Origin of the sequence: Rufibacter sp. XAAS-G3-1 (assembly GCF_013623775.1) — a bacterium.
Lineage (GTDB): Bacteria > Bacteroidota > Bacteroidia > Cytophagales > Hymenobacteraceae > Nibribacter.
Window position 1 is genome coordinate 57,672 of the sequence record NZ_JABFAM010000016.1, and the last position, 57,671, is coordinate 115,342.

Annotated in this window: 38 protein-coding genes (2 of these 38 cut by a window edge); 26 read left to right on the forward strand and 12 right to left on the reverse strand. The window is 49.2% G+C overall.

Features of this window, described 5'->3' with window-relative positions:
• The 6 genes from HHO50_RS16865 to fsa form a co-directional block, all read left to right on the forward strand.
• Positions 1-1,468: the 3' portion of a RagB/SusD family nutrient uptake outer membrane protein gene (locus HHO50_RS16865; protein ID WP_181307657.1), read on the forward strand. Its footprint begins 482 nt before the window's first position; 1,468 of the gene's 1,950 nt are visible here — the last part of the coding sequence; its start codon lies beyond the left edge, outside the window; its stop codon occupies positions 1,466-1,468.
• A gap of 743 nt (positions 1,469-2,211) precedes the next feature.
• On the forward strand, positions 2,212-3,957 hold the full coding sequence (locus HHO50_RS16870; protein WP_181307659.1) for a glycoside hydrolase family 43 protein: 1,746 nt from the start codon (positions 2,212-2,214) through the stop codon (positions 3,955-3,957).
• 137 nt (positions 3,958-4,094) lie between these two features.
• The gene (gene uxuA / locus HHO50_RS16875; protein ID WP_181307661.1) at positions 4,095-5,264 is read left to right on the forward strand and encodes a mannonate dehydratase; all 1,170 of its coding nucleotides are present in this window, start codon (positions 4,095-4,097) and stop codon (positions 5,262-5,264) included.
• Positions 5,265-5,275: 11 nt separating this feature from the next.
• The gene (gene uxaC / locus HHO50_RS16880) at positions 5,276-6,736 is read left to right on the forward strand and encodes a glucuronate isomerase (RefSeq protein ID WP_181307663.1); all 1,461 of its coding nucleotides are present in this window, start codon (positions 5,276-5,278) and stop codon (positions 6,734-6,736) included.
• An 87-nt stretch (positions 6,737-6,823) separates the two neighbouring features.
• Positions 6,824-9,685: a glycosyl hydrolase 115 family protein gene (locus tag HHO50_RS16885; RefSeq protein WP_255478792.1), complete on the forward strand. Its 2,862-nt coding sequence runs from the start codon at positions 6,824-6,826 to the stop codon at positions 9,683-9,685.
• A gap of 479 nt (positions 9,686-10,164) precedes the next feature.
• The gene (gene fsa / locus HHO50_RS16890) at positions 10,165-10,839 is read left to right on the forward strand and encodes a fructose-6-phosphate aldolase (RefSeq protein ID WP_181307667.1); all 675 of its coding nucleotides are present in this window, start codon (positions 10,165-10,167) and stop codon (positions 10,837-10,839) included.
• A gap of 607 nt (positions 10,840-11,446) precedes the next feature.
• Here the strand turns inward: fsa and xylA are convergent.
• Together xylA and HHO50_RS16900 are read right to left on the reverse strand one after the other, a co-directional pair.
• Positions 11,447-12,778 (reverse strand): xylose isomerase, encoded by a 1,332-nt coding sequence (gene xylA / locus HHO50_RS16895; protein WP_181307669.1) that lies wholly within the window; start codon positions 12,776-12,778, stop codon positions 11,447-11,449.
• A 25-nt stretch (positions 12,779-12,803) separates the two neighbouring features.
• Positions 12,804-14,285 carry a xylulokinase gene (locus HHO50_RS16900; protein WP_181307671.1) on the reverse strand — a complete coding sequence of 494 codons (1,482 nt, stop codon included), beginning with the start codon at positions 14,283-14,285 and terminating at the stop codon, positions 12,804-12,806.
• 382 nt (positions 14,286-14,667) lie between these two features.
• On the opposite strand from HHO50_RS16900, the gene HHO50_RS16905 reads away from it, so the two are divergent.
• The 3 genes from HHO50_RS16905 (at position 14,668) to HHO50_RS16915 (ending at position 17,325) form a co-directional block, all read left to right on the forward strand.
• The gene (locus HHO50_RS16905) at positions 14,668-15,687 is read left to right on the forward strand and encodes a LacI family DNA-binding transcriptional regulator (RefSeq protein ID WP_181307673.1); all 1,020 of its coding nucleotides are present in this window, start codon (positions 14,668-14,670) and stop codon (positions 15,685-15,687) included.
• A 281-nt stretch (positions 15,688-15,968) separates the two neighbouring features.
• Positions 15,969-16,838 carry an MBL fold metallo-hydrolase gene (locus HHO50_RS16910; RefSeq protein ID WP_181307675.1) on the forward strand — a complete coding sequence of 290 codons (870 nt, stop codon included), beginning with the start codon at positions 15,969-15,971 and terminating at the stop codon, positions 16,836-16,838.
• 187 nt (positions 16,839-17,025) lie between these two features.
• A complete protein-coding gene (locus HHO50_RS16915) occupies positions 17,026-17,325 on the forward strand; it encodes a hypothetical protein (RefSeq protein ID WP_181307676.1) in 300 nt (99 codons plus the stop codon).
• A 443-nt stretch (positions 17,326-17,768) separates the two neighbouring features.
• Here HHO50_RS16915 and hrpB read toward each other — a convergent pair whose 3' ends face one another.
• Together hrpB and HHO50_RS16925 are read right to left on the reverse strand one after the other, a co-directional pair.
• Positions 17,769-20,312, reverse strand: a complete 2,544-nt coding sequence (gene hrpB / locus HHO50_RS16920; protein ID WP_181307677.1) for an ATP-dependent helicase HrpB — start codon at positions 20,310-20,312, stop codon at positions 17,769-17,771.
• Between the two features lie 136 nt (positions 20,313-20,448).
• The gene (locus tag HHO50_RS16925; protein WP_181307679.1) at positions 20,449-20,940 is read right to left on the reverse strand and encodes a ferritin-like domain-containing protein; all 492 of its coding nucleotides are present in this window, start codon (positions 20,938-20,940) and stop codon (positions 20,449-20,451) included.
• Positions 20,941-21,276: 336 nt separating this feature from the next.
• Between HHO50_RS16925 and HHO50_RS16930 the strand changes: the two genes are divergently transcribed.
• Positions 21,277-22,197, forward strand: coding sequence for a lytic transglycosylase domain-containing protein (locus HHO50_RS16930; RefSeq protein WP_181307680.1), 921 nt, complete (start codon positions 21,277-21,279; stop codon positions 22,195-22,197).
• Between the two features lie 522 nt (positions 22,198-22,719).
• Here the strand turns inward: HHO50_RS16930 and HHO50_RS16935 are convergent.
• Positions 22,720-24,855 (reverse strand): prolyl oligopeptidase family serine peptidase, encoded by a 2,136-nt coding sequence (locus tag HHO50_RS16935; protein ID WP_181307682.1) that lies wholly within the window; start codon positions 24,853-24,855, stop codon positions 22,720-22,722.
• A gap of 741 nt (positions 24,856-25,596) precedes the next feature.
• Here HHO50_RS16935 and HHO50_RS16940 point away from each other — a divergent pair.
• The 6 genes from HHO50_RS16940 to HHO50_RS16965 all read left to right on the forward strand — a co-directional run bounded on the left by HHO50_RS16940 (position 25,597) and on the right by HHO50_RS16965 (position 33,934).
• Positions 25,597-26,364 (forward strand): sensor histidine kinase, encoded by a 768-nt coding sequence (locus HHO50_RS16940; protein WP_181307684.1) that lies wholly within the window; start codon positions 25,597-25,599, stop codon positions 26,362-26,364.
• Positions 26,365-26,375: 11 nt separating this feature from the next.
• On the forward strand, positions 26,376-27,092 hold the full coding sequence (locus tag HHO50_RS16945) for a response regulator transcription factor (RefSeq protein ID WP_181307687.1): 717 nt from the start codon (positions 26,376-26,378) through the stop codon (positions 27,090-27,092).
• A 273-nt stretch (positions 27,093-27,365) separates the two neighbouring features.
• Positions 27,366-28,478, forward strand: coding sequence for a hypothetical protein (locus HHO50_RS16950; protein WP_181307689.1), 1,113 nt, complete (start codon positions 27,366-27,368; stop codon positions 28,476-28,478).
• Between the two features lie 272 nt (positions 28,479-28,750).
• Positions 28,751-29,104, forward strand: coding sequence for a hypothetical protein (locus HHO50_RS16955; protein WP_181307691.1), 354 nt, complete (start codon positions 28,751-28,753; stop codon positions 29,102-29,104).
• Positions 29,101-30,423 carry a hypothetical protein gene (locus HHO50_RS16960; protein WP_181307693.1) on the forward strand — a complete coding sequence of 441 codons (1,323 nt, stop codon included), beginning with the start codon at positions 29,101-29,103 and terminating at the stop codon, positions 30,421-30,423. The genes HHO50_RS16955 and HHO50_RS16960 overlap by 4 nt, the downstream gene beginning before the upstream one ends.
• A 121-nt stretch (positions 30,424-30,544) precedes the next feature.
• Complete coding sequence (locus tag HHO50_RS16965; protein WP_219921570.1) at positions 30,545-33,934, forward strand: patatin-like phospholipase family protein; 3,390 nt, start codon at positions 30,545-30,547, stop codon at positions 33,932-33,934.
• Between the two features lie 303 nt (positions 33,935-34,237).
• On the opposite strand, the gene HHO50_RS16970 is transcribed toward HHO50_RS16965, so the two are convergent.
• On the reverse strand, positions 34,238-34,429 hold the full coding sequence (locus tag HHO50_RS16970) for a cold-shock protein (protein WP_062542011.1): 192 nt from the start codon (positions 34,427-34,429) through the stop codon (positions 34,238-34,240).
• A gap of 517 nt (positions 34,430-34,946) precedes the next feature.
• Here HHO50_RS16970 and HHO50_RS16975 point away from each other — a divergent pair.
• Positions 34,947-35,345, forward strand: a complete 399-nt coding sequence (locus HHO50_RS16975; RefSeq protein WP_181307695.1) for an NUDIX domain-containing protein — start codon at positions 34,947-34,949, stop codon at positions 35,343-35,345.
• 355 nt (positions 35,346-35,700) lie between these two features.
• On the opposite strand, the gene HHO50_RS16980 is transcribed toward HHO50_RS16975, so the two are convergent.
• A complete protein-coding gene (locus tag HHO50_RS16980) occupies positions 35,701-36,999 on the reverse strand; it encodes a DEAD/DEAH box helicase (RefSeq protein WP_181307697.1) in 1,299 nt (432 codons plus the stop codon).
• A gap of 398 nt (positions 37,000-37,397) precedes the next feature.
• On the opposite strand from HHO50_RS16980, the gene HHO50_RS16985 reads away from it, so the two are divergent.
• Genes HHO50_RS16985 through HHO50_RS17000 form a run of 4 tightly spaced genes read left to right on the forward strand, consistent with a single transcriptional unit; the run spans position 37,398 to position 39,931 of the window.
• Positions 37,398-37,856 (forward strand): hypothetical protein, encoded by a 459-nt coding sequence (locus HHO50_RS16985; RefSeq protein WP_181307699.1) that lies wholly within the window; start codon positions 37,398-37,400, stop codon positions 37,854-37,856.
• Positions 37,846-38,931 carry a toxic anion resistance protein gene (locus tag HHO50_RS16990; protein WP_181307701.1) on the forward strand — a complete coding sequence of 362 codons (1,086 nt, stop codon included), beginning with the start codon at positions 37,846-37,848 and terminating at the stop codon, positions 38,929-38,931. The genes HHO50_RS16985 and HHO50_RS16990 overlap by 11 nt, the downstream gene beginning before the upstream one ends.
• On the forward strand, positions 38,931-39,107 hold the full coding sequence (locus HHO50_RS16995) for a hypothetical protein (protein WP_181307703.1): 177 nt from the start codon (positions 38,931-38,933) through the stop codon (positions 39,105-39,107). Before HHO50_RS16990 ends, HHO50_RS16995 begins: the two co-directional genes overlap by 1 nt.
• Positions 39,104-39,931, forward strand: coding sequence for a hypothetical protein (locus HHO50_RS17000; RefSeq protein WP_181307705.1), 828 nt, complete (start codon positions 39,104-39,106; stop codon positions 39,929-39,931). The genes HHO50_RS16995 and HHO50_RS17000 overlap by 4 nt, the downstream gene beginning before the upstream one ends.
• Before the next feature lie 244 nt (positions 39,932-40,175).
• Here the strand turns inward: HHO50_RS17000 and HHO50_RS17005 are convergent, their stop codons facing one another.
• The 4 genes from HHO50_RS17005 to HHO50_RS17020 all read right to left on the reverse strand — a co-directional run bounded on the left by HHO50_RS17005 (position 40,176) and on the right by HHO50_RS17020 (position 46,964).
• Complete coding sequence (locus HHO50_RS17005; RefSeq protein ID WP_181307707.1) at positions 40,176-44,258, reverse strand: chemotaxis protein CheB; 4,083 nt, start codon at positions 44,256-44,258, stop codon at positions 40,176-40,178.
• Between the two features lie 54 nt (positions 44,259-44,312).
• Positions 44,313-45,866, reverse strand: coding sequence for a GAF domain-containing protein (locus HHO50_RS17010; RefSeq protein WP_181307716.1), 1,554 nt, complete (start codon positions 45,864-45,866; stop codon positions 44,313-44,315).
• A gap of 420 nt (positions 45,867-46,286) precedes the next feature.
• On the reverse strand, positions 46,287-46,655 hold the full coding sequence (locus tag HHO50_RS17015) for a type II toxin-antitoxin system HigA family antitoxin (RefSeq protein WP_181307718.1): 369 nt from the start codon (positions 46,653-46,655) through the stop codon (positions 46,287-46,289).
• A gap of 12 nt (positions 46,656-46,667) precedes the next feature.
• Entirely contained in the window at positions 46,668-46,964 is a 297-nt protein-coding gene (locus HHO50_RS17020) for a type II toxin-antitoxin system HigB family toxin (RefSeq protein ID WP_181307720.1), read from the reverse strand.
• 934 nt (positions 46,965-47,898) lie between these two features.
• Between HHO50_RS17020 and HHO50_RS17025 the strand changes: the two genes are divergently transcribed.
• The gene (locus HHO50_RS17025; RefSeq protein ID WP_181307722.1) at positions 47,899-51,414 is read left to right on the forward strand and encodes a T9SS type A sorting domain-containing protein; all 3,516 of its coding nucleotides are present in this window, start codon (positions 47,899-47,901) and stop codon (positions 51,412-51,414) included.
• 269 nt (positions 51,415-51,683) lie between these two features.
• On the opposite strand, the gene HHO50_RS17030 is transcribed toward HHO50_RS17025, so the two are convergent.
• Positions 51,684-53,576, reverse strand: coding sequence for an amidophosphoribosyltransferase (locus HHO50_RS17030; protein WP_181307724.1), 1,893 nt, complete (start codon positions 53,574-53,576; stop codon positions 51,684-51,686).
• A gap of 559 nt (positions 53,577-54,135) precedes the next feature.
• Here HHO50_RS17030 and HHO50_RS17035 point away from each other — a divergent pair.
• From HHO50_RS17035 to HHO50_RS17050, 4 genes are all read left to right on the forward strand, one after another.
• On the forward strand, positions 54,136-55,023 hold the full coding sequence (locus HHO50_RS17035) for a DMT family transporter (protein ID WP_181307726.1): 888 nt from the start codon (positions 54,136-54,138) through the stop codon (positions 55,021-55,023).
• A 76-nt stretch (positions 55,024-55,099) separates the two neighbouring features.
• A complete protein-coding gene (locus HHO50_RS17040; protein WP_181307728.1) occupies positions 55,100-55,360 on the forward strand; it encodes a hypothetical protein in 261 nt (86 codons plus the stop codon).
• Positions 55,361-55,534: 174 nt separating this feature from the next.
• A complete protein-coding gene (aspA, locus tag HHO50_RS17045) occupies positions 55,535-56,947 on the forward strand; it encodes an aspartate ammonia-lyase (RefSeq protein WP_181307730.1) in 1,413 nt (470 codons plus the stop codon).
• 469 nt (positions 56,948-57,416) lie between these two features.
• Positions 57,417-57,671 carry the 5' portion of a hypothetical protein gene (locus HHO50_RS17050; RefSeq protein WP_181307732.1) on the forward strand. It continues 3 nt past the right edge of the window, so the window shows 255 of its 258 coding nt (coding positions 1-255); the start codon lies at positions 57,417-57,419; its stop codon lies off the right edge, out of view.

Here is a 57,671-nt window from a genome sequence, read left to right on the forward strand (position 1 = left end):
TTTGGGCGCAGGGGAGTTGAAGTTTAACATCAATCCCTCCAGAACCTCTGTCCGCAATACGGTACCCGAGGTTTATACCAGAGCTATCTTCCCTGATCTGCTAAAAGCGATAGAAGATTTACCGGCAAATCCACGGGTGACCGGGGGCGTAACAAAAACTGTGGCGCGTCTTTATCTGTCAAAAGCCTACCTCACGTACGCCTGGTGGTTGGAGAACCCTAAAAATATTCCTACCTACCCAGAAACTCCCCGTACTGACCCAGATGGCAAAACTGCCCAGTGGTATTACCAGCAGGCATACGACGTGGCCTTGGCAGGCATCAACAATCCAGGACCTTACCGTCTGCAGGGTACCTACTATGATGTAAACCTGGGATCAAATGACCGCAACAGCGAAACCATGCTGTACGCCGACCATACGGAAACCAGCGAATTCTATAACGCATCTAGCCTTACCTTTTCCAACGGGGGAGCCCCTGAAAATTTTGCCGGCTGGATGATGACCTGGAACTACACCAACCTTAGAAGCGGAACCAACCCAAACTGGTCTAGTACGGTTAGTTCTGTGCAACGCGAAGCCTCGCAAGATTTAGGACGTCCCTGGACACGTATGGCTCCCACCATCGGGGTATTCACCAATACCTTTGCCGACAAGACAAACGATTCTCGCTACGATGGTACCTTTACAAGCGTTTACCGGGGCAACTGGCCTAAAGCAGGTGTCACGACAGAGGTGTTATACAACGCGAACGGTTTGCCCGTTAGGCCGGGTGATGCAATCCTTACGTTCCTGAACGAAGAGCCGGCTACGGCTATCACGTATCCTGCCGGAGCAGGTAGAAGTGGTGTGGGGGCAGGTGAATTGCCGGGACGGTCAGACTTTGTGATTTCGCCAAGCGGCATCAGCAGAATCGTGTATCCTGGGCTTTGGAAACTTGGCCCTTACCGTACAGACAATGGCACCGGCTTAGGTCAGCCAAACGCCGCCAGTACCCGTCCCTTCAACATTGCCAAGTTCTCGGAACTCTACTTTGTAGCCGCTGAGGCAGCCGTGAAGGGAGCAACCGGAAGCATGAGCGCCAGAGAATTGATCAATGTTATCCGGGCACGTGCCGGTAAGTGGCGCTTTAACAATAACGCGAATGTGGTGAAAGTGCAAGACAACAGCGCGGCCATGGTGGCGGCCACGCCAGCTACCATAGACATCAACTATATTCTGGCTGAGCGTTCGCGTGAGTTTTATGGCGAAGGGTACCGCTGGTTTGATTTGGTTCGCACCCAGAAATGGGAGGAGCTCGCTTCTACTTACCAAATTGGAGGAAACAGCTACGGAAACCATACGCCTCAAACGGTAACACGCAACATTAAACCCTATCATTATCTTCGCCCCATTCCGCAAGGGCAGCTAGATGCGATGGAAATGAGCGCAGCAGAAAAAGCGGCATACCAAAACCCTGGCTATTTATAGTCTGATGAATAAGGATTGAAAAAATTGGTTGCCCGAATTGGGCAGCCAATTTTTTTTACCATGGTATCCTATCTCTGACCTTCCGCAGAAAGCGACCTCACCCCAGTCCCTCTCCAACGGAGAGCGGAGCCCCGCTGATGCGTTTTGGGGCTCTTTTGCGGAAAACGGGCCCAAAACGCGAATGCCTGCCTGTGAGGTCTCCAAAGCCTCGCCGGTGTAGAACCTACTGGCGCGCGACTCCAGTCTCGTGACAAAGGATGAAGCGGGTCTCCAGACTCGCCGGGAGTTACCGGCAGGGTTGCGTAACATCAGCTATTAAGTTATGTTCTGTCCTCCTGAAAGGAGGACAAAGAAAAAACGTATCATTATTTGTGTCTCTTTACTTATTGAAGCTGTTTAGAGTTTTACGTCTGTTTTCCTAAAAACGCCCTGAAAACGGCGGTACAAGCGCATGCTTGCGGCAGTATGCCAATAACGGCTTCTTGTTTTTGGCCTGTTTTCATAAAAGTAGCCTAAAAACCAGAGGCATGACCGGAGGTTTGCCCCAGAGGAATTGCTTTAAATGCCGGTTCATGAAAAACTCTAAACAGGTTCATTATTAATTGTTGCTTTGGAGGAAGAGTAAAAAGTGCTGGCCACATATCCTAGTGTAAGGTTTGGTGCTGACCAATTTAGAGACTCCAGTTTCTACTTTGGCAGGACATTCAGACCCAGTCTTGCAAACCAATTTTATAAAAATGCGCATGAATCAGAAAAGTCTCCTTAAAAAAGCGTTCTTATTACTTACCTGTTGCTTTTGCCTTTTCAGTAGGCCCACCTTCGCACAGGACAATCAGAAGTTCCTGAATCCTATTTTGGCAGGTTTTTACCCAGACCCCGCTATCTGCCGGGTGGGAGATGACTATTACCTCATTCTCTCTTCCTTCGCCTACTACCCCGGAGTGCCTATTTTCCACAGCAAGGATTTGGTGAACTGGAGCCAGATAGGCAACATTCTGGACAGGCCAGAACAACTCAACCTGGATAAGCACCGGATAACCAGAGGCATCTTCGCCCCTACGCTTTCCTACCATGCGGGGGTATACTACATGGTAACCACCCTAATTGACCGAGGCGGGAATTTTGTGGTGACCGCCACCAATCCGGCGGGCCCGTGGTCTAACCCGGTTTGGCTGAAGGATGTCCATGGCATTGACCCCTCCTTGTTTTTTGACGAGGACGGAAAAGCCTATATCATCTACAACAGCGATGCACCCGATAACAAGCCGCTCTACGATGGGCACCGTACCATCAAGATGCAGGAGTTTGACTACAAGAACCTGAAAACCACCAGTGCACCTATCATTCTGGTAAACGGCGGCGTAGACATTTCAAAAAAGCCGGTCTGGATTGAGGGCCCGCACCTGTACAAAAAAGACGGCTACTACTACCTCATGGCGGCAGAGGGCGGCACCAGCGTGAACCACTCAGAGGTAATCCTCAGAAGCAAAAAAGTGAACGGCGACTTTGTGCCCAACCCGAACAACCCAATCCTGACGCAGCGTCATTTACCGGCCAACCGCAAGAACCCTATCTCTGCCACCGGCCACGCCGACCTGGTACAGACGCAGAACGGCGAATGGTGGGCCGTGTTTCTGGCTACCCGCCCTTATGACACCGAAGACCACTACAACATAGGCCGCGAAACCTTCCTGGCGCCTGTTACCTGGAAAGACGGCTGGCCTATTATCAACCCTGATTTTGAGGAGGTGCAGTATTCCTACCAACGTCCAAAATTGCCCCAGGGGAAGGCCCCTAAGCTTCCGGTAAACGGAAACTTCACCTATAGAGAAGAATTCAAGGAGAATAAACTACCCATGTACTGGCTGACGCTCCGCACCCCGCGCTCTGAGTGGTACAGCCTGAGCAAACCATCAGGGAGCCTGACGCTGGAGGTAAGGCCGGAGACGGTTTCCGGTTTAGATAACCCTTCGTTCGTGGCCAGAAGGCAGCAGCATATCTACGGGAATGCCAGCGCTAAAATGGATTTCAAACCAGCGTCCTCAAACGAGTTCGCCGGGATAGTGGCGTTACAGAGTGAGCAGCATTACTATGCCCTGGGCAAGACCATTTCCAACGGCAAGGAAGTAGTGCAGCTGCGGAAGTCACAAAAAGCTGCCGAACCGGGTAGTCCGGAAACAACCGTGCTGGCGGAGGCTCCTTTGAAAAGGAAAGACACGAAAAAGCCGCTCTACCTCAAAGTGGAGTTCAAAGCCGGTCAATACGCTTTCTACTATGGCACAAAAGAAGGAGACTGGGCGCTGCTACAAGATCATGTGGACGGAACCTTCCTGAGTACGCGCATAGCAGGGGGCTTTGTGGGAGTAACCCTAGGCATGTATGCCACCTCGCAAGGAAAGCCCTCCACCGGAAAGGCAACGTTTGACTGGTTTCATTACGAAGGCAAAGACCCCATATATGAGACCATCACAACTGCGAAGGCTAAATAAAGGCTATTTAGCGCATTCCGGTAGGCAAGTATGGAATCCAGAGGCTGTACAAATAAGAGGTGCTTTGCTGCTCAAGATTTCTTTAAATCAATTATTACCATCAACGTAACCGTTGACCTTTAAACTATCTAAAAACTATGTCATTACTTCAAAGCTGGAGATGGTACGGGCCCAGTGACCCTGTCACCTTGCAGGATGTGAAACAAGCCGGTGCCACCGGAATCGTGAGTGCCTTACACCATATTCCGCACGGGGCGGTGTGGCCCCTAGAGGAAATCCAGGAGCGGAAACGCATCATTGAGGAAAGCGGGCTTGTGTGGGCAGTGGTGGAAAGCGTGCCGGTACACGAGTCCATCAAAACCCGCGCGGCTGATTGTGAGCAGTATTTGGAAAATTACCGCCAATCGCTCCGCAACCTGGCTGCCTGTGGCCTAACCACCATCTGCTACAACTTCATGCCCGTGCTGGACTGGACTAGAACCAACCTGGCCTATGAACTGCAAAACGGGGCCAAAGCCCTCTACTTTGACTGGGTAGACCTAGCCGTTTTTGACCTGTTTATCTTAAAAAGAGAAGGAGCCGAGCAGGATTACGCCAAGGCCGTAGTGCAGCAAGCCAAAGTCCGTTATGCCTCTTACACCCCAGATAAGCTGGAGCAGCTAAGCGAGATCATCCGGATGGGCGTGCCCATGGAGGGCTTCATTTCGCTGGAACACCTCACGCAGAGCATCGGCATTTACAAAAACATGGGCCATGCCGGACTTCGCGAAAACCTGGCGTATTTCCTGGAGTCTATTATGGACGTTTGTGAGGAAAACGGGCTTAAAATGACCATCCACCCAGATGATCCGCCTTATCCCATTCTAGGTTTGCCAAGAATCGCCTCTAACCAAGAAGACCTGGAGTTCATTCTGAGCAGGGTAGACCGGGCACCCAACGGTATCTGCTTCTGTACCGGTTCATTGGGAGCCGGTGGGCACAACAACCCGGTGGAGATTCTGAAGTCTGTAGGGCACCGCGTGTACTTCGCGCACTTGCGCAACGTGCTGAAAGACGAGAACGGCAACTTCTATGAGTCTGACCACCTGGCCGGCGACGTGGACATGTACGGCGTGATGAAAGAATTGGTAGCCATTAACCGTACCCGGCAAGAGCCTATCCCGTTCAGGCCAGACCACGGGCACCAGATGCTGGACGATTTGCACAAAATCACGAATCCCGGCTATTCGGCCATTGGCAGGTTGCGGGGCTTGGCAGAACTGAGAGGTTTGGAAATGGGCATTGAAAGAACCGTTTACCCTTCATAATCAACACGACTATGCCAGAGAGCATCTTATCTTCTTCCCCCGTTGCTTCTCGTAACACCCAACCTTCTGCGGGCCCCTTCCTGCAGGAGGACTTTTTATTGCCCACCAACGCGGCCCGGCAACTGTACCATGAGTACGCCAAAGGGTTGCCCATCATAGATTACCACTGCCATCTATCGTCGCAGGCGATGGCGGAGAATAAGAACTACCCCAACCTCACCAGCATCTGGTTGGCCGGAGACCATTACAAATGGCGGGCCTTGCGCACTTTGGGCATTGACGAAAAGTACATTACCGGGAGCGCCTCAGACGAAGAGAAGTTCCTGAAATGGGCCGGAGCGGTTCCGTACACAGTACGGAACCCGTTATACCACTGGACGCACATGGAGCTGAAGAACCCGTTTGGGGTGAATGAACTCTTAACGGAGCAAAACGCCCAGGACGTGTACGCGCACTGCAACCAACTGCTGCAAAAACCCGAGTTCACTCCGCAGGGACTGCTAACGCACTTCAACGTAGAAATGGTGGGCACCACCGATGACCCTGCGGATGACCTTGCGTTTCACCGGTCTTTAGCCGAAAGTAGCCTTAAAACGAAAGTGCGGCCTTCGTTCAGGCCAGACAAAGTGTTCAACCTTTCGGGCGGAGATTCTTTCCGGGACTATATTAGGCTGCTGGCCAGCATCACTGGTTCTGAAATCTTCAACCTGGATACCCTGTTAGAAGCGCTGGAGAAGCGGGTGAACTATTTCCATGAACACGGCTGCCGCATTGCTGACCATGGGTTGACCAATATGCCCAACGTCTGGGCGGCCGCGGTGAACCTGGAAGATGCTTTCCTGGGTGTATTGGCCGGGAAAGACCAGGAAGCTGCCCAACACCAGGAGGCCTTTACCTCTTTTCTGCTACTAGAACTGTGCAAAATGTACTACCACAAAGGGTGGGTGCAGCAATTCCACGTGGGCGCCATCCGGAACAACAACAGCCGCATGCTTCAGGTGAACGGCCCAGATACCGGCTATGACTCCATTGGGGATTATCCCCAAATTCAGAGAATGGCCGCGTTCTTCAACCAACTGGAGAAAGAGAATTGCCTCACTAAAACCATCATCTACAACCTGAACCCCGCCGATAACGCGGCCTTTGCTTCCATGATTGGGAATTTCCAAGGTGGCGGCATCAAAGGCAAAATGCAGTTCGGCTCGGCGTGGTGGTTCCTGGACAACCTGGACGGCATGAAAGAGCAGATGAACGCCCTGTCCAACATGGGCCTTATCAGTTGTTTTGTGGGCATGCTCACCGATTCTAGAAGTTTCCTTTCCTACTCGCGCCATGAGTACTTCCGGCGCCTGTTGTGCAACCTCATGGGCGAAGACATGGAGCGCGGCCTGCTGCCCCTGGATTTACCCTGGATTGGCAAAATCGTGCAGGATATCTGCTACTACAACGCCAAAGATTACTTTCCATCTTAATTGAATCCTTTCATGAGTACACTTCCCCAAACGCAAACCTCCCGCAGAAGAAAACCTCTTCTGTATCTTTCCTGGCACAAACTTCTGATGTTCCTTCTAGGAGTGATGCTGGCCCCCGCCGCCTTCGCGGTCGAAGACAGTTCCTATATCTCCAACCAAAGGAAAAGCAATTCATTTCCGCTTTCTGCGGCTGGAAAAGCAGCCCCCTTCTATATCAGTGACGGTGATTTTCCCGGAGTGATCAGGGCATTGCGCGATTTACAGTCAGATGTAATGAAAGTCACCAACGCTGAGCCAGCTTTGACGGTAGGCAAAAAGGCTCCCAAAGCCAAAACCTTGGTGCTGGTGGGTACCTTAGGCAAAAGTCCGCTCATTGACCAATTGGTGAAAAGCAAGAAGCTGGACGTGAAAGACCTAACCGGAAGGTGGGAAACGTTTGTGGTGCAAACCGTGAAAAAACCCATGAAAGGCGTAGACGAAGCCCTCGTGATAGTGGGCAGCGACAAACGCGGCACCATCTACGGCATCTATGACGTGTCTGCCCAGATTGGGGTATCACCTTGGTACTGGTGGGCCGATGTGCCGGTGAAAAAGCAGGAGAACCTATACGTTTTAGAAGGCCGCCATACCAAAGGAACACCCGCCGTAAAGTACCGCGGCATCTTTATCAACGACGAGGCCCCGGCGCTTTCCAACTGGTCTAAAGAGCAGTTCGGTGGCTTCAACCATAAATTCTACGAGAAGGTGTTTGAGTTGGTGCTGCGCATGAAAGGCAATTACCTGTGGCCCGCCATGTGGGGCAGCGCTTTCAGCGATGATGATAAAGCCAATCCGCAGATAGCCGATATGTATGGGGTAGTGATAGGAACCTCGCATCATGAGCCGCTCATGCGCGCCCATGATGAGTGGCGTCGGTACGGTTCTGGCCCCTGGAACTACAACACCAACCCCGAGAAATTGCGCGAGTTCTGGAAAGGCGGCATCCAACGCATGAACGGCTACGAGAGCATTGTGACCGTGGGCATGCGCGGCGACGGCGACGAACCCATGAGTGAGGAAAGCAACATTGGCCTGTTGGAGCGCATTGTGGCCGACCAACGCAAAATCATCTCTGAGGTAACCGGCAAAGACGCATCGCAAACCCCGCAGTTGTGGGCCTTGTACAAAGAGGTGCAGGACTACTATGACAAAGGCATGCGCGTACCAGATGACGTGACTCTGCTCTTAGCCGATGACAACTGGGGGAATATCCGTAAATTGCCCAAAGTAGGCGAAAAACAGCATTCGGGCGGCTACGGCATCTACTACCATTTTGACTACGTGGGCGGCCCGCGTAACTACAAATGGATTAACACCAATCCGCTCCCGCGCATCTGGGAGCAGATGCACTTAGCGTATCAGCACAAAGCCGACCGCATCTGGATTGTGAACGTGGGTGACATCAAACCCATGGAATTCCCCACCGAGTTCTTCCTGGATTATGCCTGGAACCCTGAGAAATGGCCCGCCGAGCGTTTGGATGAATACACCAAACGTTGGGCCGAGCGTCAGTTCGGGGCCGAGCATGCCACCACCATTGCCAATATTTTAGCCAAATACGCCAAGTACAACAGCCGTAGAAAGCCGGAGCTTTTAGCGCCAGACACCTACAGCCTCACCAATTACCAGGAGGCCGAAAGAGTAGTAGCCGACTACAACCGCCTGGCCGAGGAAGCCGAGCGGATGAACAAGGCGTTGCCTGCCCAGTACCGTGATGCCTATTACCAATTGGTGCTCTTTCCGGTACAGGCAAGCGCGAACCTGAATGAACTGCACGTAACCACCGGCCGCAACCGCTTGTACGCCCAACAGGGCAGGGCCACCACCAATGAACTGGCCGCCAGGGTGAAAACCCTGTTTGACCGGGATGCGGAGTTAACCCGGGTGTTCCATAAAGACATAGCCGGGGGCAAGTGGAACCACATGATGTCCCAGACCCACATCAGCTACACGTATTGGCAGCAACCCGAGAAAGATGTGATGCCAGAGGTAAAACAGCTTAACGTACCTACTGCCGCCGAGATGGGCGTCGCCATTGAAGGCGCTGCCAACTGGTGGCCGCAGGAAAAAGGTGCCGCCGTTTTACCGGAGTTTTCTCCTTTTGGAACGCAGGGTCATTACCTGGAGATCTTCAACCGCGGACAAAAGCCATTTGCGTATTCTATTCAGACGGGAGCCCCCTGGTTGAAAGTATCTCAGCCTACGGGTACTGTGGCCAAAGAGCAGCGTGTTTGGGTAAGTGTTGACTGGGCGCAGGCTCCCACCGGCACCCAGCGGGTACCGGTAACCATCACAGGGCCAAATGGCAAGAAAGTGATAGTGCAGGCGGTTGTTCTAAACCCAGCCGCGCCAAAACCAAACCAATTGGAAGGCTTCGCAGAGGCCAACGGGTACGTTTCTATGGAAGCCGAACACTTCACCCGGGCCGTGAATGGCAACAACATCCAGTGGCAGCTTATCCCAGACCTGGGCCGCACCGCCTCGGCCATGACCACCCTGCCGGTAACCGCCCCCAGCCAAACCCCCGGCGGCAACAGCCCGCACCTGGAGTACAAAGTGTACCTACAGAAAGAAGGAGAGGTAAATGTGCAAGTGATGGTGTCTCCAACCCTAAACTTCCACAACACCCAGGGACTGCGCTACGCCATTTCCTTTGACGACGAAGCCCCGCAGATCATCAACATCCATCAGGATAAATCTGAACGGGAGTGGAACAAGAACGTGGCCAACAACATCAATCTCACCGTTTCCAAACACCAATTGAAGAAACCGGGCGAACATACGCTCAAGTTCTGGATGGTAGACTCAGGCATTGTCTTACAGAAAATTGTGATTGATGCCGGTGGCCTGAAGCCAAGCTATTTGGGGCCGCCAGAAAGTGCGTTCCAACCTGCCAGGCAAGCAAAGTAAACAGCGTTTCGGGCCTGTTTTCATAAAAACAGGCCCGAAACCAACTCTTATTACAAATAGAGCTTAAGAAAGGTCTTCACCAATCTGTAACAACTACAGGAAGGCTTGTGCATTCGCCTAACGGGCCTACTTTTCGCGGGCGCGAGTTTGTGATTGGTGTCTACAGATGATGGGTAGTCTCTGGCCCTTCTTGCTGATCAGCGGCTAAACGGGCCTGGTGTGGCTATGGCCCGAATTTACTTCCGTGACTTGGGAGCCGGCAGAAAGTCACTATACCGGAAATGATTCCATTCTAAGACCTCTATCCGCGGGCAAAAAGCGTATATCCCAAGCCAAGAAGAAGTGTTTAGAGGCTAATTTCCAGAAAGTTGTTTATAAACGTTAATGTATATTTAGCTTCAAGAGTAGTTAAACAAAGCATAAGTCCCAGACCAACCCGTCTGGCATACGAATAAAGCATAACCTATAACCCATTCGCTATGAAGTTTTTCATTGACACGGCCAACCTGGCCCACATCAAAGAAGCCCATGATCTGGGCATTTTGGACGGTGTAACTACCAATCCATCGTTAATGGCCAAAGAAGGCATTAAAGGAGAGCAGGCCACGCTAGACCACTACAAAGCCATCTGTGAGATTGTGGATGGAGACATCAGTGCCGAAGTACTTTCCACGGACTTTGACTCCATGGTAGCCGAAGGAAAGATTCTGGCGGCGTTGCACCCTAACATTGTGGTGAAGGTGCCCATGATCAAAGACGGCCTGAAAGCCATCAAGTACTTCACCGACAACGGCATCAAAACCAACTGTACCCTGGTGTTCTCGGCCGGACAAGCCATCTTGGCCGCCAAAGCCGGGGCAACCTACGTGTCTCCTTTCCTGGGCCGGGTGGATGACATTGGTTGGGATGGGGTGCAATTGATTGAGCAGATTGCCAACATCTATGCTATCCAGGGCTATGAAACCCAAATTCTGGCGGCGTCTATCCGCAGTTCCATGCACATTGTGAAGTGTGCCGAGGCGGGTGCCCATGTCTGCACTTGCCCGTTAGAGCCAATCTTGGGTTTGCTTACCCATCCCCTCACTGCCAGCGGCTTAGCCAAGTTTGTGGCCGATGCTGAGAAGATGAAAGAGATCATGCAAGAGCAAGCCTAAGTTTTTCTTTTTTTCAGACTTATAGTTAATCAATTTACCATCAAACCTGTTTAGAGTTTTTCATTAACCGGCATTTAAAGCAATTCCTTTGGTGCAAGTGTCCACTTATGCCTTCATTTTTAGGCTGTTTTTATGAAAATAGGCATAAAACAGGAAGGTTATTTGTACACTGGCACAAGCATCTGTTTATACCGCCGTTTTTAAGCTGTTTTTAGAAAAACAGCTTAAAAACTCTAAACAGCTTCATCGTCTTGTACGATGGTAAAAAGTAAAATCGGACTCCTTGGGAGTCCGATTTTACTTTTTAGAGGCAATTGTTTCGAGTATGTTTTCTGAAAACTAAGCCGAAAACGAGTATAGTAAAACCATTCTTGAAAAAATCAAGCTGCTTGAAGTTGAGATAAGATTGATTTTTAGCGGATGGGTTCCCCTCCGTGGAGAGGCAGGGGTGGGGTGCACATTCCATGATTCTTCACAATGGAACAAAAATGGCTGCCTCTTTTGGAGGCAGCCATTTTAATAACATGAATAATCAAATGTTGAATCTGACCATTCAAGAGGTCTGATTCAACATTTAGACCTACTAGAGACTTGATAAAACCAGAGACTAGATAAACTTGTTAATGATGTTTTCCAGGTACTCCTGACGACCGCTTTTCACAGCTGGCTCACCTTGCTCAATGGCGTAGGCACGCAGGTCTTCCAACTTCAGTTTACCTTGCTCAAACTCCTGGCCTTTGCCGCTGTCAAAAGAAGCGTAACGCTCTTCGCGGATTTTAAGGAAATCAGATTTCTGCAGGATGTTGTCGGCAGTGATCAAGGCGCGGGCAAAGGTATCGGCGCCGCCGATGTGCGCGTAGAACAGATCAGCAGGGTCAGTTGAGTTTCTTCTGATTTTGGCGTCAAAGTTCACCCCACCACCTTGCAGTCCACCAGCTTCTAGGAAAATCAGCATGGCCTCGGTCAGCTCGTTCAGGTTGTTCGGGAATTGGTCAGTGTCCCAGCCGTTCTGGTAGTCGCCGCGGTTGGCGTCCAAAGAACCTAACATGCCCGCGTCAGCAGCCACTTGCAACTCGTGCTGGAAAGTATGGCCCGCCAACGTTGCGTGGTTTACCTCAATGTTTATTTTGAAATCGTTTAATAAGTCATGCTGACGCAGGAACCCGATCACGGTAGCGCAATCGTAGTCGTACTGGTGCTTGGTGGGTTCCATGGGCTTAGGCTCAATGAAGAACGTGCCTTTAAAGCCTTGGGCACGGGCATAGTCCTTGGCGGAGTGCAGGAAGCGGGCCAGATGCTCTTGCTCGCGTTTCATGTTGGTGTTCAGCAAGGTCATATAGCCTTCCCGACCTCCCCAGAACACGTAGTTTTCACCGCCTAACGCGATAGTAGCGTCCAAAGCGCCTTTCACCTGGGCGGCCGCGTGCGCCAACACATGGAAGTCTGGGTTAGTAGAGGCACCGTTCATGTAGCGTTGGTGCGAGAACACGTTGGCCGTTCCCCAAAGCAGTTTCACGCCGCTTTCGGCTTGTTTCTGCTTTGCGTACTCCACCATGGTCTGCAAACGACGGTCGTTTTCAGCGATGTCATTGCCGTAGTCCACCACATCCACGTCATGGAAGCAGTAGTACGGCATGCCCATTTTAGTGATGAACTCAAACGCAGCATCCATCTTGGCTTTGGCGCGCGTGATCACGTCAGAACTCTCGTCCCAGGAAAAGTTCAAGGTTGGGCCACCAAATGGATCTGAACCGTTCGCGTTGAAAGAGTGCCAGTAGGCTACCGAAAATTTGAAATGTTCTTTCAGGGTTTTGCCGGCTACCACACGGTTTTCGTCATACCAACGGTACGCCAACGGGTTGTCTGACTCCAGCCCTTCAAATTTTATCTGGCCTATGCCTTTGAAATATTCTTTGTCTCCTAATGTTAGATTTGCCATGGTTTTGTGGTTATGATGTGAAAGATTAGTCTCTTAATTGTTTCTGAAGAAGGGTTTTCCAGTCCTGGTACGCCGTTTCGTAAGCATCGGTCTGGGTAGGTTCAATGACTCTTAAACGTTCAAAACGGCTAAAGGCTTCCTGGGCCGAGGCGAAAACGTTGGCTCCAATTCCGGCTCCCAGGGCAGCACCTACGCTCCCGTCGTTCTGGTACAGTTCTACCGGAACGTGCGTGGCGTTTACAAACGCTTCAGCAAACAGCTCGCTCAGGAACATATTGGCATTGCCTGCTCTGATTACTTGAGGGTTCATGCCGTTTTCCCGCATGATGTCCAACCCGTAGCGGAACGTGAAGGCGATTCCCTCCTGCACTGCTCTATAGATATGCGCTTTGGTATGTAGGTTCAAGTCCAGGTTGTGGAACTGCGCCCCAATAATGCGGTTATTGAACACGCGCTCGGCTCCGTTCCCGAAAGGGAAAATGCGCAAGCCTCCACTACCAATGGGAGCTTTCTGCGCCTCGGTATTCATCTGCGGGTAGGAGAGGCCTTGGCCCATGTTTTCCTTCACCCAGCTGTTCATGATGCCCGTGCCGTTGATGTTCATGAGCACACCCACCCGCTTGGCGTCTGGCACGTAGTTCACGTGCGCAAACGTATTCACGCGCGACTGCGGGTCATACACCAATTGGTCGCTCACGCCGTAAATCACGCCCGACGTACCAGCCGTAGCCGCTACCTCGCCCGGATTCAGCACGTTCAAGGAAAGCGCATTGTTAGGTTGGTCACCGGATTTATAAGCCACCGGAATGCCCGCTTTCAAAGAAAGGGAAGAAGCAATCTCGGCCTTCACCGCGCCGTGGGAAGAAAACAGCGGCCGAACCTCCGGGATTATGTCGGGGCTAAAGCCGAAGAAATTCATCACATCCTGGGAAACCTCATCCTTCTGGAAATCCCAGAAAATCCCTTCTGACAAAGCCGATACGCTGGTGGTAATCTCGCCCGTCAGTTTCATGGCGATGTAGTCACCGGGCAGCATGATCTTGTGGATTTTGCGGAACGTTTCAGGCTCGTTTTCCTTTACCCAGGCCAATTTCGCGGCGGTGAAGTTGCCCGGAGAGTTGAGTAGGCGGGAAAGGCTTTGTGCCTGCCCAATGTGCTCCAGCGCTTTCTGGCCGTACGGTACCGCACGGCTGTCGCACCAGATGATGGATTCGCGCAATACTTCCTGGTTTTGGTTCACAATGACCAAACCGTGCATCTGGTAGGCAATGCCAATGGCACCAATGTCCTGCGGGTTGTACGCGCCAGAGGCGTTCGCTTTCTGAATGGCTTTCTGCGCGTGCTCCCACCACATCTCCGGCGACTGCTCTGCCCAACCTGGTTGCAGGGAGTTGATTTTAGACTCGGTTTCCGGAAACTGCGCCGAAACCACACTTTGTTGGGTGGCGGCGTCTACCACAGAGACTTTAATGGAGGAGGTACCTACGTCTATTCCTAATAAGAGCATATATGGCTTGGTTACAATGAATGCAGTTCAATGAAAAATGATACGCAGTGATAGCCTTTTCATTTAAGAGAGGCTAAGTTTTATGCCAACGTTGGCATAAGTTTAAAGCTAAATTTTCAAAATAGGAAACAAAGCCATAAGAATTATCAAAATTTTACGAAATTGTAGGTAAAAGGTGGGGGAATGAGGCAAATAAATAATTAACCCAACGGGGATGCCTTGAATTCTGCTCTTCTCACCTGGGTAACGGTCTATACGAGGACGGACAATGTTTTAGGCCTGTTTTAGGTAAATAGTGCCAAAATGAGGAGAAACCCCCTACGTTTGTAGTGCTATTGGAAAGTAGTATTTAAGTACCTTTGGCCTTTAGACTACCTTAGCATTGAAGAAGACCACCATACATGATATTGCCCGCGAGTTGGATGTAACGTTCTCTACGGTGGCACGTGCCTTGAATGACCATCCCGCTATCAGCGTAGCTACTAAAGCGGCCGTGTTGGAAACGGCCAAACGCCTGAACTACCAGCAGAACAAACTGGCTTCGTCGCTGCGCTCTGGGCGTACCAACGTCATCGGGATAATAGTGCCTAGTCTGGATACCAGCTTTTTCAGTTCGGTGGTGCATGGCATAGAACGGGTGATGAACGAGAACGGGTACAGCATGCTTTTGTACCAAACGGGCGAGTCGCTGGCGCAGGAGCAAAAGGGAATAGAGACGTTTCTGCAGTCAAGGGTAGACGGCATCATCTCATCGGTGTCCAGCGAAGAAAAAGGGCTGGCGTTTTACGGGCAGATCTGCAAACGCCAGGTGCCGCTGCTGTTCTTTGACCGGGCCATCCAGAACCTGCCGGTGCCTTCGGTTACCATCAATGACTACCAGGCGGGCTTTGTGGCCACGGAGCATCTCATCAAACAGGGCTACAAACACATCGCCCACCTTACCTCAGACCAAAACCTGACCATCTTCAACGAACGTTTCAGGGGTTACCGCGATGCGCTGGCGCAGTATGGGTTGGAGTTGAACGAAAACAGGATCTTCAAGGGGAGGCTATCGCTGGAATTCGGGAAAAGCTCTTTGCAGCAGCTTCTGGGGCAACACGGGCCGCTAGACGCCATTTTCGCGGCCGAAGATTACACCGCCATGGGAGCCTTACAGATGTTGTTGGAAAGAGGAATAAAGGTTCCTGAGCAGGTGGGGGTAGTAGGTTTCGCCAATGAAGCCTTCGGGGAGTTCGTGACTCCTTCTCTGTCAACGGTAGACCAGCAGACCATTAAGATGGGTGAGGAGACCGCCCGTCTGTTTTTAAAGCTGATTGCCAACAAAGACTACTACGGCACCACGCCTGAACACATTGTTCTGGATCCTATTCTTATTTCCCGCCGGTCTTCCCAGCTAAAATAGCTTTCAATTTCCCTCGCTCGCCTCTGGCGAGTGTGGGTTACTTTCGGCCTCTGGCCGTTTCTCGGCTCTTTTTGAATAAATAAGCCTAAAACAGCGAGACGCCGCAGGTAGCTCACACTCGCTAGAGGCGAGCGAGGGTTCTATTCTGGTGAATCAGCCTTTAGTAGGTAGTGTTACACTGACTTGACTATAGCTCGTTTATTATGTTAAGTATAAAAGGTGAAATTCTTCAAAGCCAGAGAAGCGGGATTCAGGGAAACTTAGGTTAATTTTGTGCCGATATGGGTTTGAGCATTACATCGTTGGCATCGGGGAGTAACGGCAATTGCTATTACATAGGGAATGAGCAGGAAGCGGTGTTGGTAGACGCGGGAATCTCATGCCGGGAAACCGAGCACCGCATGAAACGCCTGGGGCTTTCCATGGAGAAGGTGAAAGCCATCTTCATTTCCCACGAACACGCAGACCACATCAAAGGCCTGCCGGTGTTGGCCAAAAAGTACCGGTTGCCGGTCTACATCACCCCCGCCACGCGGCAGAACATGCGCTCTGGAGTTGACCCTCAGTTGGTTAATTCTTTTCAGGCGTACGAGCCAGTGTTTATTGGAAGTCTTTCCGTCATCGGTTTTCCCAAACTGCACGATGCCGCCGATCCGCATAGTTTCATTGTTTCGTGCCAGGGCATCAACGTGGGCGTTTTCACCGACATCGGGACTCCCTGCCACCACGTGATTCAGCAATTTCAACAGTGCCACGCCGCTTTTCTGGAAACCAACTATGACGATGATCTGCTGGACAGAGGCCATTACCCGTATCATCTCAAAGTAAGAATCAGGGGAAACCACGGGCACCTTTCCAACCGGCAAGCCTTGAATCTATTCACGGGTTACAAGCCCCCGTTTATGAGCCACGTGCTGCTGGGGCATCTATCCAAAGACAACAACTGCCCCAGGCTGGTAAAAGAGCTGTTCACCACCCATGCCGCCGGAACTCAGGTAGTAGTTGCCTCCCGGTATGAAGAGACGCCGGTGTATCTCATTGGCGGGGCACCCGTTGCCTTGAACCTGAACGCCAACGCAGTGCCTGCTGCGCCGCCTAAATCAACTAAACCTACGAAAAAGATGGAGCAGCTAGCCCTGGATTTCTCCTGACCGGCCAAAAGCAGTGGGCTACTGGGGCGTTTTAAGCCAGGTTTTATGAAAGTAGCCGGGAAAGGGGGCAGGGTCTTTCCTTCATGCTGTACGTTTTCCTTGCACTTCTTCGGCAATTTTGTAAACCCTAGAAATACTTCCTACGTTTTGATACCCATGTACCACACCTTATAACCAAGATAATACTATGGATGTATCAAATGTAAAAGAAGCCGCTGATAACTATAACCCAGAGCATAGAGAAGGACCAGTAGCTCGCACCATTGAGGAGTATACTGCCAAGTTGCCTTCTGACCTTTTCCTGTGGGCTGCTCTTGGCTCCATGGCTGTATCAGCTACCCTGAAAATCATGAAGAAAGATGATGAAGCCCTGTTTGTAGGACAGTGGCCAGCACCTTTCTTGCTATTAGGACTTTACAACAAAGTAGTGAAAGTAAAAGGCCATGAAGGTGAGAAGACCGATGGCAGCCGTGGCGGCAGTAGATAAGCCGCTCACCTAAAACAACAAAGGGGAAGCAAACGCTTCCCCTTTGTTGTTTTAGGGCTGTTTTTACGAAAACAGCCCTAAAACAAATTGCCTCGGCATAATGTGATCACCTTCTTTCCCTACTGATTACCTGACGTTCCGCCCTCCTGCTGGTGGTTCCCGGCGAATCTGGAGACTCGCTTCATCCTGTGTCACGAGACGGGAGTCTCGCGCCAGTTTACTTTAAACCTGTGTGGTCTTGGAGACCACACAGGTTTTCGCGTTTTGGGGCTGTTTTCCGCAAAATAGCCCCAAAACACATCAGCAAGACTCCCCCTCTCCGTGGGAGAGGGGCTGGGGGTGAGGTCTCGCACCCCTTCTTAACGCAGTGCTGGAATAGAGGCTAAGTTCACCCGCTTGCCTCATAAGGACGCTTCCTGAACTGTCTATCTGAATACCAATGCTTACTGCGGTCGTTTCTTGGTACCCCGGGTGGGCGGTGCCGAAAGCGGGTCGTCGGGCCAGTGGTGTTTGGGGTAGCGGCCTCTCAGGTCTTTGCGCACGTCAAAATACCCCGTGCCCCAGAAGCTGCGTAAGTCGCGGGTGACTTGTACGGGCCGCGAAGCAGGGGAAAGCAGGTGCATGAGTACCGGTACCTTGCCGCCGCCAACGCGCGGGGTATCCAGCATCCCAAATACCTCCTGCAGCCGGACGGCTAACACTGGGGTAGTGGCTTCTGAGTAATCCAGGGCAATGCGGGAACCGCTGGGAACTTCCAGGTGCGAAGGCGCCAACCAGTCTATTTCCTGGCGTTGTTCCCAGGAGAAATCCGCTAACAGTATTTCCCTGAAATCAAGCTTTGCTACCTGCTCCAGCGTGCGTAAACCTTCCAAATGCGGCAGCAGCCATTCTTCCATGGTGGCTTCTAGTGCTGTCTCAGAGACATCGGGCCATTGGCCTGGGTTGAGTTGGTGCAAAAAAGCCAGTCTCTGGAGCGTTTTCTGCGCATCTTCATTCCACGGCAATCGGGCAATTCCTTTTTCCCGAAGTGCCTGCAAAAGTGCCTGGGCCACTAGCTCTTTCTTGGGTGTAGTGACCGGGGTTTCTTCCAGCGTAAGCGCCCCCATACGGGTGATCTGGCGGGCAATTACCTTCTCTGCTACGGCATCCCAGCGGACTTCCTCCATGCGTTCCAGTTGGCCAGAGAAATGGGTGAGCACCTCTTCTTTGGTGACGGGTGCGGCCGTCAAGACGCGGGGCTTGGTGCCTAGTTCCATGTGAGCGATGGCGTAAAACTCAGCTTCGCCGAACAATTCAGTCTGCAAGGCGGCCCGTTGCCCGGAGACCAGCCGGATGCGGCCGGAGGTTTCCCGTTGGGCAAGTCGGTCTGGGTAGGCCAGGGCGGTCAGCAAGCCAATGGCGCCATACTGAATGGGCGCTCTTTTCTCCCTGATCCGCTGCCGCAGGTTCTGCGCTTGCTCCCTGATCTTCCGGAGGGTATTGGCATCTACCGTGTAGCCGGGCGTTGGGGGCGACTGTCCGTCCAGAAGTTCAAGCCGCAGGGCTAAGTCGGGCAAAGGCTCGGCCCAGGAAATCTGCAGGGGCTTTACTACATCGCGGTCAGAAAGCAGGGCTGCCAGGTCACAGGCGGTGGTACCCAGCCCTAGCGCTTGGCCGCGCATGACCAGGTGCCCTAACCGGGGAGACAAGCCCAACGCCGCCAAGGCTTTCCCGTGGGCGGTGGCTTTCCCGGTCTTGTCCAAGGCTTCCAGGCGGATCAATAGATCGCGGGCTAAAGCCAGGGCGGCCGTGGGCGGAGTGTCCAGCCACTTGAGCGCAGTCGCTTCCGGCACTCCCCAAATGGCTAGTTCCAGGGCCAATCCGGTTAAGTCGGCCTCGCAAATCTCGGGTGTTTGCCGGTCGGCCAATTGCAATTGATCGGCGGAAGACCACATGCGGTAGCATACCCCCGGGCCTAACCGGCCGGCCCTCCCGCGTCGCTGATCGGCGGCGGCCCGGGACACGGGGATGGTGGCCAGGGTGGTAAGCCCAATGCGCGGCACAAACTTAGGTACCCGGGCGTATCCGCCGTCAATGACTACTTTGATGCCTTCTATGGTTAAACTGGTTTCGGCGATGCTGGTGGCCAGCACCACTTTGCGGTAGCCCGAGGGAGCCGGTTTAATGGCTGCCAGTTGATTGGTGAGGTTCAGGTCGCCGTGCAGCAGGTGCAGCTGAATATTTGAGGCTAATTTCCCTTCCAGTGCCTGGGCTACCCGCCGCATCTCGCCCATGCCCGGCAGAAAGGCCAGGACATCACCCTCAAGCTCTTGTTCCAAGGCTTTCCGGATGGCTTTGGGCACCAGGTTCGTCAACCGTTCGGCGGGTCTCTGCCCGGCTGTAGCGATTTCAGCGGGAGAGAGGTAATGCGTCTCCACTGGAAACTGCCGGCCTTCGCTTGTGATCACAGGCGCCTCTAACCATTGCGCAACCGAGGATGCATTTAAGGTCGCACTCATCACCAATAACCGGAGATCAGGCCGAAGTACCGCCTGGGCGTCCAAGGCCAGGGCAAGCCCTACATCGGCCTGTAGACTCCGTTCATGGAATTCGTCAAAGATGATGGCGGCAATGCCCTCCAACCCCGGATCACTTTGCAGCAAGCGGGTGAGGATACCCTCAGTGACAACTTCAATCCTGGTTTTGTCTGAGACAATGTGCTCCATGCGCACCCAATACCCCACGGTTTGGCCCACCTCTTCGCCCAATAAATCAGACATGCGTTGGGCCGCCGCGCGGGCCGCCAGCCGCCTGGGCTCCAGCATGATGATTTTGCCGCCTGCCCGCCAATCGGCGTCCAGTAATGCCAACGGTACCAGGGTGGTTTTTCCCGCCCCCGGTGGAGCCTCCAGTACGGCCCGGGAATTCGTTTCTAAGGCAGCCACCAGGCGCGGCAGCGCTTCTTGAACGGGTAAATCTGGTAGGGAAGTAAGGGAAATACGTGACATGGAACCCAAATTTCTGGATTCTTGGGCTAAAGTCCTGCGGCGGGACGTACTATTTTTATGCTACTTTAAGATTTAAAGCCCAAAAACGGAAAAGCCTGCTCAAAAGAGCAGGCTTTTCCGTTTTTGGGCTGGGAAACTATTCCGCTTTCTCGTTGATGTAGCTCTTGGCTAGATCATTCAGGAGGGTGTCGGTTTTTTGCTCTTCTTCCAGCGTTTGACGCAACAACTTAGCTGCCTCTGCGTGGCCTAGGCGCTCCGCAAAGTGGGCGGCGGTACCGTATCCGGCAATCTCGTAGTGCTCCATGCGTTGGATAGAGGCGATCAGGCCGGCGTCTTTCACTTCTGGGGTAGCATCCTCCTCAATGGTTTCTTCGCCCTCTTCCACCAAGCCTTCCATGGCTTTGCATTTCATTCGCCCCGGGCTGGTGCCCACCAGTTCGCACACTTTCTCCAGTCGGTCTTTCTGGGCTCTGGTTTCTTCCAGGTGGGTCTCAATGGCTCCCTTCAGTTTTTCGTCTTCGGTTGCTTTGATCATTTTGGTCAGCGCGGCAATGCCTTGTTTCTCAGCGCTGTAAAGGTCTTTTAACTGGTGTTCAAACAGGTCTTCCAGTGTTTTTAACTTAGCCATAATGGTATAGGTTCTATAGGTTAGTATTTATACCAAGTCTATACGCGGAGGTAGTTAAAGGGTTAAAGAATTAAGGCAAGGGAAAGCTAATTCATCTTGTTTACAGCCGTTTAAAAATAAATGGATGCGAAGGCGCTTTGAGGATTGGCCCCGCTTAAGGCTATATGAAGTCTTCCTCTTCACTTCCTGAGGGATGGAATCGGTGATTTTTGGAACGCATCTTGTACTACGCACAAAGAAAAATTCGTAAAAAGAGAGGGATCTTCGTACTTACCTAGACTAAAGGCAGCTGAGGGAGGGTTATTCAGGAAGGAAACTGTCAGAAAGGAGCAAACTATGACGCATAACATCTGGAAATACTTTGGAGGATTGGGCTTGCTGGCCATCACGGTACAATTGTGCAGCCAGCAACCGTTACAACAAACCGGCGGATCAAACGGAAACGGAACCGATGCGCCTTTTGTGCGGGAAGGTGTCCTCAAAGCTCCTGCACTGCCTACCTCGCTCTCCTTCGCCGGCGAACCGGTTCCCTTAGACGTGCCGGATGTGGCCGAACGGCTAGACCGGGAATTACTCGTGAATTCTTACTTGCAGGCAACCACCTTGCTGGGTTTGAAACGCATGCAACGGTACCAACCCGAGATTGAGCGCTTACTCCAGGAAAATGACATCCCGGCCGATTTTATATATCTTTCCCTGGCCGAAAGCTTGTTTAGCCAGGTAACCTCCCCCGCCGGTGCCTCTGGGTTCTGGCAACTCATGCCCGATACGGCCCGGGGCTACGGCCTGTTGGTGAACTCTGAAGTGGATGAGCGTTTCCATGTAAAGAAGGCTACCCTGGCCGCCTGCCGGTACCTGAAATCGGCGAAGAAGCGTTTCGGCTCCTGGACAAATGCGGCCGCCGCCTATAACCGGGGAATGAACGGCATAGGCAATGCCTTGGAACGGCAGCGGGTAAGCTCTTACTATGACCTGTACCTGAACGATGAGACCTCGCGGTACATGTTCCGCATTCTGGCCTTGAAAGAAGTGCTGGGTAATCCGCAGAAATACGGGTTTGACCTGCCCAAAGAGCAGGGTTATGATGTGTTGCCTACCCGCACGTACAGAGTCACCACGTCCATTCCAGATCTAGCCAAGTTTGCCGTAGAGCAGGGCACCAACTACAAAACCCTCCGGCTTTACAACCCCTGGATCAAAGCCTATAAACTGACCGTTGCCCCCGGTAAGGAGTTTGAGTTGCTTTTTCCAAAGTAGTTTTTGAGGCAATGGAAGTTACTTGGGCACGAAATGAGCAGCAATGCCTTCTCTTTTTCGAGCGTCAGAGCAAAAGCGATTCGGGGCTGTTTTTCCAAAAACAGCCCCGAATCGCTTCTAAGCTTAATTCCAATGAACGTAAACCCAGGAATTGAAAGTGCTCCCCGAATTTACGCTCTGAAGTGGCGACGTGGGGGGAGAGGGTACGAATACCATAAGACCCACAGAAGTATTTTGACCGTTGTTGGTGTTCTCACCAACAACTTCTAATCAGTTCAGCTTGATGGAAATTTTGAGAAGGGAGCCGATAACGGATTCTTGGTGAGAACACCAACAATGGCCCAGAAGAATTCCAGTTTTCAATGAATAAGTGTCTCTATCCCATGCGTGCCAACCGCGTCATTTTAAGGCTAATTTGACTAAAACAGGCCAGAAACGATATTGCCAACTTATGTTTGTGACAGAGCAGGGCCCCGGAATTCCTGCATAAAATACCACGAACAGCGTCTTCAGCCAGGAGAATTACTTCTTGCCTACGGCATTACTGGTCTTCATCAATTTCCGCTGGAAGAAATCGGCGGTAGCCAATCCTACTTTGAGCGCGTTGCCGTGGCTCATCCAGTGGTGGGTATCGTCCACAATCACTAGGGTTTCATAGGGCACGCCTTTGGCTTCCAGACGCCGTACCAGATCAGTACTCTGGCTGAACTGCACGTTGCGGTCATCGTCGCCGTGGATGATCAGGACGGGGGAAGTCCAGGTATCCATGTACGCCGTTACGGAAGATTGCCAGGCTACTTTGGAGGCCAGATCTGCGTCTGGGGCACGTTCATAGCGGTCTGGGGCGGTCATGCGCAGGGTGCTGGCGACAGTGCGGTCATGCACGCCGTGGATGTCTACCCCGGCGGCAAACAGTTTGGAGTCTTTCGCCAGGGCCATGGCCGCCAAATACCCGCCGTAAGACCCTCCGTAAATCCCGATGCGGGAGGCATCTACCTGCGGCTGTTTGGCCAGCCATTCACCGGCAGCTTTGATATCCTGGTACTCCGAGTTGCCTTTGGTGTTCGCGTTCTTCGGGTTCTGGAAATCATAGCCATAACCGATACCCAAACGGTAATTCACGGAGAGCACCACAAACCCCAGCTTGGTGAGGTATTGGTTTAGGGCGTACACATTAGAGTAGTACTCTGAGTAGTTCCAGCCCAACAACATCTGACGCGAGGGGCCTCCGTGTACATACACAATGGCTGGTTTCTTCCCACCGCCCTTGGGCTCAAAAAGCTGCCCGTGAATAGTGGTGCCATCAGGGGCTTTAAAAGTCACCTGCTTGGGCGTGACCAACTGTTTAGTAGGGAACTGAGTTGGTACCAGGTTTTCGCCTAAAAGGGTAGGTTTTCCCTTCTTGAAAGGCATACTGGTGAGCAAAGCCGGACGTTGAGCCGAGGCGCTGAAATAGAGAATATTGTTTCCATCACCCGTAACCACCGGAGTCCACTCCAAGCCCGTGCCCGGCGTAAGGATTTCCATGGCCGCTTTGTCTACGGGTACCCGGGCTACGTGCCTTCGGTCAATATCCAATTTGTCTGGCCCAGCATTGGCGCTGAAGACCAACCATTTTTTGTCAGAACTCAGGCGGATGTGCTCGGCCATGAGGTTACCGGGGGTAAGGAGCAAGGCATTGCCGCCGGTGGACGGAATGGAATACAGGTGCGGCCAGTTATCCTGGGAAGAAAGGAAGACAATCCGGTCGTTGGCGGCCCAGTGCAGGTTCACGCCGCCATGGGTGCCCGGAACCGAGCCAGCCAAGGTTTTAGGCGCTTCCCATAGCTTGGTGGCTTTCCCGGTAGCCACCTCCGCCGTCCAGATAGACCAAGGCTGGTGCTTGGCGGCTAAAATAGAATCCGGTGCTCCACCCGTACCCTGCGTTCGCACAAAGACCAACCTTTTCCCGTCCGGCGACCAGCGCGGGTTCCGATCACGGGTGAAAGAAGGGGCAATCCAATTCAAAGGTGTTTGTTCGTTCGTGAAAACCCCAATGAAGGCATGGTCACCCCGGTTAGAGACAAACACCAATTGCTCCCCACTCGGCGACCACTCCAGAGATCCAACAGATCCTCTTGCCGAAAACATTTGTTTGGCAGGGGCAGAGCCATCTAGCGGTGCTACCCACACCTGAGCGTTTCTGGTGAATGACATTCTATCGCCTTTTGGGGAGATCACCGGATTGGCCCCTTCGCCAATCGCTTTCGGCTCACCGCCGGCAAAAGGCACCGTCCAGATCTGCACCTTTGGGGCAACTGGGCTGAAGGAGGTGTTCACCGGCAAATCATTGTTCCAATTAGACCCGTGGTCTCCACCGCGTACATACACCACCCATTGCCCATCCGGAGACAGCGAGATACTGGTCAGTTCCTGCCCATCGTCCTGGAGGTAATTGGTGAGCCTGCGCGGCGTAAATTTTGGGCCTTCTGCTACATAGATATTCCGTTTTCCCTGCTCGTCTATGGCCCAGGCAATGCGAGAGCCCTGTTGAGAAGACGTAAGGGCGGTAGGGAACGGATAGGATTTCACCTGTTCAAAGGAGAAGGTTTGGGCCTGTGAGGAGAGGGAGAGCAGTAGAGTAAGGAAGAGGAGGATGTAGGGGTGCAGTTTTTTCATGGGAGAAGGGTTGATTAGGTGCTTTAAATCTAAAAGAGATATGGCGATTAACTAAATTTTCTTTCAAATAAAAAGAATTGAATAAGTATTATGTTAACTGGGGTGTTGTCAATTGAAGAAATTACCTGCAATATGTATCAAAGGATAGAATTTTAGCTTACAAATACCTACTTGTAAGTATAGGATTGCGGAGGGTGGGGTTTTACCTTGAAATAAATTAATTAAAGATGAAGCTGTTTAGTGTTTTATGCCTGTTTTCATAAAAGTAGCCTAAAAACAACGGTACCAGCGGACGCTTGCGACAGTGTACAAATAACTCCCTTGTTTTTGGCCTATTTTCATGAAAATAGCTTAAAAATGACGGCACCTTCGGAGGCTTGCACCAGAGTAATTGCTTTAAAGGCCAGTTAGTGAGAAACTCTAAACAGGTTCGATTTAAAAAAAGTGAACCAATTATAATTGTATTTGAGCTACAGCCCTTGTTAAAGTAAGTTTGTGTCATTTCACTATACTTTTAAAGTAGGTAGCTGTAATTGTTATTTCATCAGCTTCAAATCCAAGTCATAGGACTTTAGTTGAATTAGTGGTACTTACTATAGATGATTGCTCTAATAATTGTACTAGAAATAGGGTGATATGTAGAGGATTTACTTGCATAATATATAATTGAAAGTATTCTAAAGAGAGTTAAAAACTCTACTTACGCCATTTTTATTTATCTGAAATTTAATATTTATGGTAATGACCGACATGCTGAGTAATGTCTTAAGTTGGACGTACCAGCGCATGCAGTACTTGAATAAAAAAGTAGAGGTTCAGGCATCCTATAATTCTTTACTTCAAACCTTAGTCGAAGCTGAACAACAGCGGCATATTGCTGAATTGAAAGCTTTGCAATTAGAAAAAGAATTGCAAGTCCAACGTGAAAAGTTGGGGCGAGACTTACATGATGGTTTTGGTTCCCAACTCACGCATCTTATTTCCAGATTAGAATTACTTGCCTACCATAAGTTGCCTGATTCTGGTCAACTTCTCCGCTTAAGTGAGTTCACCCGTGAGATGAATAATACACTGCGTGAAACCATCTGGCTGCTGGATCAGAAAGAGATCACTTTGGAGGCATTGGGGGCACGTTTGCATGGGCTGCTACTTAAAGTTTGGGAAGATCGTGAGATGCCTGTTCTAAATTGGCAATTACTAAATGCAGACGAAAACCCAATATTGATGCCTTTAATGGCAATGCACCTTTTGCGTATTTCTCAAGAAGCAACAAACAATGCATTGAAATATGCCGGTTCCACGCAGGTAGTAGTGACATTAGAGGTCTGCCAAACCAATATTTCCCTTACCATTACTGATAACGGCCATGGTTTAGGGCCCGAAGCTGCTATAAACGGCTTTGGGCTCAGTAACATGCGGAAGCGTGCCGAGGAAGTACAAGGCACATTTTTACTAGACTCTGATACTTCAGGTACCCGCATTAAGGTGATGCTCCCTCTAAATGCTTAAAAATACGTCATTTGCCGTATTTACAAGCTGCTTTTCGCTCTGTACCTTTCATCTATAAAGCAAATCCTATTTTTCTATTTTGGATGCAAAAGATAACTGTCGGAATTGTGGAAGACAATGCCCAACTGAGCCAAGATATCCGGGAGAAGCTGGCATTAAGCGAAGAAGTAGAAGTATTGTTTGAGGCGCCAAATGGGGAGGTTTTACTGCAATATTTAGCGACGTGTAAGATACCAGAAGTATTGTTAATGGATGTGCAAATGCCTCTGATGAATGGAATTGAAGCGACGAGGCAGGTAAAGCAGAAGTATCCAGACCTGAAAATTGTGATGCTCACGGTAATGGACGACGAACAAAAGCTTTTTGAATCCTTGCAAGCCGGAGCATCAGGCTATTTGCTCAAAGATGCGAAACCACACCAATTACTCAATGCAATTTATGATGTAGTGGAAGGAGGATTGCCGCTTTCACCTACACTGGCAGGTTGGGTTCTAGGATACTTGAAAGGTGATAAAATAATTCCAAAGCCACAGATTACAGGATTAGATGTTTTAAGTAAGCGGGAAAAAGAAGTACTGGAATGCTTAAAAAGAGGAATGGCTGTAAAGCAAATTTCCGAAGAACTATTTATTGCTAATAAAACTGTACGGAAACATCTGGAGCATATCTATGAAAAGTTGCAGGTGCACTCTGCTAATGCCGCTATAGTTAAAGGAATGGGTGAGTAATTGTTGAGCATATAAGAGGGACATAGAGTGTTTATGATAACTAACTAGGAACCTGTATAGAGTTTTTAATTTTCACCTAGCTCAAATGATATCACTGACGCAGGCGTCAACTTATGCCCACTTTTTTAGGCTGTTTTTTGGAATACAGCTTAGAAACAGAAGTTTGATTACCCACTAAGTCATAAGCGGACGCTTGCGACAGTGATGAAATTTTAGTATTTATTACTCATATATGAATAAATTTTTAGAGTTTAATCTAGAATCCCATTACTAGTGATTAAAATAAATGAGGTGTTATCAAATGCTTTAACGTTTTTTAAATATAAAATTATGCCTGCTTTTCAAATGCTTGATGTAGCCATTGGAATGGTATTCATCTATATGCTATTAAGCTTAATCTGCTCTGCCATCAATGAGATAATAGAAGCATGGTTGAAACTGAGGGCAGTTGACCTTGAGCAAGGGATAAGGGAGTTATTACAAGAACAAAGCGGCACGTCTGTCATCACAGAAAAACTTTATAAACATCCTCTGCTATTTGGGTTATATAGAAGTGCATATGACCCATCAAAAATTGGAAAAGACAATAGATATAGGTGGGGTTCTGATTTGCCCTCCTACATTCCGGCCAGGAATTTCGCACTTGCCCTTATGGATGTAGTTCTGCCTGCTACAGCAACTACCGCCAGTGGTTCCACAAGTGCCACCGCTGCTCCAATAGATGCTGCAGGAGCACCTTTGCCCTTGCCCAACCCTCTGCAGCCTTTGCGAAATGCTGTTAGTACAAGTGCGGCTCTCACGGGTAATACGAAAATACAAGATGCTTTGTATAGCTTGATTGATGCAGCCGGAAATGATGCTGCCAAGGCAAGGGAAAACATAGAAAATTGGTTTAATAGTTCTATGGATCGGGTGTCTGGCTGGTACAAACGACGAATACAAAAGTTTCTACTCGTTTTAGGTTTTGTATTGGCAGGCGCAGTGAACGCCGATTCCTTCGCCATTTTTAAAAGCCTTGTTGATGATCCACCTCTAAGAAATGCCATAGTTTCTGCTGCTGCCCAAGCACCTCACCCTTCAGATAATTCACAAACGCCACAACTCAGGTTACAAGAGGCTGAAGCTGCCCTTGTGAAATTCAAATTGCCTATAGGTTGGGACTGGAAATCAGAACTCAATCCTACTGGTGTGTCAAACTTCCGTGCCTTACCACCTTGGGGGGTAAGTTGGGCCTTTAAAGTGTTAGGCTGGCTAATTACCGGATTGGCAATTTCATTAGGTGCGCCCTTCTGGTTCGATCTGTTAAATAAAGTAATGGTGATACGCTCAACGGTTAAGCCACATGAGAAAAGCCAAGAAGAATCTTCGGAGGATAGACAGAGATGAATTATGTTAATTATTGATCATATTTCAAGAGTAGTGAACATAATTACTGGGTAGAAATACCTTCTGTTATTTTGTCATCCTGAAAGGATCTTGTGGGCGAACTAGAAAGGCTTTTAAGAAAAGTAATTACCGGTCGCTAACCATCTCCTTTCATGGTTACAGAAAGGAGATGGTTTAAACTAGTTTAGTCCTGCTACTTACATGAAGTTAGCTTAATTTTTAAACATTATAAATTAGAAAATATGATAAGGGATTACTTCTATTTCAATTTAATGTCAGTAGTTGATGACGATGAAGATGTTGACTTTAAAGTTGAGTTTATCTCTAATGGAAACACAGGAAAGACAAGTATTAATGTTCCTGGACCTAATGACTCTATAATACACGATCAAGGTGTTAAGTTTATAGGGAAAGGGAGGGATTTACGCAATGGAACTACTGTAGTTGTTTCCAGAATTAGAAATCCACTTCCTATTGAGGAGGAGGATACAATAAAAGTTTATTTTTATATAAATAACCACTTATTAGCACAGGCAGATAATCCTGATGTTATTCCGCACAGTAATCATAAGTCTGAGACAGACGTTTCTGATATTCATTTGTTTATTAAATTTCCGGCTATATGAAAAGAGGCATAATCATTATTGTTACTCTCATTCTTAGTTCAAAATTGCACGCTCAGGAAAAACTTGACCCAATTAGTGCACCTACATCGCCTGCATCTGCTGTTTTAGGTGTGCAACCTAGTACAGTCTTAACACCTAAATCATACCGAGCATTAGAGACCGCCTTATACTCAAACTTTATAAAAGAAGGGGGGAGCGCAATAATCCCAAATGATTTTTCCTTAGAATTTACTCCTTATTGGTTCGAAGATCATAGTTTACCGTTAGAGGAGTACTTGTACCCGAAAAATGCATGGGATCAAATAACCAGGACTTCTTCATTTTCTATTGCCTCTACCCAAAATTTTTTGTTTGAAGATAAATCTTCTACAAACGGATTAGCATTTGGATACCGAACAAGATTTTACCTGTCAAATAAAAAAGACCGAGATAAAATAAGTAATTACAGGAGTACACTTGGTAGAATTGATATTACTGATATCAATTTTAAGGGTGAGATAGGCCAATTGTTAGCAGGAGATGTAACAATCATTACTAAACAATCTTTTTTAGATAAGTCCAGGAGTGTTTTGTTGTTGTATGTTCAAGAAAAATTAAAATTTGATATAGATAAGACTAAAGAGTTTGTGAAGAATTTATATGATAAAACTGGTTCACTTCCTGAATTAGATCGTGCTAATATAGGTTTGTTTTTGCAAGGATATTTTGAGTTAATAAATGCTGATGTAAGTAATATAGACGATTCAGAACTTATCTACGAAGAATTTAAAGAATATATAAAGCAGAGACAAGGATTAACCGTAGATCTTGCTTATGGGACTTTTTTAAACTTTCCGACAAATAATTTTAAATATTCTTTTGTGCCTCGTCAATCTTTATGGATTACACCTGTTTATAGATTTGGAAATGAGATTAGTTGGCTAAGGGCACTTATTGTTTTTCGATATGAATGGTCGGACTTGAAATATTATAAGAGATACTTTCCAAGTTCTAAAGTTTACAAAAGTAATATAGATTATGGCATCGCCTTTAATGGGGATTATAAATCTTTTTATTGGCAGTTGGAAGCAGTTGGAAGACGGAGTAATACAGAAGTGTCTATTGGAACTGATGCTAATGGAATAGATTTGTTTTCAAAAGATAAAAGTTCTGATTTTCAGTATATTGGCAAATTAGGTTACCGGATAAACGATAATATTGCCCTTACATATAGTTTGGGTAACCAGTTTAAACCTGAATTCGATCCAGAAAGTACATTAGTTGCTCTACTGACCCTGAACTTTGGTTTTGGTGGACCAACCATGGATAACTTAAAGTGATAGAGTTTCTTTTAGCGTATGATATAAATTCCTTAATCATAAATTTAAAATAATTGTATCTATCCAGCTGTAGTTGCTTTGTTTTAGAACCTGTATTTCTAAACAATAAACCCTCTAAAAAATGGACGCCGTAATGGATTTGACTGCTAGGGCAGTAGCGTACTTAGTTTTGATACAAGATATTATCTATGATCTTGAGGGTAATAAACAGGGTGAAGAGACTGTTTCTTTACTGGATCATAATGAAGATAGTATCTTTGAAAAGCTTGGCGCGGCATTAAAAAAATACAATGATTCAGCGCAACCAAGTAATCCTTATTTAGAACGTGCTAGTGAATTAATCTGTATAAAAGGTGAGAAGTTAGAGGGCTTAGAGATAGGTCATTTAATTTTGAAGAGATCCAAGGCATTACTGGTATGGCTTAGGGAGTACAAGTCTGGGGTAAGACAAAAGCTTTACTATTATGACGTGCGCAATGTTTCTAAAAAAGAGCTGAAGAACCAAACTTCAGAGACTTTGAAATTCCTTGACAGATACCCGGCTCCCCAGCAATGGCGCACTGCAGTAAGATCTATCCTTTATCTTACACCAGAGTCGCGCATAAGATTAGCCCAAGCTTTGAATTATCTGCCGCTTTTGGTGGTGATAGCTAGGGATGGAGGTAATTTGTCATTACAAGATCAGAGAACACTTCAAGAAGAATGGGAAACTGATAAAGTGACCAGGATACTTATTGAAGATGATCAAGTATTATTTAATCATTTGATAAACAAGGAGATAGCTTTGCCTTTTGATGTTGTCTTCAAACAGGAACTAGCAGAGATAGACAAAAGCCGCAGCCATCGTAACCAGGCAAGCGGCTTGCCTAATTCAAAAATCTGTGTACCTAATGGCAAGGTTGGTGCTGGGGTAAATGAAGATAATGATCCCTATCTTAAAGCTGCTGGTATGGGTCTGTGGGCGCTTGCCTTGTCTGGCGGCGGAATCAGGTCTGCTACTTACAATTTAGGGATCTTACAAGGTTTAGCGAAGGCAGGAATACTTTCCCGGTTTGATTACCTCTCAGTAGTATCGGGAGGTGGCTACATTGGGGCATGGCTGGCGGCTTGGATAAAAAGAGACGGCTCCCTGTTAAAAGTACAGGATAGATTAGACCCGGAAAAGTCCTCTGATCCTCGGGGCGAAGAAGTACGGCCTATCCGGTGGCTCCGCATGTTTAGCAATTACCTGGCACCAAATGCGAGTATCATGTCCACTGATTCCTGGACGGTTGGCATGACCTGGCTGAGGAATACCCTCTTAAATCAACTCATCATTATACTGTTGTTGTGCACTGTACTTTCCACGGGCTATTGTTTATATCTTTATTGGCAAAACCATCTTTGGTCTGTAAACAGTAGCAATGGAGTGGTTCTGGTTATTATAAGTATATTCTTGCTGTCTGGTGCCCTTATGGCAGGCTTTGGTATGCGCGGTTATCATAACTTACTGTCATCTAAAAGAGTTGAACCTGCAAAGAGAGCCAGATTAATAACCCTAGGGCTGTTATTCCTTAGTCTGATAACCTCTTTCCTGATAAGTAGTTGGTTTTTTGTTTATGCTACCAAATTCAATGTTAATGATATTGATTTTGGTTTCATTTGGTCAACTTTTGCAATAAGCGCGGCAGGTCTATTACTGGTCGCCTACCTTGGCCGGTATTTTTCATGTTTGCCTAAATACAATATCTATCAAAAGGTGGGGGCTTGGGTATTAATCGTTTCGTTTTCTGTTTTTGCGGCCCTTATTGGTTCTTTATTGCTAGGCGTAGTTTGGAAAGCAATCCTGCTTATCTATGACGCCCTTGGTACTACACTCTCCATTAGAATACCTTTTAAAGACAAAGCCGTAAATGTAAACTTTGAAGCCGAAGATTTCAGGGAAAAGTTAATTTTCATAGTGGGTACGCCCTTGGTCTTAGAAGTATTAAGCTTTACGGTTGTGTTAAGAATGGCATTTCTTGGCAAGTATTTTCCTGATGACCGCAGAGAGTGGTGGGGGCGCCTGGGTGCCTTGGTTCATAGGTTCATACTTTGCTGGCTACTGCTAAGTACTCTGGGTCTGTTCAGTGGAGAAATAATACAGTTAGGGGAAGGTTATTTGATGGTAGTGGCGGGAAGCTGGTTTGCCTTGATCGCAGTAGCGGTTCGCTTTGCTTTTAGTTCTACCACTCCAGCTCAGAAAGATTTAAATAATACGGCATCTAAAGTAAAAGATGTCATTGTGCGAATTGCTCCTTACCTGTTTATAGCGGGTATGCTAATTCTGGCTGCTGAAATAAATAAAAGGTTAATGGGCTTTTGGGGAATTAACAAGGAGCTGATGGAGAAAACAGACCTGTTCTACAGAGTTGTTGCCTTAACAGCCATGCTTGCTTTAGGTACTTTTATTTTGTCTTGGAGAGTGGGTGTGAATGAATTCTCAATGCACCACTTTTACCGGAACAGACTTATGCGGGGCTATTTAGCCGCTACCCGGAGGCGGACTGAACGAGATAAATCATCAAATGCTTTTACTGGCTTTGACAGTAAAGATGATCTTAAATTAGCTTTGTTAACAACAGGAAAGGGATATCAAGGGCCTTATCTTATCATTAACACAACCTTGAATGCCACCCAAGTTACAGACCTGGATAGGCAAGACCGCAAGGCCGAGTCATTCGTGTTTACCCCCTTGTTCTGTGGATTTGATATCAGCCGCACCAGGTCTGTGGGTAGTTTGGCCGGTAAATCTTATGAATACGGTTTCCGCCCAACGGGGCACTTTGCTTATAAGGGAGGGCCGGGGATTGGTACGGCAATGGCTATTTCTGGGGCGGCGGCTAACCCCAACCAAGGGTATCATTCTTCATCTGCCACCGCGTTTCTGATGACTGTCTTCAATGCCCGCCTTGGCTGGTGGATGGGGAACCCCCGGCGTAATAGATGGAAACGCTCTGATCCAAGATTTGGGCTAACGTATCTCATCTATGATCTGTTAGGCAAAACCGATACGAAAAGAGATTATGTCTGTCTTTCAGATGGCGGTCATTTTGATAATATGGGTTTATACGAGCTGATTAGGCGCCGGGTGACCTTTATTGTCTTAGGAGACGGGGAGCAGGACAGCAACTTTGCCTGTGAAGGACTGGCGAATGCCATTCGTAGATGCCGAATTGACTTTGGCGTGGAGATCGTCATTGATGTTGCTGCAATCACGGAAAGAGATGATAAGACCCAACGCTCAACCCGTCATTATTCTGTAGGGAATATCTGGTACCCGGAAGATCCTGCCGACAAACCTTCTGGTAAACTGCTGTATCTAAAAACGTCGCTCACCGGCGATGAGTCAGTTGACGTAAAGGAGTACGCCGCCGTCAACCCAAAATTCCCTCACCAGTCTACCAGTGACCAGTTTTTCAGCGAAGCACAATTTGAAAGCTACCGTAAACTAGGATTACATGTTATTGAATCTGCGCTTCCTATAATTTGATTAACGTTCCGCAAAGCTGCCGGTAGTTGCCGGCGAGTCTGGAGACTTACAACTTCCTTAGTTACGAGACTTCAGTCTCACGCCAGTGAGTTGGAAACCTATAAGGTCTTGGAGATCTCACAGGTTCCCAGCTTGTTTTCCATAGAGAAAACCAGAAATGCAAAATGTCATGCACTAGCCACCACAACCCGTTTTTCGCCTAAATTCCAATAAACAGGCCAAGAACGCTGCTGAAAAATGGAGCAAAAAAAAGCCTCTCCCAATCGGAGAGGCTTTTCTGTACTATGTCTTTATAACTAAAGACTAAGCGCGTTTTACGTTGATGGCGTTTAGTCCTTTTCTTCCTTCTTGAAGATCATAGACTACCTCGTCGTTTTCTCTGATTTCATCTACTAATCCAGATACGTGTACGAAGTACTCCTGATTTGAATTGTTGTCTTTGATAAAACCGAACCCTTTAGAGTCGTTGAAGAATTTTACTGTTCCTTGATTCATAATAATGATTAATATACATCTACTACCCTCAAAGGTAAACAATAGTTCAAGGTATCCTAGAAAAAGTAAAAATTAGTTTTAAAAATCTTCAATTCTGAATTCTGGCTAGTAGAGGCTGGGGTTTGTGTTTTGAACAAAATGTAAGGCAACAATTCTTGTGTCTCTTCTTCAACTGTTCTGAATACTAATGATAAGTTATGCGAGATTCTTTGAGTCTGATACCAGCAGCTTAGGAAGGTATATCCATCTATCGTGTGCTAAGGAAGGATTTACGTTAAGAGCTTGTTTAAATTTGAGGTTTGCCAGCGAAAATGGCCAGAGAAAGGTTCTGCATTCGCGTTTTTCTCGCAGCGTAGCAGCGCTACGGTGCGAGAAAAAGGCGAATGCAGGTTCTTTTTATGGTTGTTTGCAGCGCAAAGATGAAATTTAAACATGCTCTAATACATCAATCATTAATGAAGGCATACTTGATAGGTTTGAGTATATTTATACCTATACTTTGCACAACCCCAAAGACATGAGAGTTATTGATAAACTGGCTTGGATTGAAATCAAAGACGGCCAGATTCTGAGTACCCGAAGTAAAGGACGAACCAAGTACTATATTCCGGGTGGAAAGCGCGAGGCGGATGAAAACGATTTTACCGCTTTGTCCCGGGAAATAAAAGAAGAACTCACCGTGGAGCTGGTGGAGGAAACGGTGAATTACTTCGGGACTTTTCAGGCGCAGGCCGATAACCATGCGGAAGGAGTTGACGTGAAAATGACCTGCTATACTGGTGCCTATACGGGTACTATCCAGGCCGCCAGCGAGATTGAGGAAGTGGTTTGGTTAAGCTATGCCGACCGGGAAAAAGTGTCTCCCGTTGACCAGATAATTTTTGACTGGATGAAGGAGGAAGGCCTACTGCTGTAGGCTAGATTACAGTCATTATTACTTCGCCCATATCTCGTTTCTAATCTGTTTTGCTGAAAAAAGGCCTAAAACGGAATGCTTAAGAATGCAATGTTAAGCAGTTTAACCTTCTCTTGCGTTACATGAAAGCAGCTGATGTCTTCACTAATGGTCACCTGAAAAATTTTCCGTTTTTAGGCTGTTTTGGTGAAAAGTCCTGAAAACCAATTCTACTGCTAACCCTTCCTTATGAATTGCTGCGCCCAAGCAACCCCTCCCAGGAGGGGAATTATTCCAATGAGGCCTATCCCACTTAAACCCCAATACGAACAGATCATTTAAAAAGGGAGGTATTCATTTTAAGAAGGTACAACTCCTACATGGCCTTTTCAATCTTCACTTTCTTGCCTTTCAGTTTTTCCTGGCCCAAAAGCTTTACTGCTTTGTCTAATTTCTGTTTGGCTACGGCTACAAAGGCAGCGTTATCCAGCAATTCAATCCGGCCCAGGTCTGGTTTTTCTAATCCGCCTTTCTGGAGCATCCAACCCACCACATCTACTTTGTTTACTTTGTCTTTTTTGCCCGCGCTAATGTAGATGGTTTCCCAAGGGGAGGGGGGAGGCAGAACGGCTTTAGCCGGTAACTTCTCCAGGGGAGGAATCTTGGCCAGGTAAGGCGGCTTTTCACCGGGTTGCAGGAGCAGGTAGCTGGTGCCTTTGGCGTTCATGCGGGCGGTGCGGCCATTGCGGTGCGTGAAGTTTTCCTGGTCGGGTACCTGGAAGTGGATGACAAACTCCACCTCCGGAATATCTAGTCCACGCGCGGCTAAGTCAGTGCTGACCAGGGTGCGGTAGGTGCCGTTCCGGAACTTCATTAAGGTGCGTTCGCGGTCTGGTTGCTCCAGTCCGCCGTGGAAGATGCCGTGGGGCAGGCCTTTGTCGCGCAGGAAATCGCTTACTGCTTCCACCGTGTCGCGCTGGTTGCAGAACACCATGCTGGAGGCGGTACCTATGGCGCATAACACATCCATTAAGGCTGACATCTTGTTTCCGTTCTGCACTTCCACGGCCTTCACCTGCAAGTCAGGCGCGTTGCTGGCCTCCTGCAGGAAATTAACGGTTACGGGGTTCCTGAGCCGGGTAAAGGAAGGAACATTCGGCATGGCCGTGGCCGAAACCAGGAGGCGTTTGTCTAAGTTAGGTAGTTGGCCTATGATGAAAGCCATGTCCTCCTGAAACCCGTACTCCAGCGATTTATCAAATTCATCCAGCACCAAGGTTTGGATGGAAGTGGTGGCGAAGTTTTCTTCCCGCAGGTGGTAGGCAATCCGGCCCGGGGTGCCAATCAGGAGCGCTGGCGGATGGGCCAAGCTGCGTTTCTCGGGGTTGGTGGCGTGCCCGCCATAGAGGCTGTCTACTTTGAAGCCGGTAGCCATGCTTCTGAAAACCTGTTCAATCTGCATGGCCAGTTCGCGGGTGGGGGCTAGAAGGAGGGCCTGCACTTCCTGTACTTCGGGCTTCAAACGGGACAGGATGGACAGCAAATACCCCAACGTTTTCCCTGAACCCGTAGGCGACAGTAAGATGACATCGCTTTTCTGGGCCGCCGCCAGGGTGGCTTCCTGCATCTCATTCAGGCGGGAAATCTTTAGGGTCTCCAGGATTCTTTGGTGCATTTGCGGTTCGTTTATTCGGTAAAGGTAGCTATTAATCCGGCAGGGTTTCTGACCAGAAGCGTAAACTGCAATTACTACGCAGGAAGAAAACTGCTGGCCAATGGAATCTGCCTTCTTTTTGTTTAAGCGCACGTCTTTGGTGTTTTACTGGTGTTTTCCGGAAAACGGGCGTAAAACGGGAGAAAGGCCAGATGGAAAAACACCCGCAGGAATAGTAATATTTCCCTCAGCCCTGCGACCAATAGAGCACAAGACCTTTGAGGGTGGAATACAGGACAGGTGACGTAATCAGTTCTGATCAAACATTTACTACCTTGGTCTGGAAGAATCAGGCAATTAAGTCTGCGTTTGCGTATAGAACTGGGCAGTTACTGCGTTTTTAGAGAAACAAAACAACTATGGCAATTTTATTCGCATTTATATTGGCCGGATTTCTAGGGTATATCTATGGCCACCGCATCAGACCCAATAAACGGCTGCAAAGAACCCTGCGGCAAATTCAGGAGAAATGTGCCGCGGTGTTGGAAGACGAGAAAAAAGGCGTGTACAAAACCATTGTGACCGACAACCAGAAATCGTCTGAGTTGGTGGTAGAGGTGAAGGAACTGGCGGTGACGCAGGGCGGTCAGGTAAAGGTGCAGTACCTGAACGCTTACTACAAGAACCCGGTGTTCAGAACCCGCAAAGGAGCTGAATTATTGCAAGAGGTGCACGGCCTGCTAGGCGATTACCTGCCTAAGAATGAGATTGAATGGTATGAGGTCAATGGCCGCCATCAGAATATCAGAGAGTTTGTACAAGAGCTGGAAACGGTTCAGAAATCCCACATCAGAATAAACGAAGCAAATGGAAAATAAGGAAATCGCCCTGTCAGAAAACAAAGAGTTGATCCAGCAGAAAGCCCTGGAAATCTCCAAGACCATAGACCCCAGCAAGCCCGAAAGCCTCAGTTCCTTCGGGGTAGAGACGCAGCGTAAGTTGGGTTATTATTCCAATGAGCTCCTGACCAAGGTGAAAGCCAAAGACTCTGGTGATGCCGGGGCGGCCATCAATGAGCTGCTTACCCAGATCAACATGATCAAGGTAGACGAGACCGAGAAACCCGGTTTCTTCTCGCGCCTGCCGTTTATGGGCAAGATCAAAAATAAGACGCAGCAGTTGGCCAGCCAGTACAACTCGGTGTCTGAGAACGTAGATGATGTGGTGGTGAAGCTGGAGAAAACCCGCCAGAGCGTCTTGAAAGACACCACCGGCCTGGAGGTCATGTTCAAGCAGGTGGTGGAGTACATCCATGAAGTACGTTCTTTGATTACCGCCGGCAAGATGAAGATAGAGGAGATTGAGAATGAACTGATCCCGCAACTACAGTCTGAGGTGGAGAGCAGCGGGCAGGACGAACTGGTGGTGCAGCGCCTCGCCGACATGGTGGCGTTTAAAGACCGTTTAGAGAAAAAGGTGCATGATTTCACCTTGTCGCACACCATTGCCACGCAGTCTATGCCGCAGATCAGGATGATCCAGACCACCAATGACGTACTGGCCCAGAAGATACAGAACTCCATTGTGACCGTGATTCCGGTGTGGCGCCAGCAGGTAGCCATTGCCCTGGGGCTGGAGAAACAGCGGAAAGCCCTGGAGATTCAGAAGAAGGTCACCGATACCACCAATGAGATGCTGATGAAGAATTCCCAAATGCTGAAAACCAACGTGGTGACCGCCGCGCAGGAAAACGAGCGGGGCATTGTAGACGTGGATACTTTGAAGAAGGTGAACAAAGACATGGTGGAAACGTTGGATGCCGTGATCAAGATCTCTGAGGAAGGCAGCCGCAAACGGGCCGAGGCGGTAAAAGAGCTCGCGCTGGTGCAGGAAGAACTGAGCAGCAAGATTCTGGGCACGTTAAGCAAATCTAAAAAGATTGAAATTGAATAATGGCGGATAATTCCTCTTCCACTGCATCTTTAGAAGGAGTCCTGACGCAGGAGCAGGACTCCCTTTTAGATTTGTACTTGAACAACCTGGACAATTTTTTCGAGAATCAGAAAAACGCCGAGAAAATACAGGTTGAAATTGAGACGCTCCACCTTAAAAAGATACTCTCTGAATGATGGATTTCATGCGATCCCTGTTTGGGATGAAAGAGACGGGCCAAAGAGCCGTAGTAGGAGCACCCGTCGATTTTGGATTACAGGAGATAGCGTATATCAAAGATTCTAACCGGAGGCTTACCCAGCTTCAGGAGTTGGGTGCCCGTTTCAAGGGAACGCCGCACGAGCCTAAAATGAAGGCCGTCTACGAGAAGACCAAGAACATACATACCTATCTGGTTTCCAGAAAGAAGACGCATGACCTGGAGCTGTTCCACCTCAAGAACACCGACCATTTCATTACCACCTTCACCACCATTCTGGACGTGCACCAGAAACATTACCACCTGTCGCAGGCGGGCTCGGGAGGAAGTGAGGCCGTGGAGGCATTGATGCACCAGAGCAAGGCAGAGAAACTGAAACGGCTGGAGAAGGCAGCCAACCTGCCCGACCAGGTGAAACCCCTCACCAATACCGTGCAATTCTACAATGCGGGCGAGGCCAAAACCGCCGTGCCCCGTCTCTACGTGCCTGATATTTCCATCAACACCGTTGAGAAGATCACCTATCACACTGAAGGAAAATCTGGTGATTTGGTGCCCAGGGAAGTAGGGTTCACTTCTTCCAAAGACCAGAAAGAAGCCTTCCAAAACCACCTTTCCGTGCGGATAGGGTTGAAAGACGCGTCTTACGTAGGCAATGCGCTGGTTACCATTCCCAACAACAACGGCATTCAACCCACCGGCATCGTGCCCGTCATCCACTGGGAAGGATTTCTCTACGCCATCAACCTGAATGATTACCGCCTATTTCCCGTCAGAATTTACCGGAACGGAAGCAAGTAGGGGCAGCCCCTTTTGGTTGCCCAAACAATTGCTGATTCCTGTTTTCTAGCATTGCGGGACAGGTCGCGACCTGTCTGTACATTCTCTGGAAAATAGCCGGGAGAATGGTAAAGGCAACCACAAGAAAGAGCAACCACAAGGGATTGTCCCCCCCTACTGAGAAGCTCCGTTTTGGGCCTGTTTTTAAAGAAACAGGCCCAAAACGGAGCTTCTTCTTCTACAAACCACCAGTGGTGGTTCTGGGCTATTTCCTGAAAAAGACCTTGAAAACGGTGCCTTCGCCTACCTGGCTTTCTACCTCTATTTTGCCGCCGGCATTGTTCACGATCTTCTTGACCATGTATAAACCAATGCCGGTGCCTTCCACGTGGTCATGGAAGCGTTGGAACATGGTAAACAGATGTTCCTGTTGTTCGGGGTTTAGCCCTAGGCCGTTGTCCTGTACGGTTAGCACCATGAACTCTTTCTCTACGCGGCACTGTACGCTTACTTTGGGAGAACGGTTGGGAGAGCGGTATTTGATGGCGTTGGAAACCAGGTTGTAGACAATGCTGCGCAGGTTCTTCTCGGAGAAGGAAATGACCGGGCATTTAGTGACATCTAGTTCCAGTTGGGCATCGGCCTCCTTCACCATCGGCTCCAGATCCAGGGCTACGTCCTGCACCAGGCGGGCCAGGTCTATGGTGGTCACCTCAGTGCTGTGGTCGTTCTGGAGTTTGGTGATTTCGGTGAGGTTGCCAATGGTTTTCTTGAAGCGTTCTACCGCGCCTTGCATCATGTTCATGATCTGCTGCACCTCTGCCATCTCCATCTTGGTTTTGGGAAGTTCTACCTGCAGTTCCCGCAAGAGGGCTTCAATGTTATGGATGGGCGCTTTGAGGTCATGCGAGGCGGTGTACACGAAATTGTCCAGGTCATCAATCACCCGAAGTAAATGGGCGTTGGTATCCTTTAGTTTCAACTGCGTGTCTTTGAGGTCAGACAAGTCAATGAACGAGCCCAGCACCCGGTGCGGCACCTGGTACTCATTGTGCAGAATATACGCGCGGTTGTACACCGGGGCATAGGAGCGGTCGGCGCGGGTGAGCCTGAACTCCTCTACCCATTGGTCTTCCCCTTTGTTGATGGCCTCGTTGATTCCCTTGATCACCCGTTGCTTGTCTTCGGGGTGAATTTTAGAGAACCAGGCGTTTATCCCTTTGCCCATTTCCTCGGGCTCATAGCCCAAAATGGGTTTCAGGGTGTCGCTCCACCACAGTTCATTGGTGATGAGGTTCCAGTCCCAGACGACATCATTGGTGGCCATGGAAACCAACTTGAAGCGCTCCTGGCTTTCTGAGAGTGCCTGGGTTCTATCCGCTACCTTAATTTCCAGTTGGTTGTTGAGTTTGATCAGTTCTTCCTCGGCGCGTTTGAGGTCTTCGTAGGCCAGCAGAATTTTCTCTTCGCTTTCCCGCTTTTCGGTGATATCTGCCATGGTGAGGGTAAGGCCGTCTCCCATTTTAGCAGCGGCAAGCTCAAACCAGCGGCGTTTGCCGTTCATCTCCAGGTTTTGCTCCACGTGTAGCGGCTGGCCGGTTTCTATGACCTGCACAAACTTCTTGAACAAACCGGTTTTCTTCAGGAAAGGCATCTCTGGCAAAACGCTCTGGTGCAGGAGCTGATTCTGCGACTTGCCCATCAGTTGCTCTGCCTGGTTGTTCAGTAACGTCCACTTGAAATCTACCACTTCCTTCTCTTGGTTACGCACCGCCTGGAACGCCATAATGTTGTTGAGCGAACTGTTGAGTACGCCCTGCACCACGTTGCTGAGGGTTTTCAAGGTGGTAACCTCCACAAAGCTGAGTACCACGCCGTCTTTGTTTCCGTCGTGCTTCAGGTAGGGAATGATGCGCATCAGAAAACTTTTCCCGTCGGTGGTTTCCAGTTCCTGCTCAATTTCCACGGACGTGTTGTTCACCTTCTGGATGTCTTCCAGCCAGCGGTTGTACTTGAAGTTGTGGGAAAGGTGGTGAATGGGGCGGCCCAGGTCTAAGTCAATGATGTTGATCAACTGTATGACAATGGGCGTGAACTTTCTAATGACCAATTTCTGATCCAGGAAGAGTTGCCCTATGTTGGAACTCCTGATGTAGTTGTCCAGGTCTTCGTTCAGTTCCTGCAGTTCTTTGATCTTGAGCTGATGTTCTGAGTTAACCGTGTGCAATTCCTCGTTCAAAGACTGCATTTCTTCATTGGAACTTTGCAGCTCTTCGTTGGAAGACATGAGTTCCTCATTGGTAGATTGCAGTTCTTCATTGGAGGTGCTCAAATCCTGTACGGTCAGGTGCAGGCTTTCGCGGGCTTCTTTCAATTCTGCCTCCAGAATAGAAAGCTGTTGGAAATACTCGGTGTCTGCCGGTGTCACCAGCGAAGGCTCCAGATTTTTGAGAGTGGGGTTTACTTTCCCCATTTCCTGCAACAGCACCAGCAGTACCTTGGGCAAGTCTGGCTCCGCCGAAATGGCTTTCACCGTCATTTGCACCAACTGGTTTTTGGAACCTAAAGGCACCATCACCTGCCTGGACACGGTTTTCTGGTTTTTGAGCACTTTTCTGATATCTACGCTCAAAGTAACGGCCAACTCTTTGGGCACCATCTCCAGCAGGTTCAGTTGCAGGCGTTTTTGGGGTAGTTTTAGAAAACGGTTGAAATCCCCTATGCCGTGCAGGAGTTGGTAGTTGTCATCAATGTAGAGGCCGGTCATTTTCAGGTCTTCGGCCACGGCATCCAGGAACAGTTCATGGTAGCGCAGGGCTTGCGCGTTCCGGTAGGTGAGATGGCTGGGTTCAGAAGGCACCCGGGTATGATGGCTAACCCCGTAGGTCTGCTGAACTCCCTTGCTTTCCTGAATCTTCTGGAAGAGCTTCCATTTGCGGTTTCTCTCCGCGAAGTAATATTTCAGGTCTCCAATGTGCTCGCTGGGGCCCAGGAACAGATATCCGTTCAGTTTCAGGGCATACGGAAACACCGACATCACCTTTTTCTGGAGATCGGGGTTGAGGTAGATGAGCATGTTGCGGCAGGTGATCAGATCTATCCGGCTGAAGGGCGGGTCTTTTTGCAGGTCATGCTGGGCAAACACCACCAGCTTTCTAATGTCTTCCTTGATGGTGTACCGGTTGTTTTTGTAATGGAAGAACTGCTGCAGCCGGCTCTCAGACACATCTTTGGCAATGGAAACCGGGTACACTCCTTTGGAGGCTTGCCGAATGGCGCGCTGGTCAACATCGGTGGCGAAGAGTTTCACGTGCGTTTCTCGCCCAATTTTCTGAAAACACTCCTGAAACAGCATGGCAATGGAATACACCTCTTCACCGGTACTGCAGGCGGTTACCCAAACCTTAACGGTTTCCTCCTCAGGGGTGTTGGCAATAATGGCTGGGATAATTTCCTGTTGCAGCACCTCAAACGCCTCGGTGTCCCGGAAGAACCGGGTCACGCCAATCAGGAACTCCTGGCAAAGCTGCTTGATCTCGGCCGGATTTTCATGGATGTAGGTCAGGTATTCTGGCAGGGTAGCCACATTCACCACGTCCATTCGCTTTTTGATGCGCCGGTAAATGGTGCCCTGTTTGTAGCTTTTGAAATTGGTTTGGGTATGGGTACAGATAAGATCCAGGATTTCCTGCAACACCTCATTGTTTTCAATGCCGTTTTCCTGTTCCATGAGGGTGTGCACCAACGGAATCTGACGCGTGTACTCCAGAATCTCATGGGGCATGTTTTCCGGCGGAAAAACAAAATCTACCACCCCGGTTTCTATGGCGCTGCGGGGCATGCCGTCAAATTTGGCCGAAGTTGGGTCTTGCACCATCACCATGCCGCCCGCCGCTTTGATCATCTTCACGCCTTTGGTACCATCAGTGCCGGTACCAGACAGAACCAGACCGATGGCGTACCGGCCCCGGTCTTTGGCCAGCGATTCAAAGAAAACGTCTATGGCAAAGTTGGGTTCCCGGTTTCTTACCTGGTCTACTAACTTTAGCCGCCCTCTTTTCAAGGTCAGTTGCTTGCCGCTGGGCAGCACATAAATGCAGTTAGGGCGGGTGAGCATGTCATTTTCTGCTTCCTGCACCCGCATTTGGGTGTGTTTGGAAAGCAACTCCGCCATCAAACTTTTATGGTCAGGCGAGAGGTGCTGAATAATGACAAACGAAAACGTTGAGTTGTTGGGGAAATGGTCAAACAACTTATGAATGGCCTCTAACCCTCCCGCAGATGCCCCAATTCCTATCAGGTAATGGTCTGTCTGGGGGAGAGTGACGGGCTGTTTTGAACTTGGCATTGGTGATGTTGGTAAGGTACTGTCTTTTATAAAACTGCCGAAGGACGTGCCTTACTATCTTTCCTTGATGATTTTTTCCAGGACAGCGCTACGCAACGTCTCGGCGGCCTCTACTTCTTCTGCTAACCAGGGCAGGGAAGTATGCTTCACTGTTTCCTGGTAAGTGGAAAAAGAATTACGCGGGTGGTAGGTTTTGCCGTCATTTTCCATTTGAATAGCCTGATTAGGGTTGCCTCCCCAACTAACGGTCTGCAGTACCTCTGGCCGGAATCCAATCATGTATTCGCCCTGTTCTGGGTTGATAGGCAGCACCATCAGCCCACTTGCCAGGTCTTTGTACTCCCGGGATCGCGCGTATTGGTTGGGCAGGGTATCGGTGGTGTAGAGTTTATCGGTTTTGTTTCGGCGGAGCCAATACACCAGTTCCTTTATGTCCTGGTCAGTAGGCGTTTCGCCGCTAGTCCAGACTCCACCCTCAAACAACACCGCAGCCCCTGTGAGATTGAAGAGGTGCAGGAGGCTGGTTGAGCCGGATAAAAGACCTTCGGGCAGACTTGGGTTGGTGTACAGTTGCTCCAGTAATTGCGCGTGCATGCCCCGCAACCGCGATCTACGTTCAATGGTCTGTTCCCGTTCCTTGGACGCCAACTGCGCTGATACTATGCCGGACAATAACTCCAGCGCCGACCTTAGCTCATAGCTGGGGTTCTTAGGTGATTTATGGTGGCAGGAAATTAGCCCCCACAGTTTATTGTCAATAATGAGCGGCAAAGACATGGAAGCCATGACTTGCAAATTGGCCAGATACTCTAAATGCACCGTTGCCACGCTCCTTAAGTTGCAGTCAGATAAATCTGTGAACTGCAACGTCAGCGGGTTGATGAGCGGAGTTAACCGAATGGGCGTGTAAGAACGGGTAGGAATGAGCCGGTAAGGATTGCTGAAATAGAGATCGCGGGATTGCTTAGGCACATCAGAAGCCGGAAAGCGCAAGTCCAGGTAGTCATCCATGTCCTCTTCCTTGGCTTGCCCAATCACAATACCGTTCCACTGCGGGTCAAACTGGTAGGCTAACACGCGGTCAAACCCGGTCAGCTTTTTCATTTCCTTTACCGTGATCTGGGCAATCTCCTGAGTGCTGCCTGCCTGCTTAATAAGTGAGGTGAGATACTTGATCTGTTGGTACAATTCCAGAAATGAATCTTGGCGCGAAGAATCCCGGTTGTTTTCCACCTCAATGAGAACGTACTCTTCCTTGGGGTGCACCAGGGCCGTTAGCGTACTCTCTTTGCCCTGCGCCAGAAAAGTGATGTTGAACGGGATTTTTCCCTGGCTATTCTGTCCTTGCACTTTTCCCCTGATGTCTTCAGACTGCGCTGCCGGAAGGAACCCGGCGATTGGCTGATCCAGGATTTCTGAGGCGGAAATACCTAAAAGCTGCTCCACATTCTCACTCACCTGCACCACTCTAAGGTCATCATAGTCCAGCGTAAGTAGTGCGCCGTGCGGCTGAATCAGGTTCACTAAATGCAGCGGAATACTGCCGCAAAACTCAGAGTCATAGTTTTTCTCAATGGTGAAGCTAATGGGAGCTTGCTTTTTCTCCATAGGTGCAATGCTTATTTGGTCAATAGGTCAGCGAAAGGCATAACAGATAAGTACCTATTCTGTTTTGTTATCTTGCCAGACCTACAGAAATAAAAATATTTTAAGACAGGCCAGTCTGGCCAAATTTTCAAAGAGCGTGTTTACATTTCATCTTTGCGCTGCAAATGCCCACAGCAAGAACCTGCGTTCGCGGTTGCGTCGCCCCGTAGCGCTGCCACGCTGCTCAAAAAACGCTTCCGCAGAACCTTTCTCTGGTTAGTTGAGCCAGCAAACCTCACATGTAAACAAGCTCTAAACCAAATGTACAATAGGGTTAGGCACACTAAAAATTATGTGAATTAGCTTCTACGTATAACGGTTAGTATATGCGAAGCCCGCAGCGGAGCAAGGGTTTTGTATATACAGTGTTAAGTGCCGTAATTATTTTGTCACTTGATAATCTTTAACTAAAAGTGAGGCTGACAGATTTAGCTTTTCTGTTAAATTACGAATCATATCTACTGTCAATTTCCTTTTTCTATTCAGGATTTCAGAGACCCTGCTTTTCCCCCCTATAACACCTATCAAATCCCGTTGCTTTAAATCCATTTCTTCCATTCTTATTTTTATAGCCTCTATAGGGTCTGGGGCATCTATCGGATAATACTGGTTTTCATAATTCTCAATCAGCAATGAGAGAATTTCAGCTTCGTCTCCTTCAGTAGTGTTGGCTGGCATGTCGAAGACTTTTTCTAATCTCTCCAGTGCTTGGTAATAAGCCTGTTCTGTTTTAATTGGTTTTATTTCCATGGGTTTTCTCTCCTAAATGGTTTCGGCGTTTACTTTATCGTATTCAGAATGCGTTCCAATGAAACGGATAAATGCCCATTGTCGGGCATAGTTGAATTGCACTATCAGCCTATAAGAGTTTCCCTTAATATTAAATACGACTCTGTTCTGTCCAATAATACTGGCATGTGCAAAAGTCCTTTTGATATCATTTGGGCTTTTCCAGTCTGACGCTCTTGTTGTATCAAAACAAGTTTTTAGGTACTGTTCACTGTCAGCGTGCTTCTCCCAGAAGTCCCTTAATGTTTTCTTTGCAACTATTCGCTTCATTGTCTCTTATTACGGAACAAAGATATTAAAAAGTTCTACATTTGGGAATTTTATTTTATGACACCTAACTACGTTCTATAGGGGGAAATACGTTGATGTTTCTTTCGGGCTACATCTCCGGTCTATCGCAGCAAGGTGACTTGTGGGCTGGTGGTGTATGTTTTGGCTGGTGGTTCCCGGCAAGTCTGGAGAACTGCTTCATCCCATGTCACAAGACCGGAGTCTCGCGCCAGTAGGTTGCCTACCTATGAGGTTTTGGAGACCTCACAGGTTTCCGCGTTTTGGGCCTATTTTCCATAAAACAGCCCCAAAACGCATCAACGGGGCTCCCCCGCGCTATGGGAGCTAAATCCTATGGGGAAAAACAAAGGTGCTTTGTTGATGCCAGAAAATGAAGAAGCGGAGTAAGAAGTATCGAGTTTCCATCTTTTATTGCCCTACTATGGCGCGGAAGTTACTTCCGTGACTCATGATTATCTGAAAAGCAAGTCACGGAAGTAACTTCCGCGCCATAGTAGGGGATTGTTGAATTTTTTCTAAAAAATGAGTCTTGGAGGGGGCAGATACTGAGGAGTACGCCTGTTGGTCTGCTTGGTAGTGCGCCAGGCAATTTCCGTTTTCATGCTTAAGATGCTTCAATAAAACTCAGCAAGACAGCCACATATGGGCTTGCATGAATAATTTTTGTATAAATTTATTATTGTACAAAATCTACAACAACCTTGGTTTAAAAAGAATAGGTGATATTTTCTGTTTTCTTGGTTTATAACATACTCATATCAACTGTAATGAAAGAGCTGTAAAACAGCGTCTTGGATAATATCCCTTTGAACTTCTGGTAATTATTTCTGGTTTGCCCACATAATAAAGGGAAATAATTAAAAAATAACTTCTAAACATTCAATTCAACCAGAAGATGAGGAAAGCAGGAGGTATGAAAGAGAGAAACAGTTTCTTTGCCGTATGGATGTTAGTGTGGGCATTTACCGTTTTTAGGGGAAGCTCGGCTTTGGCGCAAAATACAGATGCTTACACGCCCGGAGATTACCGCACGGCTTCCGCCGGAAGCCTCAGCCAAACAGATGGTACCAGCCAGTTAGAACAATTGTCCACGGAAGGTACTTGGGTAACAGCCGCTTATCCTTTGCCAACCACCGCAACACTTTTCGTAGAGCATCCTATCCAACTTTCTGGCTTACTGCAACTCACTAACCTGCACATTGCCGCTCAAAAAAGCCTTATGGTTCCAGCCGCCGCCAGCCTGATGACCACAAATAAACTCACGGTTGCCGCCTCTGCCCAGCTAGTACAACAAGGCGAGATAGAGAACCGCGGCTTGCTACAGTTACAGGCCAATTCCCTACTGATCATTAAGTCATCGGCTTACAAAGCTTCTTCCTTGGTTTGGGCCGGAACTGAGGAAATAGACGCCTCTTCTGAGGTAAGAATTGAGGCGGCCTTCGCAAATGAGTTGTTGTTCAGCGGTAGCCAACTGGCAATCCAGCCGCACGGCTACTGGTTTGGGAAAGTAACGGTAGCGCCTACGCTTCCCAACAGCCAATGGCAACTGACAGATGCTTCTGCTCCGTTAGCGGCCCAAACCTTTAGCGCCTCCCTTCCAGCTACTTCTTCGCTTTTACTTTTGGCAGGTTCAGGTCTGTCGCTGCAAATGGGGCAGGATGTATCCCTAAGCGGTGGATCCTATTTCCTGCAAAACCAAAGTGCCGGTACCGGAACGGTAGGCATCGCTGGTAATCTGACACTGCAAAATGCAACCCTCACCTTAAATCAAACGGCCAGTACTGCGGCTGTCTCTACTGTAGAGTTAAAAGGAAACTTGTTTACAGATGCTGCTTCCGTGATCAATAACAGCAGTACGGTAAATACAAGCACCAGCGGAATTCAGCTTGCTGGCAACACGTGGCAGATTCTTCAGGTGGCGGGGCCGGTAAACCATGTTTCTTTAACCGTGAAACCAGGAGCCATGGTGCGGTTAGGCCAGCATCTAAGGTTAAATCCAAGCCCTTACAGCTCTGTCCATACTGGAACCTTATCAGTAGGGAAGGGTGCTACCCTTGATTTTGGAACAGATGCATCTGGAAATGGCTATCAGGTGCAGGGGCAAGGAAATTTCAAGTTAGAAGCAGAGGGCACGTTGTATGTGACCAGTGCACAAGGTATCAATGCAGCCGGAGCCATAGGCAATGTGCAGGTAACCGATAGCCGCAGAGGCTTCAATCAAGTGGCAACGTTTGTCTATAACGGCAGGGTGCCGCAGCAAACGGGTAATGCCCTAACCACCAGCACTAGTGGCAAAGTCATCATTATCGACAATCCTATGTCCGTGACCTTGACCCAAGCCACCGGAATTTCCAGCAGTGGCAGACTGGAAGTCAGGCAAGGAACGTTCATCACCACGGCAGCCGCAGATATTACAGGTGGAGGTAAACTGCTGATGACCGGCGGAACCTACCAAATAGCGACCCTCCATGCTACTGTTCCATTACTCACCGGAGGCCTGGAAATAAGTGGCGGGGCAGTAGAGTTGACCGGAGCCGGAAATCAGACACTTAGAGGTGGTACGTATTACAATGTGATCATAGGAGGAAGTAATGAAGCCGGTTCCACTTTCAAAACAATTTCCACTACCACCACCGTTACCAATAATCTGACTATTCTCCCTAATGCCATCTTAGATATCACAAACAAAAGCCTGAAAGGGGACGGCGGACTAACCATGACTGGTGGTTTATTCAGAACAAGTAGAGTAAGTGAGACACTACCTGAGTTATCAGGCAAGAATTCACCATACAAGTTGACCGGAGGAACCATTGAGTTCTACGGTACTATCAACGGGCAGAATCAATCTATCCGGGGCACTTACGGAAGCCCTTCTCAGAAAATCACCTATTATCACCTGCTGTTGACTGCCGCTGAAACCAATACCCAAGATGAAAAAGGAAACCAATTGATAGCCGCCAGCTTTGACGTGGCCGGAGCGCTCACGGTGAAAGCACCGGCGGTTTTGCAGATTGCCTATAATCGGGCGGTGGGTGGTACCGGTAATTTTATTGTGGAACCGGGGGCTACGTTATTGTATGGTTCTCCGCAGGGTATAAAACTGAGTGGGACAGGCACATTAGACGGAAACGTGCGGGTGAGCGGAACCAGATCTTTCTCGCCGCAGGCCACTTATGGCTTCATCGGGAATTCAGAGATGGTTACCGGAGACGGTTTGCCTGCCACAGTAGCTAATGTACGGATGGCTAAGACAGGGGGTAGTGTGACCTTATCAAAATCAGTGGCCGTTTCTGAGGTGTTTTTCTTTAAAAGCGGCATTTTCAAAACCGATCTCCATGAGGTAGCCCTCACCAGGCAAGATGCCGGCGCCTTGCAGTTAACAGATCCGGCCCTCTACATTCAGGGCAACCTGAGAAGAAATATAGGTAACAGCGGCACCTATTCTTTTCCCGTAGGAAATGCGGCTGGAAAACGGCAGTTAGATCTGGTCTCTATTGGATTAAGCGGAAACGGCTTTGAGAGTGTGGCCGTTGGCTTTAAACCACTCACCCATCACCAGGATGCCGATCTGTTTCTAACCGAAGGGGAACATACCTATACCCATATAGAGAAAGAAGGGGTGTGGACGGTAGCCCCAAATGCGACACCTGCCACCGGTAGTTTCACGGCCATGGCTTCCCTGCAGGGTTTTACCAATCTCTCAGACAATAAATTCGCCTTACTGATCAGACCCTTGAACTCCACCAGCGGCAAAGACTGGACAACCGGAGGAGGCACCCTGGAAGCCCCCGGCAAAGAAGGAAGAACCGTGGCCGGTGGCTATGCCAAACGCAACTTTATCACGCCTTTCGGGCAGTTGGGCATTGCCAATAGTGAGACGGTGTTGCCAGTATCATGGTTGTATGTAAAGGCCGAACGCAAAAAACAGCAAGTAAACGTACATTGGGCAACCGCTTCTGAGGTCAACAATGATCGGTTTGAGGTAGAGTACTCGCTGGACGGCAAGAACTTTACGTTTGTGGGCAAGGTAGCGGGCTCTGGCAACAGCAACATTCAGCAGGAATACAGCTTCCAGCACGTGTCTTCGGCCACTGCCATTACCTATTACCGCGTAAAGCAGATAGATTATGACGGAAAGTTTGAGTACAGCAAAGTAGTAGCCGTACAACAGACCAGTGGCACCACCCTGACCCAGATCACGCTGTATCCAAACCCGAGCCATGATTATCTGCACCTCTCCAACATCACCCTTGAGGCATCGGCTTCGGTTGAGATTTTAGATTTGCACGGCAGAAACGTAGGGAAAGTCACTCCGCAAGGGAACGGTGCCACATTGGTCATTCCGGTGCAGCAGTTACCAGCCGGCACGTACCTCCTCCGGATTAAGAACGCAAGCCAATTCATTCAGCAGCGGTTTGTAAAGCAATAAGCCGTTTTAGGCCTGATTTTCTGAAAACAAACAAAAAACAGAAAGCCGGTTCTATCAGGAACCGGCTTTCTGTTTTTTGTAGCCAGATGGCAACTAAATACAAGTTCACAGACTTGATACCATCTTCCTGAAAGGATCTTGGTGGCGAACAGCAGAAGTGGTAAAGAAAAGCTTTTCTAGCTTGCCCACAAGATACTTCCAGGATGACAAAATGTGTGGTTTAATTTTTTATCCTGAATAACGCATTAACACATTAAAAAATCAGAACATTAGTAGGCACGCCCGTCTTTGTTTTCCATGAAGTTCACGAAAGCGCGGTTAACTACTTTCATGCCGCCTGGGGTAGGGAAGTTGCCGGTGAAATACCAGTCGCCAATGTGGTTAGGGATGGCCTTGTGGAGACCTTCCACGGTTTGGAAAATGACCTGTACCTCGGCTTTTACGTTAGCCGCTTTTACAATCTCGGCTACTTTCCCGCTTATTTCTTCTGGCGTGAACAGGTCGTAGAGTTCCTGCACAAAGTTCTTGGTTCTGGCCTCGCCGGTCTTCAAGCTCATTTGGCAGTTTTGGTAAACCTCGCGCGCCAGGTGTTCTTGCTGGCGTTCTTTCAGCAAGCCCATCATAGCCCTAAACGCCACAAACTCTTTCATCTTTGACATGTCAATGCCGTAGCAATCTGGGTAGCGGATCTGGGGGGCGCTGGAGACAATGATAATCTTTTTAGGTTCCAGACGGTCCAGCATTTTAATGATGCTCTGTTCCAGGGTGGTGCCGCGCACGATGGAATCATCAATGACTACGATGGTGTCAACGCCTTTCTTCACTACTTCATAGGTGGTGTCATAGACGTGGGCCACCAGGTCATCGCGGGAGTCATTGTCGGTGATGAAGGTGCGGAGCTTGGCGTCTTTGATGACCAGTTTCTCCACCCGTGGCCGGAAGGAGAGCAGGTTCTCCAGCTTGTCAATGTCCCCATCGGCATCGGCAATGGCGGTGCGGCGGTAGGAGCGAAGGTAATCTTCCACGCCTTCCATCAAACCCAGAAACGAAGACTCAGCGGTATTGGGAATGTACGAGAAAACGGTGTTCTCCAGGTCATGGTCAATGGCTTGGAGTACCTGCGGGGTCAGCAATCTACCCAACATTTTACGTTCCTGGTAAATCTCGGGGTCATTGCCGCGCGAGAAGTAGATGCGCTCAAAGCTGCAGGACTTTTTCTCCAAAGCAGGCAGCACTTCTTTTTCTGAGGCTTCGCCGTTTTTGTCAATGATGAGGGCGTGCCCCGGCGAAATCTCCTTTATCTGGCTGTACTCAATGCCGAAGGCGGTTTTGATGGCTGGTTTCTCAGAGGCGATCACTACCACCTCGTCATCCATGTAATAGTACGCCGGGCGGATGCCCGAAGGATCGCGCACCACAAAGGCGGCTCCGTAACCGGTTAATCCGGCCATGGCGTACCCGCCGTCAAAGTCTTTGCAGGCCCGGCGCAGCACGCGCTGCAAATCAAGGTTCTCTTCAATGAGGGCCGTGATTTCCTCGTTGTTGTTGTCAGGCTTGAAATAGTCAAAAAGCCGTTGGTTTTCCTCGTCCAGGAAGTGACCAATCTTTTCCAGTACGGTAACGGTGTCAATCTTCTGGCGGGGGTGCTGGCCCAGTTCGGTGAGCACGTCAAAAAGCTCGTCTACGTTGGTCATGTTGAAGTTACCGGCTACGGCCAGGCTTCTGTTGCGCCAGTTGTTTTCCCGTACCATGGGGTGGCAGTTGTCTACGCTGTTGAGGCCGTGGGTGCCATAACGCAAATGGCCCAGATACACATCGCCCAAAAACGGGAGATTCTCTCTGAGCCAGTCAATGTTCTTGGAGGCGTCGGGGTATTTGCGCTTCAGCTTGCCGTATTTCTCGCTTATTTTCCCAAAAATAGCGTCAATCGCTTTGGTCTTGACGGAGCGGTACCGGGCAATGTACTCGGTGCCGGGTTTGGCTTTGATCTTGATACTGGCAAAACCGGCGCCGTCTTGCCCCCGGTTGTGCTGTTTCTCCATGAGCAGGTACATCTTCTGGATGCCGTACATGGGTGTGCCGTATTTTTCGGCGTAGTATTCTAAGGGTTTGCGGAGGCGGACCAAGGCAATCCCGCACTCATGTTTTATCGCATCACTCATTTGTAAAAGGCTTTTAAGCGAAAGCACGTGTCCAATGCTTTCGGGTGCCTGTCCGGCTTTGTAAAAAGGTAAGCAGAAAAGACATGCAAAGGTAAGAGTAAAAATACGTAACGCGCTAACGGAAAAACCATTTTCCGCCGGGCATCATTTTTTATTCGCAAGCGAAAACTGGGGGTAGAACCGCTCTTGCGGAGTTCTACTCCCGAAGCAAGCTGCCGGGGAGTTTTCCGCGTTTTGAAGCTGTTTTGTGGAAAACGGCGCATAAACCCGGGAAACCCGCTTCTCCGGCCAGTCCCAGACAGGGCGCAAGAAGAACGGCTCGGCTTGCCATTTATATACGTTAGCCTGTCAGGGAACAAGCCAAGGAAAGGATTTGCTTTTCCTACAAGATAAGCCTGGGATGGGCGGGGGTGGGTTGCGTAGGGGGTATACATTCTGGGTTATTTAGGTTGCTTTTCCCTAAGTTACCAAGCCGGTTTATAGCCTGATTTCCTGAAAGCAACTCCAAAACGGGTTGGTGTTGACGGGCGGCATTTGGTTGTTGCCTACCTTTGCCGCCATGAACAGACAAGTACAGATACACGGCGCGTTGTTTCTGGTAGCCCTTATTTACGGGGCCAATTACAGCATCGCCAAAGAGATAATGCCAGACTATGTGCTGCCGTTCGGCCTGATTGTGATACGGGTGGTAAGTGCGGTGCTGGTGTTTGGGGCCTTGTCTTTGTTTGTGGTCAAGGAAAAAGTCCAACGCAAGAGTGACTGGGTGAGGATCATTCTCTGCGGGCTGTTCGGGATTACGTTAAACCAGCTTTCCTTTTTCAGCGGATTGAATCTTACCTCGCCCATCAATGCCTCGCTCATTCAGACGGTTTCGCCGGTAGTGGTGGTGCTGTTGTCTGCGTACCTGCTCAAAGAACGGATTCAGGTGTTCAGGATGGTGGGTATTCTGCTGGCGGGGCTGGGGGCCATGCTGCTTATCTCGGGCAAAGCCGGAAACGCGCAGGGTCACCTTCTGGGCGATTTGCTGATGCTGTTGAATGCCGCGTGTTTTGGCGCGTTTCTGGTACTGGTGAAACCGCTCATGCAGCGCTACCATCCTATCACGGTGGTGAGCCGGGTGTTTCTGGTGGGCTCGGTCGGCGTTCTTCCCTTCGGGTGGGGGCAGGTGCTTGAGCCAGAGTATGCTGCTTTTCCAGATCGTATCTGGGGGGCCATCGCGTTTGTGATTATTGGGATGACCATTCTGGCGTATCTATTGAACGTGTGGGCCATGAAATACGCCAGTCCGGCTTTGGTGGGCGTGTACATTTACCTGCAACCGGTGTTCGCGATTTTCATTGCGGTAAGCTTAGGGAAAGATCTGTTTACGTGGCAGAAAGCCCTGTACGCCGCTATGATCTTTGGCGGGGTCTATCTGGTAAGTAAACCTAAAAAGGAAATTGTCTAAGTGTTTGGGGTGAAAACATCCGTATAACGGACATTTGGAACGCTCTTGGAGCGTAGCAAGAATTATAGAATGTAAGATGACGGAACAGATTCAATACGAAGAGAACGCGCTGCATCACCTCTTCCTGATGGTGGAGGCCCAGGATGCCACCTGTATGCTGAACCTGGCGGGCCACCCGCTCCGCATACGCGAGGTTATTTTCCAGATGGTAGATAACGGTTGCCGGGTGAGCAAAGTAGGGGCAGACTTCTACAACATGTTTCTCTATGACAAAGAAGTGACTGAAATCTATGATTACCTCACCACCATCATCAAAGTGAAATTCGCCAAGGTCTGACGCATTTTTCACTTTTGTTTTAGGTCTGCTTTTCAGAAATAAGCCCTAAAACGGACTTGTTTACAGCTGTAGGGCTGAACGCCGGCCAGTGCATTTCCAGGGGAAATAAAACAAAGTGTGCCCAAAGGAGGTAAGGGAACAAGTGATTCCTATCAACTACCTAAGCCAATTTGCATGAACGCTACCACCAGAATTGAACATGATTTCCTGGGTGAGAAAGAGATTCCCAATACGGCCTACTACGGGGTACAGACACTCAGAGCCTTAGAGAACTTCAACATCACGGGCATCACCAATGCCTCTGAGCCGCTCTTTATTGTGGCATTTGCCTACGTGAAGAAAGCGGCGGCCATGGCCAACCGAGACCTGGGCGTATTGGATAAGATAATTGCCGAGGCTATTATTTTCGCCTGCGACGAACTGATTGCGGGCAAATACCGCGACCAGTTTGTCACCGATCTGATCCAGGGCGGAGCGGGAACGTCGGTGAACATGAACGTGAACGAGGTCATTGCCAACATAGGGCTGGAATACCTGGGCCACCAGAAAGGGCAGTATGAGTTCCTGCACCCCAACAACCACGTCAACTGCTCCCAATCCACCAACGACACCTATCCAACGTCCATCATGATGGCCCTGCACCTCAAAGTAGACCTTTACTTGCAGGCGCTGGCCGATCTGCGGGACTCCTTCCTCAGAAAGTCTACTGAGTTCAAGGATGTTCTGAAGATGGGCCGCACCCAATTGCAGGATGCCGTGCCCATGACCCTGGGCCAGGAATTCCATGCCTTTGCCACCACCATTGGAGATGACATCAAACACCTGCGCGAAGTCCAGCAAAAGCTGCTGGAGTGCAACATGGGCGCTACCGCCATTGGCACCAGCATCAACGCGCCCCAGGGCTACCCCGAACTGTGCACCAAATACTTGGCCCAGATTACCAAACTGCCCTTCACACTTGCCCCAGACTTGATTGAAGCCACCTCAGACATGGGTTCCTACGTGCTGGTGTCTGGTATGCTGAAGCGGAGCGCCATCAAAATCTCCAAGATCTGCAATGACTTGCGCCTGCTCGCCTCCGGCCCCAGGGCGGGATTGAATGAGATTCGGTTGCCGCCTATGCAGCCGGGTTCTTCCATTATGCCGGGCAAAGTGAACCCGGTTATCCCCGAGGTGGTGAACCAAACCGCCTTCTACGTGATTGGCGCCGATGTCACCATTAGCATGGCCGCCGAGGCCGGACAATTGCAGCTGAACGTGATGGAGCCGGTCATTGCCTTTAGTATGTTCACGTCTATCAATTACATGATCAATGCCATCAATACGTTGCGCCTCAAGTGTGTGGACGGCATCACGGCCAATGTGGAAGTCTGCCGTGAGGAGGTCATGCGCAGCATTGGTATTGTGACCGCACTTAACCCCATTCTGGGCTATGAAACCTCGGCCTCTATTGCCAAAGAAGCCCTGGCCACCGGAAAATCCATTCACCAGATCGTGATTCAGGAGCGGCAATTGATTACCCAGGAAAAATGGGATTCCATCTATTCCTTTGAGAACATGATTCACCCGGTGTACGTCAACGCTTAACCAAAGCACATGCCATACAAAACCGAAGAACCAGCCTCCTGTTTTAAGGGTGATTTTCTGGAAACAGCCCTAAAACAAGAGACTGGTTCTTTGGGGTTATGTGGAAAAGGGAGGGTGTTCTGGTATATTGATAACTGACCTTCTGCAGTAAAGGGGAGCCCTCTGCTGCGTTTTTGGCCTGTTTTGCGGGAAACGGCCCTAAAACGGTACTGGCCGAGACACTCGTAGGAGCTGCGCGCACTACTAGGTCTTTGGAGCAGGCGGCATTACGGAAACAGGCCCAAGTCTCGAGTCTCCAGACTCGCCGGGGGCCGCCAGCAGGTTTGCGTCACTTCAGTTAAGAAGGGGGCTGTTATTTTAGGAATGCTGCGTACCTTCGTTTTCCATTTACGGCCACTTGCCCCGCCAGAATGAAACTTAATCAGAATGGGATTCCTTATGCAAAGGAACCGCAGTAGAAAGATTAGACATGTTAGAACATTCGCTTTTTCATTTTCATAAACTTCCTCCCTGGACTCAGGCCGAACTTCTGGAGCAGAAAGCGATAGCTCTGTCGCAGCGCCGCTTCAATGGATGGGACATCACCCTGTTCTCGTTTGAGAACCACTTTCTGGAAGTCTGGGCCAAAATGGGCGTAGAGGTGGTAGGATCGTTCCATGCCGCCGCCACGTACATGGAGATCATAGAACCATACATGAGTGACCTCTCTGTACCCGAAGGTGCA

Bases quoted from the DNA above. Each gene is read 5' to 3' on its own strand.
- fsa (WP_181307667.1), top strand. From the start codon at position 10,165: ATGAAGTTTTTCATTGACACGGCCAACCTGGCCCACATCAAAGAAGCC.
- HHO50_RS16925 (WP_181307679.1), bottom strand. From the start codon at position 20,940: ATGGCTAAGTTAAAAACACTGGAAGACCTGTTTGAACACCAGTTAAAA.
- uxuA (WP_181307661.1), top strand. From the start codon at position 4,095: ATGTCATTACTTCAAAGCTGGAGATGGTACGGGCCCAGTGACCCTGTC.
- HHO50_RS16915 (WP_181307676.1), top strand. From the start codon at position 17,026: ATGGATGTATCAAATGTAAAAGAAGCCGCTGATAACTATAACCCAGAG.
- HHO50_RS17015 (WP_181307718.1), bottom strand. From the start codon at position 46,655: ATGGAAATAAAACCAATTAAAACAGAACAGGCTTATTACCAAGCACTG.
- HHO50_RS16970 (WP_062542011.1), bottom strand. From the start codon at position 34,429: ATGAATCAAGGAACAGTAAAATTCTTCAACGACTCTAAAGGGTTCGGT.
- HHO50_RS17025 (WP_181307722.1), top strand. From the start codon at position 47,899: ATGAAAGAGAGAAACAGTTTCTTTGCCGTATGGATGTTAGTGTGGGCA.
- HHO50_RS16995 (WP_181307703.1), top strand. From the start codon at position 38,931: ATGGCGGATAATTCCTCTTCCACTGCATCTTTAGAAGGAGTCCTGACG.
- HHO50_RS17040 (WP_181307728.1), top strand. From the start codon at position 55,100: ATGACGGAACAGATTCAATACGAAGAGAACGCGCTGCATCACCTCTTC.
- HHO50_RS16980 (WP_181307697.1), bottom strand. From the start codon at position 36,999: ATGCACCAAAGAATCCTGGAGACCCTAAAGATTTCCCGCCTGAATGAG.
- HHO50_RS17030 (WP_181307724.1), bottom strand. From the start codon at position 53,576: ATGAGTGATGCGATAAAACATGAGTGCGGGATTGCCTTGGTCCGCCTC.
- HHO50_RS16975 (WP_181307695.1), top strand. From the start codon at position 34,947: ATGAGAGTTATTGATAAACTGGCTTGGATTGAAATCAAAGACGGCCAG.
- HHO50_RS16930 (WP_181307680.1), top strand. From the start codon at position 21,277: ATGACGCATAACATCTGGAAATACTTTGGAGGATTGGGCTTGCTGGCC.
- HHO50_RS17010 (WP_181307716.1), bottom strand. From the start codon at position 45,866: ATGGAGAAAAAGCAAGCTCCCATTAGCTTCACCATTGAGAAAAACTAT.
- HHO50_RS16870 (WP_181307659.1), top strand. From the start codon at position 2,212: ATGAATCAGAAAAGTCTCCTTAAAAAAGCGTTCTTATTACTTACCTGT.
- HHO50_RS16910 (WP_181307675.1), top strand. From the start codon at position 15,969: ATGGGTTTGAGCATTACATCGTTGGCATCGGGGAGTAACGGCAATTGC.
- HHO50_RS16965 (WP_219921570.1), top strand. From the start codon at position 30,545: ATGGACGCCGTAATGGATTTGACTGCTAGGGCAGTAGCGTACTTAGTT.
- hrpB (WP_181307677.1), bottom strand. From the start codon at position 20,312: ATGTCACGTATTTCCCTTACTTCCCTACCAGATTTACCCGTTCAAGAA.
- HHO50_RS17035 (WP_181307726.1), top strand. From the start codon at position 54,136: ATGAACAGACAAGTACAGATACACGGCGCGTTGTTTCTGGTAGCCCTT.
- HHO50_RS16885 (WP_255478792.1), top strand. From the start codon at position 6,824: ATGTTCCTTCTAGGAGTGATGCTGGCCCCCGCCGCCTTCGCGGTCGAA.
- HHO50_RS17005 (WP_181307707.1), bottom strand. From the start codon at position 44,258: ATGCCAAGTTCAAAACAGCCCGTCACTCTCCCCCAGACAGACCATTAC.
- uxaC (WP_181307663.1), top strand. From the start codon at position 5,276: ATGCCAGAGAGCATCTTATCTTCTTCCCCCGTTGCTTCTCGTAACACC.
- HHO50_RS16955 (WP_181307691.1), top strand. From the start codon at position 28,751: ATGTCAGTAGTTGATGACGATGAAGATGTTGACTTTAAAGTTGAGTTT.
- HHO50_RS17000 (WP_181307705.1), top strand. From the start codon at position 39,104: ATGATGGATTTCATGCGATCCCTGTTTGGGATGAAAGAGACGGGCCAA.
- HHO50_RS16960 (WP_181307693.1), top strand. From the start codon at position 29,101: ATGAAAAGAGGCATAATCATTATTGTTACTCTCATTCTTAGTTCAAAA.
- HHO50_RS16985 (WP_181307699.1), top strand. From the start codon at position 37,398: ATGGCAATTTTATTCGCATTTATATTGGCCGGATTTCTAGGGTATATC.
- HHO50_RS16940 (WP_181307684.1), top strand. From the start codon at position 25,597: ATGACCGACATGCTGAGTAATGTCTTAAGTTGGACGTACCAGCGCATG.
- HHO50_RS16990 (WP_181307701.1), top strand. From the start codon at position 37,846: ATGGAAAATAAGGAAATCGCCCTGTCAGAAAACAAAGAGTTGATCCAG.
- xylA (WP_181307669.1), bottom strand. From the start codon at position 12,778: ATGGCAAATCTAACATTAGGAGACAAAGAATATTTCAAAGGCATAGGC.
- HHO50_RS17020 (WP_181307720.1), bottom strand. From the start codon at position 46,964: ATGAAGCGAATAGTTGCAAAGAAAACATTAAGGGACTTCTGGGAGAAG.
- HHO50_RS16935 (WP_181307682.1), bottom strand. From the start codon at position 24,855: ATGAAAAAACTGCACCCCTACATCCTCCTCTTCCTTACTCTACTGCTC.
- HHO50_RS16900 (WP_181307671.1), bottom strand. From the start codon at position 14,285: ATGCTCTTATTAGGAATAGACGTAGGTACCTCCTCCATTAAAGTCTCT.
- aspA (WP_181307730.1), top strand. From the start codon at position 55,535: ATGAACGCTACCACCAGAATTGAACATGATTTCCTGGGTGAGAAAGAG.